The following is a 44,489-nucleotide window of genomic DNA, read 5'->3' as shown; positions in this document are numbered from 1 at the left end:
TTACGCACAAGCGAGCGACTCTGCTAAGCGGCAAGAAGAGTGGCGATTACTAAGAATCAGTTTTTTATGTTGTGACAGTTTATGTCTGGCGGCCATAGCGGTGTGGCACCACCTGAATCCATCCCGAACTCAGCAGTGAAACACACCAGCGCCGATGGTAGTGTGGGGTCTCCCCATGTGAGAGTAGGTCACCGCCAGACTTCAAATAAAAGAGCCCCAGCCGATTTTGGCTGGGGCTTTTTATTTTGTGTGTTGTGCTACTCGAGCATGGGCATGTGACAAAATCGCCGGGAGCGATTTTGAACGCACGTTAGTGCGGCCCGAAGGGCGGAGGGCAGGATGCCCGGAGTAAAGTAGGACACCGCCAGACTTCAAATAAATAACCCCGGTGCAAATGCATCGGGGTTTTTTTGTATTTAAATTTCAAGCTACGACCAAAGTCCAATTCCCTATATTAACAAACCCTCCTACATTTGTTAGCGACCCAATAACAATATTAATTTGAACAACTGGAGGGGACGTTTATGGCATTTGAAAGTGAAGATCATGCCAAAGCGTACTGGAAAGAAAACTTAGGCCTAATGTTAAAGCTTTTGGTGGTCTGGTTTATCGTTTCTTACGGCTTTGGGATCATACTGGTGGATGTACTCAACGAGATAACCTTTTTCGGCTTTAAGCTTGGATTTTGGTTCGCTCAACAAGGCTCCATCATTACCTTCATCGTGCTTATCTTTATATATGTAAGAGGCATGGCCAAACTCGATAACAAATACGCAGTTCACGAGGATTAATGCGCTATGGATATTCAAACGCTAACATTTATTATTGTCGGCCTGACCTTCGCGTTATATATCGGTATCGCAATTTGGTCTCGTGCCGGATCGACAAACGACTTTTACGTTGCAAGCGGTGGTGTACACCCTGTTGCTAACGGGATGGCAACAGCCGCTGACTGGATGTCAGCAGCATCTTTCATATCAATGGCTGGTATCGTCGCTTTCGCAGGTTACGATGGCTCAGTCTATTTAATGGGTTGGACAGGCGGTTATGTACTGCTTGCAATGTGTCTTGCTCCATACCTACGTAAATTCGGTAAGTTCACTGTCCCGGATTTTATTGGTGATCGTTACTACTCACAAACTGCACGTACTATTGCGGTATTGTGCGCTATTCTTATCAGCTTCACTTATATCGCTGGTCAGATGCGTGGCGTTGGAGTCGTATTTTCACGCTTCCTGGAAGTTGATATCGCGACTGGCGTTATTATTGGTGCGATCATTGTGTTTTTTTACACCGTTTTAGGTGGAATGAAAGGTATTACCTATACACAGGTTGCTCAATACGTTGTATTGATGTTCGCTTATGTTGTACCTGCGGTATTTATTTCATTAATGATGACCGATCATTTCCTACCGCAAACCGGTTTTGGCGCAACAATAGCTGAAGGCGTCCCTGGGGAGGGGAGTTATCTACTAGAACGGCTTGATGGGCTTTCGAAGGAACTCGGCTTTGCTGCGTATACGGAAGGTGTTCGTAGTAAAATAGATGTATTCTTTATTACAGCAGCATTAATGGTTGGTACCGCAGGCTTGCCACACGTGATCGTTCGTTTCTTCACAGTACCAAAGGTACGCGATGCACGTCGTTCAGCATTTTGGGCTCTGACTTTCATCTCAATTGTTTACCTAACAGCTCCTGCTATCGCATCTTTTGCGAAAGTGAATATCTTCAACACAGTCAACGGACCTGACTTACAAGGTGTTGAGTATGAAAACGCACCAAGCTGGGTTAAGAATTGGGAAAAAACCGGTCTAATTACCTGGGAAGACAAAAATGAAGATGGCAAGATGTTCTACTCGGGCGATGAACGCAACGAGATGACTATCGACCGTGACATTATGGTTTTGGCTAACCCGGAAATTGCAGACTTACCGGCATGGGTTGTAGCGCTAGTAGCCGCTGGTGGTGTGGCTGCAGCTCTATCGACCTCCGCAGGCTTATTGTTGGTAATATCGACATCGGTTTCGCATGACTTATTGAAGCGAAATTTGATGCCAAACATTACCGATAAGAAAGAGCTCCTCTATGCGAGGGTTGCGGCTGCAACAGCTATTATTATCTCTGTTTACTTTGGTATTTACCCGCCCGGCTTCGTGGCGCAGGTGGTCGCCTTTGCGTTCGGCTTAGCCGCAGCAAGCTTCTTCCCTGCGATAATTCTGGGTATCTTCCATAAGCGCATGAACCGTCAAGGTGCTGTTGCAGGTATGGTTGTGGGTATTCTATTCACCTTCTGCTACATTGTATTCTTTAAGTTTGTATCGCCAGAACTGAACACGCCTGAATACTGGCTGTTTGGTATCTCGCCAGAAGGCATAGGTACTCTGGGTATGATTATCAACTTTGTAGTTGCAACAATCGTACACAAAGCAACAGGTGACGCTCCTGAAGACATTCAGGAATTGGTTGAGTCAATACGGTATCCGAAAGGATCCGGTGAAGCTCAGTCTCACTAATTGCTTTCGACTAAGATAAGCCCAGCCTAAGTGCTGGGCTTTTTTAACTGTAAGTAAGGACGAAAACCATTATGGAAGCGTCTGAATTTTTAAAGCAATGCCCACCATTTGATGAGTTAAAAGGCGAGCACCTAAGTTGGGTTATTTCGCAGTTGCAGTCGGTTTATTTGAACGAAGAGAACTGCAATGACGTTATGACCTCAATGAGACCTGCATTATTTATAGTGCGGTCGGGAATTTTTGATCTGCGTGATGCCGACGGTGAACTTATCGAGCGTCTGGAAAGTGGGGACTTATTTGGTTACCCATCGTTGTTAACTGGTCGAGAAATTACTAACCGTCTAAAGACATTAAAAGACGGAATAGTTTACGTATTACCAGAGCACGCGTTCGATCGTCTTCGAAAAACCTCAAAACCATTTGAGCAGTATTTTATCAAAGCCCATGGGCAACGTTTATTAACTGAACGAAAAGCGAACACCACTTCTGAGTCAGACTGGAGTCAGCAAACAGTGCGCTCTATTGTTTCCAAAGCGCCGATTAGCTTAAGCAGTGAAACCCCCGTCCAGGATGCCGCTAAACTCATGTCGAAAAGTGGGATTTCGTCCGTCCTAGTTGTAGACGATAATCAACTGGTTGGAATTTTAACCGACAGGGATTTACGAAATCGTGTTATTGCTGAGGGGCTGCCTTTAGACATAAGAGTTTCATCGGTGATGACCCAATTGCCCGAGTCAGTAAACGAAAACCGCTCGTTAATGGATGCACTGACGGTTATGACGTCAAGTAATATCCACCATCTACCAGTGGTAAATGATAATAATCAGCCGGTTGGAATGATAACCGCTACGGATTTAATACGTCAGCAGCGTAGTGATCCTGTTTTTCTGATAAGCGCTATTCGCAAGGCGACGAGCAAAAAGCAGTTAATAGAGGAAGCTGCGAAGTTACCCGATTATCTGCAAACTTTTGCCAGCCGAGTAAAACAAACCTCGGTATTAGGCCGGCTGATGGCTTCAGTGACAGACGGGATGACGCGTCAGCTGATTAAATTGTACGAGCAGGAGCACGGTGCTGCGCCTGCCGCATACAGTTGGCTAGCATTTGGCTCTCAAGGAAGAGAAGACCAAACTCTAAGTTCCGATCAGGACAACGGACTATTGCTGAGTAACGGTCTCTCAAAATCGCAAAAAGAGTGGTTTGCCGGCCTGGGCGAATATGTTTGTGAAGGCTTGGGAGAGTGCGGTATTCCTTTATGCCCGGGCAATATCATGGCATCTAACCCCGAGTGCCGAGGTACCATTGATGAGTGGAAGGAAAAATTCAACGGTTGGATAAATAGCCCAACTCCCAAAGCGCTCATGTACTGCCAGATATTCTTCGATAGCCGACCCGTTATGGGTGAAGGTCGCTTTTATCAAACTTACAGAGAAGAAATAGCCAAGTTGGCCAATAACGATATGTTCTTAGGAAACCTGGCTATTTTAGTCAATAAGATACAAGTGCCCTTAGGTCTGTTTAACCGACTACGGACCTCAGATGCGGATGGTGAAGACACTATTGATATAAAACGCTATGGAATTGCGTTAATTAACGATATTGCGAGAATTTATTCATTAAAAGAAGGACTGATAGTTCCAGGTACTGTAGCGCGTTTAAAAGCCTTGCAAAAAAGTCGTCTGCTAAATTCAAAAGACAACCAGTCATTGCTCGAAGCATGGGAGTTTTTGACCCAGCTACGACTCAATCATCAACTGAAAGTGTGGGGAACCGACAAGCCTAAAAACGCTATTGATCCTGATGAACTCAGCACGCTTTCAAGACGGCAACTGAAAAGCGCTTTTCGTATTATAAAAGAAGCACAGCAAGGCGTTGGATTAAAATTCAGTAGGCTGGGCTATTAATGGCCAGTTGGTTACAAAACCTCGCGAATTGGTATGACCGTCGGCAACAATTGAAGCAGCCTTGGCAGCAGCTTAGGTATGTTGCTTTGGACATTGAAAGTACAGGCTTAAGCCCGTCAAAGCATGACATACTGTCAATTGCCTGGGTCAGCATTCAGCCACCTGCAATACAGCTTGGTAACGCTCAGTATCATGTATTTGCCCATGGTCAAGAAATTGACTTAGGGCAGAGCCCAACCATTCACGGCCTGACAAAAGACGACTTTATTCACAGTTCAGACCCGAAACAGACCTTTGCAATGTTGAGCCGTGCGCTAAACGATGCAGTGATGGTGTGTCACCACAAAGGAATGGACTGGGGATTCTTAAAGCAAGCTGAAAAAGTTTACGGTATTCCTATGAAGCCATTAGCTGTTTTTGACACACTAGCGTTTGAGAAAAAGCAGCTCGAAAAGACGGAAGGAGCTGTACGAAAAAACTCTCTCACTTTGTCAGCGTGCCGTAAGCGATACGGGCTACCTGATTATCATTCGCATCATGCGCTCACCGATGCAATTGCCTGTGGCGAGTTGTTTTTGGCGCAGGGGTACTCTGTTAATGAAAGTGAATTAACTGCGAAACATCTGTTACTAAAAAGGTAACCAATGTTAAATCTATTAATATATCAGGCTGATTAATAAACATTCTGTTTGTTTAACAATCGAACAAACAAGCCTCTTCAATAAAACCCCTGTAAACCCCTTGAAAAGATTCCCCCTGAGCGTTAAAAGGTTAACCCCCTGTTAAGGGATCAGGTTGCTTTTCGCCAATCAAGCAACGTTAAAAAATAAATGTTCCAGGGAGTAACTTATGAAAAGTATGACTTTCCGTAAAAGTCTGACGGCGGCTGCTATTGCCACGACGTTAGGCTTTCCTGCGTTCGTCGCAGCACAAGACTCGGGCGCAAATGACGTCGAGCGTATTCAGGTAACCGGGTCGCGTATTAAACGAACCGACATGGAAACGGCTAGTCCAGTATCCGTATTTGACGCCGAAGCAATAGAAGCTTCTGGCTTTACCACCATGGAAAAGTTCATCCATAACCTGCCTTCTATGAATGGTGCCATGAACGGTTCAAACGTTAATAATGGTTCTGGCGGTTATGCTTCAGCGAACTTGCGTGGTTTAGGCAGTGCTCGTACGCTTATTCTGATTAATGGGCGTCGTTATGCATCTGGCGACTTAAATGCAATTCCAATGGCAATGATCCAGCGCGTGGAAGTACTGCGTGATGGAGCCTCAACTATTTACGGTTCTGATGCCATTGCTGGTGTAGTTAACTTCATTACAAAGAAAGACTTTGAAGGTGCTGAGTTTAGTGCACAGTATGACCTTACTGGTGAAGGCGATGGTGAAACGACTAAATTGTCAGGCGTAGTAGGTACGTCAAGTGGCAACGGCAGTGTTGTCCTGGGTCTTGAATACCAAAACCGTAACTCAATTAGCCAGGGTGACCGAGCTTTTTCTCGTGTTCCACTTAATGAAGAAGACGGAAAACTGGTTACTGGTGGTTCCTCAACTATTCCTTATGGTACATGGTCCCCTGAAGGGAATAACAATAGCTATGTTGTTGACCCTCAAACCGGAGAAGTGCGTCAGTATAACTCTCAAGTAGACGCTTATAACTTTGCACCAGCTTCATATTTAAAATCACCTCAAGAACTCTTCACCATAAATGCGGTTGCAAACTACGATATTAATCGCGATTTACGAGTGTTCCTTGAAGGTGGTTATGCTAACCGTCAGTCTAACCAGTTAATGGCTGCAGAAGGCACTTTCTGGGGAGCTACAGTAGCTGGTGAACATCCAGATAACCCAATTGGTGAAGATGTTGTTATGTATCGTCGTCTCGCCGAAACCGGCGGTCGCCAGTTTACTCAGGACTTCTCTGATTACCGTATGGTTTTAGGTTTCGAAGGTTATTTGGATAATGGCTGGTCTTGGGATGTTTCTTACAATTATGCTCGCTTTGTAGATGCTAGCGTTGACTACGGTCGAGCGAACCCGACTCGTTTTGAAAACTTGTTGGATCCAGCACTATGTGCTGCGGATGACTTATGCTCAGAAATTGGCGTATGGAACCCGTTTGAAGCTGGTACTTTAACTCAGGAAATGATCGACTATGCGACAGTTCCAAACTCTCCTGTTGAGAGCGGTACTACTAAACAGTTGATGGCTAACCTGACTGGTGATACAGGAAGCTGGTCTCTTCCTGCTGGCTCAATTGCTTGGGCTGCTGGTGTTGAAAAGCGCTGGGAAAAGTACAGTAATCAACCGGACGGTGCTGCACTGTTAGATCAAATTTATAACGTAGCTGCTATTCCAACAAATGGTTCTTATGACGTTGAAGAAGTCTATGTAGAAGCAGATATTCCGCTTTTACGTGACCTTCCAGGCGTTCAGTCATTAGACTTATCAGCCGCAGTTCGTCGTTCAGACTATAACTTCCTTGACGCACAAACGACCACGAAGTTTGGTTTAGAATACGTACCAAAAGATGGTCTGTTAGTTCGCGCTACTATTGCTGAAGGGTTCCGAGCTCCTACAATCAGTGACCTGTATGGTCCTCAGTTAACGTCTTATTCAAGCTACACAGACCCGTGTATTGAATACGGAGATAGTAGTAACGAAACATTAGTAGCAAACTGCAAGGCTGAAGGATTAGACCCTGATTTCAACTTGAGTAATAACCAAGCCGCAACATTATTGTCTGGTAACGAAAACCTTGAGCCAGAAACTTCTGATAGCTTCACATTCGGTGTTGTTTATCAACCGGAGTTCATGGACAACCTGAATATTGCTGTCGATTACTATGATATCGAAATTGAAAACGGCATAGGTGCACCAAGCACAAGCTTTATCGCTAATCAGTGTTACAACAGCGAAAGTTTCTCATCACCAGCATGTGATGATATTTTAGGCCCGGAAGCTGTTGGAACAAAAAGTTGGGACGGTTCTGATTACCGCGATGCGCAGGGTTATATCTCTGGTGTAGATGCGATAACTCAGAACATTTCAACGTTTGAAACGTCAGGTATAGACTTTGATGTTAACTGGAATGACAAAGTTGCTGGTGGCTTGCTAACGTTGCGTTTAGATGGTACTTACTTGGACAAATACAGCTATCAAGTTCAAGAGGGCGTCGCTCCTTTAGAGTTGGCTGGTAAGTTTGGTGCAGACACTAACTTGGCTGGTCGCATAGCTGCGTTTTCTAAAGTACGCACAAACTTAACTGCCTCATACAAGGTTGATGATGTTGCAGTGAGCTGGACGTCCCGTTATCAGTCTGGTGTAGATGACATAAACTACAGCGAGAGTGACTTAAGCAGCTCTGTTGGTAGTTATATTTACCACGACATGCAAGCGTCGTACTTCTTTAACTCAGAAACGACCTTCACGTTAGGTATTCGCAACCTGTTTGACAAGCAACCGCCTTACGTATCGAATAACAATGACATGAACACGTTGAACACGTCATACGATACAGCAGGTCAATACTGGTATGCTCGTTTAGGTTTCCGTTTCTAAACGTTTCGTTTTTCCTGTTATAAAGCATCAGCCCGGCTCTTTGAGTCGGGCTTTTTTGTGGTAGCATGAAAATACTGTCGCAGTAGTACTGGAGTGAACAATAATGAAAACAACAAAAAATCCATGGACTGAGTATTGGCAACGAGGCGCGAAAGCAAGTTTTCTGGATGAAAAGTCGCGTCTGCAAGCTTACCAAATGCGCAAATTTTGGTTTGAGCGTTTCGACGAAGCTGAGATAAAACAACCGATAGTTGATATTGGCACTGGTAATGGTGCTGTTGTGCAATGGTTGACGGAGTATTCAGAAGAAAAAGGCAAAAAGTTAGATGTGCACGGCATCGACTCTGCTGAGATTAACCCGCCAAATAAAGAACTTAAGCTTTCAGGTAACACACCTTATGAAACCTTCAAACTACCGTCGAATAAAAAGGTGGGTATGTTTGTCTCGCATTATGGTCTGGAATACGGTGATATGGCTGAAGGCTTAAAGAACTTGCACACTCAGCTAAAGCGGGGCGGAGTATTAATAGCACTAGTGCATTCGGAAACATCGGTTATTTACAAGAAAAGCCAGGCTATATATGACTTAATTCCTTCCGCAATAAAACACTTGAAGAAATCAGTAGCGCCACTGCAAGATGCGTTACTGAAACACGGACCCAACAATTTGCCACGCTCAGCGCTGCAGGCACAACAGGCACTTAATCAATTTGCACGAAAATATGAGCGTAACCCGGCTTTTCATGCAATGAACTTTGTACCGGCAACAAAGCATGTGTTGCAAGCCGCTGCAAAAGGTAATGAAGTTGAATCGCGTCAAGTTTACGCAGGGTACTTAAACTCGATAAATGCACATAAGGCGAGAACTCAGACTTTATTGAAAGCCGTGGAACAGCTCAGTGGCATCGAAGAGACAAAAAAACAGTTTGAAAACGCAGGCTTTAAAAATGTTGTTATTCAGGAAGTAGAGTTTCCAGAAAGCGGCGTTTTTGGTCACTGTATTCAGGCATCAAAATAATTGTACGATTTTCCCTTGAAAAGCCGTAGTATGCGGCTTTTCACATCATTTTGACATAATTAACAATATCACTTCAAAAAGTTTACATATTTTCTACTTCCTGCTAGATTTGAAGCTGCTTCAAAAGAGAAGCGATATAATAAAAACGTTCCAGGGAGTTTTTACTCATGAGAAATACATTTTTTAAACGTACGTTAACAGCTGCGGCTGTTGCTGCGGCTATGGGCATGACTACACCAGCTATAGCTCAACAGCAATCAAGCATTCTAGGTGAAGTGGAAGCCCAGAATGTTCAGGGATTAACTGTAACTGCGACTAACCCGGAAACAGGTTTTTCGCGTGAAATCGACGTTGTAGATGGTGAATTCCGTTTTCCGGCAATGCCTACAGGAACTTATGAACTTCAAGTCAAAAGAGGTTCTGAAGTTGTTGCTAATCAAACAGTTCGTGTATCACTAGGTACGAACGCAACTCCAACAATACGAGTTGGTGATTCAGTTGAAACTATCCAAGTAACTGGTGCTCGTATCTCAAATGTTGATGTAACAACGACAAACTCAGGTTTAGTAGTTGGTGAAGTTGAGTTTGATAAACTACCGGTAGCTCGTGACTTAACTTCCGTAGCTTTACTTGCGCCAGGTACAGTTCCAGGTGATGATGGATTCGGGAACAATGCTTCATTCGGTGGCGCTTCTGTTGCAGAGAACTCATGCTATATCAATGGCTTAGAGGTTACTGATACTCGTCGAGGTCTTGGTTGCGGTTCTGTTCCATTTGAGTTTTATAAAGAGTTCCAGGTAAAAACTGGGGGAATGTCTCCTAAGTATGGTCGCTCAACTGGTGGTGTTATTAATGCTGTCACAAAAAGCGGTACAAACATGTGGGAATTCTCTGCAGTTTCTTTCTTCGAACCTTCGGGTCTACAAGAAGAAGGTTCAATCTCGCGTGGTCAAGGTGGTACAGGTGATGTCTTCCGCGATAACAGCGTTAACGAAAATGATGAATACAGCGTCACGTTAAGCGCATCTGGTCCAATTATCGAAGATACTTTATTTATATACGCACTTGTTAATCCTCGCTCTCAAGAAACTACTAACGCTTCTGTTATAGGTGGTGAATTCGCCGCTGATAATCGTTATAACGAGTGGGAGTCCTCGGGGAGTGATAATCTGTTCTGGGGTGCAAAAATTGATTGGGATATCACTAACAATCATCGTTTGAGTTACTTTGGTTATTCTAACGAGAATACTGAAACTCGGGACATTTACGCTTACAATCCGAATACCCGTGTTGTTGGTGACAGTATCGGTACAACTATTTATGAGAATGGTGGTACTGCGCATAGCTTAAGTTATACGGGCTATTGGACTGATAATTTAACAGTATCAGCGATGGCTGGCGAGCTTGAGACTCAGTATGGTTCTGAACCTTCAAACACTGAATGCTCAACAGTTATTGATACCCGTGAAGATCTAGCGAACCCAGCAAGTTCATGTGGTCCAGGTGGCTCCATTGGTGAAAACTTCGATAAGAATACCCAGTACCGTTTAGATCTTGAGTACTACTGGGGTGACCACACAATTCGTGCGGGCTACGACTTTCAAGAGCGTGATTCAACCAATATAACTCGCCCAATTGGCGGTCATAGCTGGGAATATGCAACGCTTGAAAATGGCGGCTCGGTGCAGGGTGATAGTGGCGTGTTATTTACAAATAACAGTGGTGCCGCAGTCGACTACGTTTCAGACCGTATCTTTACAGGTGGCGGTAGCTTCGGTTCGGAGCTTTCAGCCTACTATATTGAAGACGAATGGCGTGTAGCACAAGACGTGACCTTGAATATTGGTTTCCGTAAGGATAAGTTCGAGGGTAGTGGTACTACAGATCAACTTCTTTACTCTTTTGATACTAACTGGGCACCGCGTTTAGGCGCAAGCTGGGACGTATTTGGCACCGGTGATACGAAGCTTTACGCTACATGGGGTAAATATTACCTTCCTGTACCAAATAACACGATCTACCGTGCTGCATCAGGTGTAAGTGATACAACAACGTATTATTACTTTGATGACATTGATCCGGCAACAGGCGTGCCTCAAGGTTTAGATCCGGTTAACGGTACCGCGGCAAATAGCCAAACAACGTCATCAGTTTCTGTTGTTCCGACAAAGCCTGTGTTCCAATCACAAGAGGCAGACCCGTTTGCTCGTGAAGAGTTCATTATCGGTTTTGAACAATCAATTAATGAAGATTTAGCGTTCTCATTACGTGGTACATACCGCGATGTAACGAGTGCACTTGATGACTACTGTGGTATCTATGCTTACCCTTACTGTGTATTGATTAACCCAGGTGAAGATTCAACTTGGTACAAAGATGGATACTATTGGGATGGTGAAGCACTAGACCAAGATAAACTAGCATTGTTTGATGGACAACCGGATGAAGGTTCTTTGACTACTCATCCTAATGACACCACTATTCAAATGCCTGAAGCAAACAACGAGTACTTGGCATGGCAGACAGAGTTGAAGTACAACACGGAAGATTTCCGCATGAACTTCATCTACACTTGGTCTCGTAGCACAGGTAACTTCGAAGGTGCAGTTAAGTCTGACATTGATCAGGCCGATCCAGGTATTACCCAGGATTTCGATTTCCCGGCTCTGATGGATGGTGCTCAAGGTTATCAAGCTAACGATCGTCGTCACGTGTTTAAGTTGTTCGGTAGCTACGACATTGACGATAACTGGACTGCGGGTTTCAACACTACGCTCTCTAGTGGTCGCCCGCTGTCTGCGTTTGGTCAAGGTTATCCAAACAAAGATCCTAACATCTATGGTAGCTACGGTGATACTTTCTACATCGCCGACTGTGATGATGTGACTGGTGACTGTACTTATAACCGTGTTCCTCGAGGAACAGTGGGTCGTACGCCTTGGACGTTCAATATTGATGCGTCAATTGCTTATAACTTCACTGTTGGTGATTTTGATATGAAAGCTTCACTAGATGTTTTCAATATCTTAAACACTCAAGAAGCAACTTCATTGAACGAACATTATGAGGTAACTGAAGGTAATCGTAACCAGTGGTATGGTGCAGCTTACTCTTGGCAGACACCTCGCTATGTGCGTTTAGGATTCGAAGCTCGTTTCTAAGTTATTCACAAAGCCCAAAAGACCGCTCAAACGAGCGGTCTTTTTGTTGAGGGTAACTTTTTAGTCTAAGTCTGTTAATAGGTTTTATTAGAAACTATAAATTGCCACTGATATTAGATAACCGAAAATTTTTAGGTTTTAAAGGGGGGAGGCATGTATCACACCCAAGGCTTCATAAACAAGAAAGCATCTAACAAATAAAAAACTAAAAGTTTACATATTTATAACTTCCTGTTAAATTCCTTAACACTTCTTAAAAGAAGTAAAACAATAAAAAACGTTCCAGGGAGTTTTTACTCATGAAAAATATTACATTCCGAAAAAGCTTAACGGCGGCAGCAGTAGCTGCGTCTTTAGGCTTCCCAGCGTTAGCTGTTGCGCAAGATGCTGAATCTTCGCAAGAGCAAATGGAAGATGTTGAGCGTGTAACAGTAACAGGCTCAAGAATTGCTCGTATGGGAGATATTGCACCTACACCAGTCACTGTTATCTCTGGTGACGGTTTAGTTGACGCTGGTGTAAATAACGTAGCTGACCTTTTACACGAAATGCCGAGCACATTAGTAGGCCTTTCTCCAGAGACAACAAATAACACAATTTTTGCTAGTGGCCTGAATAATACTGACCTACGTGGTTTGGGTTCGGACAGAACCTTAGTATTGGTTAACGGTCGTCGCTTCATCGCTGGTGCGCCGGGTTCAGGGGCTGTCGACTTAAATAATATCCCTACGGCGATGGTCGAACGGATTGAAATTACTACTGGTGGCGCATCGGCGGTTTATGGCTCAGACGCAGTAGCCGGTGTCGTAAACATTATTACAAAGAAAAGCTTTGATGGTGTAGAGCTGGATGTATCAGCAATTCGTCCATTCGAAGACGGCGGCGATGAAGAGTTTGCCTCTTTAACGTTCGGCTCTAGTACAGGTAAAGCGAGTTTTGTTACTAACTTGAGTGTAACGAAATCAGGTCAATTGTCGGCTATGGATCGTGAAAACTTACGTGAAGCGCCAATTGTTTTGCAGAATCCAGAGGCGGCAGCGAATCCCGATGATGATACTATTCCGCAATTAATTTTCTGGGGATTAGGACAGCAAGTTTTAGCTTCTTATTCAGAAACCAGTGACTTCTCTACTGTGTTTGGTGATAAATATAACTATACAGCAGACGGTCAGCTCAAACCATTTGGTTATGGTGAGCCTTTACCTTATCGTTTAGGTAGTGGTCGTCAAGACTACTTAGGTGGTGATGGTTATAATTTCTCTGAAAATACTTACTATAGAACACCGCTTGATAGAATAAACTTTACAACTCATATGAGTTACGAGTTTAATCGCGACCATGCAATGCAATTAGAAGTGAACTATTCAAAAACTGATGCGTACGGTGAAAGCTCACCAGCATTCTTAGGATTTACTGTTCGCCCAGATAATGCATTCTTAACTGATGATGCTAGAGCAATTATTCAGAGCGACTTTGAAGATCGTACGGCTCTCAGAGAAGGTACCTACCCAGGATATCCTGCGTTCGGTGACGATATTGGGCAGTATACTTCCGGAAGTATACTTGCGTCGGATTTCGGTAATCGTCAATATACTCAGGATCGTACTTTAGCGCGGGCTTCATTGAGTTTCGAAGGTGCTTTAGGTGGCGGTTGGTTGTATGACGCTTATGCAACTGTCGGTCATGTTCAAGCTGATACCGAATGGTATGGCGAATTGTTTGAAGATCGCTTTTACCAAGCTATTGATGCAGTAGAAGTTGACGGTGAAGTACAGTGTCGTGATACGTCCAATGGTTGTGTGCCTCTTAATATTTTTGGCTCTAATCAATTTTCCGATGAAGCTTACGACTGGGTAAGTACGGACGCAATTCGTCGCGCTTCCATACAGCAGAGTGTTGTTGGCGCAACGGTAACAGGCGACTTGTATGAGCTACCAGCTGGTCCGTTAGCGACAGCGTTCAGTGTCGAGTATCGTGAAGAAAAAGCTTCAACGTTGCCTGACCCAGCTATGCGTGCAGGCTTACTGTTTAACAATTTATCTTCCCCGCTTGATGGCGAATATAATGTATCAGAAGCTGCTTTTGAGCTATCTATTCCAGTATTAAGTGATGTAGCTTTCGCTAAATACTTAACTGTTGAAACGGCGTACCGTTATATGGATTACTCAACATCAGGAACGGATGATGCTTGGAAACTAGGTGTTAACTGGGAAGTAAATGATGAACTTAGAATCCGTGCTAGCCGTTCTAAATCGGTCAGAGCTCCAAATATCGGTGAACTATATAATCCGCCAGGTCAAACATTCGCAAGCTTCTTTGACGTATGTGATTCGGACCGAGTAGGTGAACTTAGTACTGAATACCGAGATCAAATTCGCGCAAACTGTGCTGCTGCTGGTGTGCCAGAGGACTTCTCTCCTTCTGATGAGTGGTATGGCTCTACCAGACCAGGCTTCAACGAGGGTAACCCTAACTTAAGCAACGAACAGGCAAAAGACGTAACAGCGGGCTTTGTTTATACGCCAAGTTACTTGCCTGAGCTGAGCTTAACCGTAGATTACTGGGATTTCGAAATTACCAATGCAATCTCAGCAGTTGGTGTAGGAACGGCTGTTAACCTTTGTTACCGCTCTAGCTCCATCGATAACCCTTACTGTGACTTAATCGAACGTGATCCTGAAACGTTTGAGATAGACAATTTCTATCAACGTCCTGTTAACGCTGCTTATAGCAGTACTTCAGGTTACGATATAGAGGCCGCTTATCGGTTAGGAACGGACTTTGGTAACTTTGACTTCCGTCTAATTGGTACTTACCTTAATGAGCGAATCAGTAATAGTACTGGCTTAGCTGAAGATGAGATTGATGCTACTGGTGAACAAGCACGTCCGGAATGGAGACATCGCTTCATTACTAGTTATCAGATCAGTGATTTCTCAGCTGTTCTTTCTATGACTTACAGAGCGTCTACTGTTCTTGATAATAATTGGACACCAAACCAAAATAACTACAATGATGTGCCTTCTTATACGAAGTTTGACCTAACAACTCGTTATGATGTTACACCAGAACTTCAAGTGAGACTTGGTTTGTTGAATATGTTTGACAAATTACCTCCTCGTCGTCCAGGTATGTACAGCCAAGGTGCTTACTATGATTTATTGGGTCAACGTATTACTTTAGGCCTTAACTACTCATTTTAATAATTAGTGAGTTTAAACTTTAGCTTGTTATTTGAAAGGGCAAGTTAATTGTAATATCCAAATCTCGGCTGCTTTGTCAGCCGAGATTTTTTTATACAAGTATTTTTATTGTTTATAGGTCTTTCCTAAACCTTCCCTAACACCTGCCGATACAAAAGCATCAGCGTTTTAAATACAGGTGCGTTTATGGCTCTTCGCTCGACTCTTTTTGCAATAATGGCGTTGCTTTTCAGTAGCTCTGCATTAGCTCACGTCAGCAATCCTCATGAAAAAATTGGCGATGATTTAGCTGCACAGCTTGCAAGTCAACTACAGCGAGTTAACCAGCATTACGGCTATTCAAATATTGGTGTTACGCGCTGGGTGCTAGCGGAAACCTTAGAGCTTCCAGAACAAGGCGACTCAATGTACAAGCTAAGCCATCAGCTAAGTGAAAGCCTCTACGCACACCTTAAAGAGCGTAACCTGGATGTCGTTGAATTTAGAGCTCAGGACTATGTAACGCTAACGGCCGACGGCTCAACCAATATGACACGCAATGTTGATGAGCTGGAAACTCAGCCAAAACTCGACTGGGTCTTAGTCGGAACGTTGTCGCGTAAGGATGATGGTGCCATTGTGAACTTGCGTATTATTGACCGCCGCAGCCAAGAAGTGCTGGCAGCGGCAAACCGCTATGTGCCAAAACACCTGTATTGGTCCAATAAGCAAACAGAAATGGTTGATGGTCGGCTACAACGCCATTAAAAACGCAGATATAGGACAGTCATTATGAATGTATTAAGTAAAGTATTTATATCGGCAGCTGCGTTAAGTTTAGTTTCGGCCTGTACCGTCTTGCCGGCAAAACAGCAGGTCGCAAAAGAGCAGCCACCCGAAACTTATTCGCAGCCCTACAGCGCACAATACAGTGCCAAACTTGCGGAACAACTAGTTGATAACGCCAGCATTCGACTCAGTGGTGTTAAAGTCGGTATTACCAACCTTGTCGGTGTAACGGGTCAGTACAATGAGAGCTCGGCTCTCAGCCAGGTGCTGTCTGAGCAGTTAGTGCAGGAGTTGCATCGCCGCGAGCTAAGTGTATTGGACTTCAAAACAACGGACTTTATTCGCGTTACATCGAACGGTGATTTTGCATTAACGCGTGACTATATGGAACTTGACGAGATCATGCCAATAACGCACGTGATGGTGGGGACTTTGTCGCATCATCGTGATGGTATTATGGCAAACGCTCGCTTGGTCGACATCAACACCAAAGATGTTGCTAGTGTGGCTCAGGTATTTATTCCGGCTCACGTGGTTCATCAATTAAGCGAAGACCACGGCAAGCCGGTTATTAGAAAAGCGCCTTAACCAATTACGCACTTTTATGCGCATAAAAGTGCGTGTTTCTACTTTTTTATGCGCATAAAAGTGTTGTTTGTTATAATTGGGTAACAAATTTGGTATTTCGAGGGTGTTATGTCTCAAGCTGGTTCTTCGTCGGAAAATCAATATCAAGGCAGCTTTAAACCTAAAATGGATAATTTTGAAACAAGCCTTAATTATGAAGGATTGACGTACAAAAAATCGTCAAAAAGTACATCCATACAAGAGCTAAAGCGAAAGTATGCGCGATAAATATGGGGTAGCTGAGGATAAATACTGTTATCCGGGCACTGACATACTTATTAACCTGCTAGACATTAAAGATGCGGACTTATTAGCAGAAGCTGAAGTTGCTTTTACCGCAGAGCGTTATAAAACGTACTGAATCGCCACTAGTTCACTAGACACTCAGTAGCCGTTTTTTCAAAACGTTTTTCATACTCTACCGGCGATAACTGATCATTGGAACTGTGCCGGCGGCCTCGACGGGGCAGTCGCCAGAAGAACGCAACTGACCGATGCTGGCGGTTACATCGATATTGTGCTCGACTTTGTTTTCTATAGTGCGGTGGTGTTTGGTTTTTTACTGGCATCTCCAGAGCAGAACGCCGTAGCAGCCGGAGTGCTACTGGTGACCTTTATGGGCACGGGGTCAACGTTTTTGGCATTTGCCAGCGTGGCGGGAAAGCGGGGAATCGAGAACCCTTCGTACCCCAATAAGTCACTGCACTACATGGGCGGTTTAACGGAAGGTTTTGAAACCATACTGGCGCTTGTCGCATTTTGTCTGTGGCCTCAGCTTTTTGCTGTGTTGGCGTATATTTTTGCCGCGGCCTGTTGGATAACAGCAATAACCCGCATTCTGGCGGGTTACCGAACCTTAAGAAAGGGAGCGGCTGACAATGTCTGAAACAGCCTGGCGACTGAGCGTATTTTTGGGTGTGCTTATTCTCATGGTGTTGTGGGAGTATGCGTCGCCTAAGCGCCGATCGCGCTACAGCCGTAAGGAGCGCTGGCCGGCAAACTTAGGCATTGTGGTTATTGATACCGTGCTTTTAAGAGTTATCGCCCCCATTGGTTTAACTGGCGTAGCGGTATGGGCTGAAAACAGCGGCTGGGGCGTATTGAAAATACCTTTTACTCGCAACTGAGTTGGCTTGCGTCCCCGGCAGGAGTCGAACCTGCGACCTATTGCTTAGGAGGCAATTGCTCTATCCAGCTGAGCTACGGGGACGTGCCGCGAATTATGCCAGAACCGGCGAGCGGTTTCATCCCCTAGTCAATGGGAACAACCCAGTCTCTGACTTGTACATTATGCAGCATATTGCTGCCGGTTAACTGAGCCACTGCTGTGCTTTGCTGAACTTGTTGCACTTCCACGTCAAACTGGCTGACTTCCCATTTTTGGCGAAAACGACCCTGGTCATCGGTAAAGTGGCTCGGGTGCAGGACCTTTAATTTGTCGCCTACTTTAACGCCGTGTTGCTGGCCTAAATTAAACTGTACGGTCTTTTCATCAACAGCAACAACCCGGCCGCGCACTGGCTTACAAACAAGCTTTTCTTTCACGCCACCGGCCAGGTCTTCTAAGCCACTGTCGAGAGCGGCGCCAAAAGGTTCGTCCCAGAAGTTAGCAGTAGCCACATCAACGGTTGCCGAGCGGTCAAACGTCCAGGGTTGAGTGTCTTCAACTCGGGCACGAGTCACTAGCTGGCCAGTGCTTGCATCTAATAAATAAAGGGTTAGTGCGTAATGGCGGTCAGGCGTTGACGACCATAACCAGCCTGAATCCGTATTCATCATAGCCAGGTCGTCAAATAATCCAAACACCACAAACTGACTGTCATTAGCCAGCCCAAGACTTCGTGCCATACGACCTAACTCTTCAAGGTTCAGACCACTTAAAGCGTTGTTTAGACCGGCGTGACGCTGCAAGGTATGCGCAATATGAATTTGGCTGCCAACACCGCCCAGAGTGCGGGAAAAGCGCTCAGCGGCAACTTCACCAATGTCCCAAATTTGGCCCCAGGTGCCATGGGCTCGATCACGAAGCTCAAACGGCACAATAGTGACGGAATTTTTGTAGCTACTGCGGGTGCAGTCACCTTCACGGTTCCAGATATCAGCACGTAATAAAACCACGACACGATCATCGCGAACCTCTTCACGAACAATACTGACTTGATCAACATTGCCTCGACTGGTCCACTGGGTTTCTGTGTTACTTAATACACCATCGACAACTTGCTGAATACTGCTGATACTGCCACCGGAGGAGAGTAGGGCTTGCTGAAGAGCGTTTTCAATGGCTTGCTGGCGTGCCTTTTCGACATCACCGTTAACAATACGCGCCGTACCCTGAGCTTCAATCCAGCGGGCGTCGCTTGGAAACGCAAGAAAAATAAGTGACGCGAGTAAAAGCAAGGTCTTCCAGTTCATGTGTCGTATCCCAGTCTTATCCAAAGTGTCGATTTATTGTCGGTCTTTGTGGTTTTCTCTGAAATAAACTGCAAGAACCCTGCCAAATTATGACTTAAAAGCGCCGCTTAATAATAAACAACACGTTTTACTTTTTGCTGGCGGTTGGTGCTTTGATACAAGCGGTGCACTTTCTCAAAGTCTAAACGCAACTCTGTCGCGTAATACTCGCCTACAGTGTAGGTTTTCACAACTTCGGCCCCGCGAATAACACCGTCAACCGATGCCTGAAAGCTGTCGTTATTTAACGCCCAGTCTTCCACTGAACTGCTACCGGCAATCCGTTGTCCGTAAACTTGCTCTGCAAGCTCTCGGTACGCAGCGAGCTTTGAGGCGCGCATAGCGTTTAAGTCTTTTACTTGAGCGGAGTCGCCGGCTTGTTTTTCAATGGGGGCATAGCCAACCGCATTTAAAACCGGAAAGGTGTCAGGAGTTTGGGTTTCCCATTCGACGTGCTTTTGATCGTACACAAAGTTGTTGTAAGCGGCACAACCGCTCAACAGCATTGATGAAAGGATAACACCCAGTGTCAAAATTTGCTTTGTCATAACGACCTCTACGGACTAAAACGTACTAATCGTTATAACGGCTGAAGCACAGAATTCTTTAACGAATTTTGCCTTTACTGTTGTAGGTCAGAGAGTCTTTGCGGGCCGACTGCAAAATACTTTGCTTGAGTTGGTCAATGCTGTTCAGCGTCGACTGAACCACACGTTCATTGACTTGGTTTTGGTGTTGAATATTGGCGAGGGTTTGCTTAATGGACTCAACCGCAGCGGCTAACTGCGCGTCTTCTTTCAAAGTGTCTTTGTCGGGATGCTCTGACAACAAAGTGTCGAGGCGTGTCACTTCGGCCAGAGCTTTTTCTTTTTCTGAAGTAATAGCAGGAACGTCGGCATGCTCGCGTTCGACAATGGCATTTAGCTCGCGCTGTTGCAGCAAAGCCAGCCTATCTAGCGACTCCGTCATGTCATCAAGCAATTGGTTTACCGACGCTACTTCCGTCATTACTCGTCGTTACCACCTGCAAACAGATCCGACTCAAACTGAGCTAGCTTTGACGCTAACTGCTCAACATTAATTTTGTATGAGCCGCTTTCAATTTCTGATTTAATTTTGTCGACTTTAGCCTGGTCGATGCCACTACTGTTCATGGCTTTTTCCTGCAAGCCGCCCAGTTGTTGCGCTTCGCTGGTTAAAGAAACCGCATCACCGCCTTTCTGAGAAACCGATGCAGAGTTACCTGCCTGGCCACCATTTTGGACCTGACGGTTGCTTGACTTGTTGTCGATGCTGGCGTTTTTCAGCCCGGCATTATTGATATTAATAGCCATTTTCTTGCCTCGCTAGATAGTAAGTCTCGGTTACTTATCGACCATATCCGAAAAAACTTAACTAAAAAATGCACTTTTTTGTAAAGTATTCTAAAGGTTGACGGTAACCTCGTTAAGCCCTGTCACAACAGCCTCTATCGATTTGCCTGAGCGGGCATTTTTTACAACAACCGACTCGCCTTTTAAACCGTCAGCTAACGCTTTTCCGTCAGCGGTAATTCTCAACGCCTTGTTTTGAGCTACTATTGTAACCGTTTGGTCCTCACAAACAAGGCAGGTGTCAGTCGCTCGAATGGCCTGTCCCGCACCAATGCGCTTTTTGACGCGAGCGCCAACCAATAGTTCCTTCTCGGTGTAAACATTAGAGCGTATTTGGTTTAAGTCCACTTCGGCAAACGTTAAATCGCTTTCGCTAATCATTTGACCCGGAGTCATGGGGCCGGACGCCGTCACGACATTTTTGTAACGGTAAATTCTGACCGGTACATAAGTACGCCACCCATTTGCCGTCGCACATTTAATTTCAACGGTTGTGTAGCCGTCTAAGCGCGCGTTGCTCGCTAAACCAACATCTGGTGCTGCTGAGCAGCGTTTAGGCGTCATTCTTGGGTCGAGGTTATTGGCAACAACATCAATACGACCATTTTCAGGCGCACTGACTCTTGAGCGCACAAAGTCATGCGCCAGAGTCTGTAATGCCTTATAATCCAGGCGTACGTCATTACCTTGCGCTTGTGCGTGATTTGCGCTCAGACCAGTAAATAAGGTCGTTATTGCAAAAATCGAACTGATCAGCAGCGATTTACGTACTATCATAAAAATATCCTGACGTTATCTATTAAGGTTATCTGGCTGCCTGCCGAAAAAAACGGTATAACGTCAAAAGTTCGGCGGCGTCACCAATACATATTTGCTGGTAGTGGTTTAAGCAAATACCGTGCCGAAGTAAGGTAGCCTGCCATATTACAGGAGTGAAGCATGGCCAGTATTCTCGATTCAGTGAATCAGCGCACACAAATGGTCGGACAGAACCGACTGGAATTGTTGATGTTCAACCTCGCTGGCAAACAGCGTTTCGGCATCAACGTATTTAAAGTGCGCGAAGTATTGCAATGCCCTAAATTAACGGCAATGCCGCAGCGCAACCCGTTAGTCAGAGGTGTTGCACATATTCGTGGCCAGGCTATTTCCATTATCGATTTGAGCATGGCAACCGGCGGGCCGGCTATCACCGACATTGAAAACCGCTTCGTCATTATTTCCGAATACAACCGAACTGTTCAGGGCTTCCTGGTGGGTGGTGTTGATCGCATTATGAATATTAATTGGGAAGACGTAATGCCACCGCCGAAAGGGGCAGGGCGTGACGCTTATCTGACCGCGGTCACCGAAATCGAAAATGAATTGGTTGAAATAATTGACGTTGAACGTATTTTGGCCGACATAGTGCCGGTTAACTCGGACGTTAGTGAAGAAGTAGCTAGTGCCGAAATCAATGTTGCCAAAGAAGATCTCACTATTCTTATTACCGATGACTCTTCAGTAGCACGCAACCAAATTAAGCGCGCGCTTCAGTCGTTGGGTATCAATCTGGAAGTGAAGAAAAACGGTAAAGAAGCGCTTGAGTATTTAAAAGAGAAAGCAAAAGAGTTGGGCGGCAATGTGCACACCCACGTACCTGTTATGGTGTCCGACGTAGAGATGCCGGTGATGGATGGCTATACATTAACCGCTGAGGTAAAAGCTGACCCCGATTTACGCGATATTCATGTTATTTTGCATACATCATTGAGTGGCGTCTTTAATCAGGCTATGGTGAAGAAAGTCGGCGCCGATGATTTTATTGCAAAATTTCATCCCGATGAGCTGGCGACAGCCGTTCAAAAATGGCTTAATACCGAAGTAACCATTTAAAGAGTAGCAGTTAATATAACGTGTCGAATCGCGAATTAAGTTTATCGGAATACCAAGAGTTTCGTCAGTTCCTGGAGCACCAGTGCGGTATTGTGCTGGGCGAGAGTAAACTGTACTTGGTTAAAAGCCGGCTCAGCCCGTTAATGGGGCGCTTTAATATTGACTCGTTGTCAGAGTTGGTAAAGCGCTCTATGAAAATTAGTGAACGCGCACTGAGGGCGGCGGTTATTGACGCCATGACCACTAATGAAACCTTATGGTTTCGCGACACTTACCCATTTCAAATTCTGCACGATCGTATTTTTGCTGAATACAAAAACCACACCGGACCTCTAAAAATATGGTCAGCGGCCTGTTCGTCCGGACAGGAGCCGTACTCTATTGCCATTACCTATGACGAATTTAAGGCCAAAAACCCTGGTGCTCTAAAAGGTGGCATTAAAGTGACCGCCACGGATATTTCCAATAAGGTATTAGAGCAGTGTGGTATTGGTGAGTACGACAGTTTGGCACTAGCGCGTGGCTTATCCGCAGAGCGTCGTCAAAAGTACTTTACTGAGGGTAGTAAGCCGGGGGCGATGAAAGTCAGAGATAACTTAAAAACATATATCCACTTCCGGCACCTGAACTTATTGGACAGCTATTCATTACTCGGCAAGTTCGATGTTATTTTTTGCCGCAATGTGCTTATTTACTTCTCCCCGGAAGTAAAGCGGAAAATTATTGCCCAATTCCGGCAATCATTAAACCCGGGCGGCTACCTCATTCTTGGCGCATCGGAGTCTATTTCAGGCTTAACCGATGATTTCGAGATGATTCGCTGCAACCCCGGTATTATCTACCGTCGTAAGTAACGACGCCCCTTAGCCTCCTTTTCAAAAATATCTGTCGGAAATTCTGGCACGATATCTGCATTGTCTTCACCATCGAACACTGTGGAGACAAAAAAATGGCACTTTCCATGGATAAAATTATGGGAATACAGCAACACACGCTGGGTATACGCACCCAACGTGCAGAGCTTATTGCCAATAATATTGCAAACGCAGACACCCCCGGCTACAAGGCCAAAGGGCTGGATTTTCAGCAAGCGCTGCAACAGGCACAGCGCGGCATTGAAAGTCACAAAATGGCGCGCACCCACGAAAAGCACTTCAATGTTGAAATAAAACCGCAGGGCACAGAAAAGTTTCGGGTTCCAAACCAACCCGACACGGGTGACGGTAATACTGTCGATGTGCAGTTGGAACAAAACTTGTATGCACAAAATGCACTGGAATATGAAATGACCATGAATTTTCTCGACGGTCGTATCAGTGGTGTGAAGAAAGCCCTTGGCGGCGGACAGTAGGTGAGGTGAAAAACAATGAGCCTATTTAATATTTTCAACGTGACCGGTTCGGCAATGAGTGCCCAGTCAGTACGACTGAACACCACAGCCAGTAATCTGGCCAATGCAAACTCAGTTAGTAGCAGTATCGATGAAACCTACAAAGCGCGTAACCCGGTCTTCGCGACCGCACTAGCTGACGCTAAAGGCGATTATCGCGGCAACAGTCTGACGAATCAGACACAAGCCGGACAAGCGGCGGGCGTAAAAGTTTTGGGCATAGTCGAAAGTGATGACCCACTGCAAATTGAGTACGCACCAAACCACCCCATGGCGGACGAAAACGGCTACATCTATAAGCCGAACGTTAACACCATGGAAGAAATGGCCAACATGATTTCGGCATCCCGCTCATACCAGACCAACGTTCAGGTGGCGGATACAGCCAAAACAATGACGCAGCGTTTACTACGCATGGGTCAAGGGTAAGCAGGAGATAACAAATGGAAGGCGTAAGCAATAACTCCTACATCGACAGCATGAAATGGAAGAAGGACGAAGGCGCGAAATACGCTGACCCTGACGAGCAGCAAAAGCTTGAGCAGGAAGACTTCTTCAAGTTGTTGACGCAGCAGTTAAATATGCAGGATCCGTCCAAGCCGGTTGAGAATGATCAGATGATTGCTCAAATGACCAGCTTCACCATGGCGGAAGGTATTACCGGAATGTCTGAGCGTTTTGACCAGTTTGCGGAAGACATGACATCAAACCAGGCATTGCAGGCTTCGACTATGGTTGGGCGCAAAGTATTGGTTCCGACTGATCAGGCAAACCTGGAAGAAGGTGCAGGTGTGTCGGGGATGATAGCCACGCCGCAAACCGCTCAGAATGTGAAAATTAACATTAAGGACTCGACCGGTGCGGTGGTGAAAACCCTTAACCTGGGCGATATGCCGGAAGGCACCAAAGAGTTTGAGTGGGACGGAACCACGACAACCGGCGAACAAGCGCCGGCCGGTAATTACTCATTTTCGGTGAACGCGACAGTCGGCGGTCAAACCGAAGAGCTTCCATTACAAATGCATGCACGCGTTCAAAGTGTCAGTACTGGCGGTGAACGTGGCGTTGTTTTGAATCTTAAAGGATTAGGTGGCATCAAGCTTTCCGATGTCTCTGAAATTAGTTAACAAGTGAGGTGACTTATGTCATTTAGTATTGCACTCAGCGGTATCAATGCATCTCAAAAAGATTTAGATGTAACTGCTAATAATATTTCAAACGTCAAGACGTCGGGTTTTAAACAATCTAGAGCTGAATTCGCTGACGTTTATGCGACAAGCATCTTTAATGCCGGTAATACCAAAGTTGGGGACGGCGTTTTGACCTCATCGGTAGCTCAGCAGTTTAGTCAAGGCGCGCTAGAACTCACTGAAAACTCATTGGATATGGCGATTTCAGGCAACGGTTTCTTTGCAACAACCGATGATCTCGGCTCTCGTGATATGACTTATACGCGCTCGGGTGCGTTTAAGTTGAACGACGATAAATTTATTGTTGATAACCAAGGCAACTACTTACAAGGATATCAGGTCGATAGAAACAGTGGTGTGAATTCATCTGTTGCTTTAGCTACTACACAGCCTATTCGTATACCAGATGTGGCGGGTGCTCCGCAAAGTACCGATAATGTATTTACCGCATTTAACGTGGATGCGCGTCGCTCGCCGATTGATGGTACAGCAAACCCGTTTGATCCTGAGACGCCAAGTACTTATCACAGTTCAACCTCTGCAACCGTCTATGATTCACTGGGTGAGTCGCATACGCTTTCTACTTATTACGTGAAACGAGATAATGCGAACAACCAATGGGATGTCTACGCAACATTTGACGGGCAAGAAATTGATATGACCCCAACCGGCTCTGGAACAGCTTCTGCTACAACATCAGTAAATGGCTATTCGGGGGTTCAAATTGCATTCCAGGGGAATGGTGAGCCTGATACGGGAGTCCCAGGTCAGACGAACTTTGATCCTGCGAACTTCGACTTGAGTGGAGCAGGGCCCGATGGACCATACCTTGATAACGGTGCAACGGCTCAAACAATTCAATTTAACTTCCAAGATCTAAGCGGCACAACAACACCGACTCAGTTCGCATCAGATTTCGAGGTGACTAACCTGGACCAAGACGGTAGCACCGTAGGCCGTCTGACTAACGTTGATATCGACAAGTCAGGCCTTATTGCTGCAACTTATTCAAATGGTGACGTTCAATACTTAGGCCAGGTTGCCATTGTTCGCTTTGCCAACGAGCAGGGCTTAACGCAAATTGGTGGTACCAAGTGGCGTGAGAGCATTGACTCGGGTGAGCCGCTGTCAGGCGAAGCCAATACCGGAACTTTTGGTGGCATTGAAGCGTCAGCCCTGGAAAACTCCAACGTTAACCTAACCAAAGAGCTGGTGGATCTGATTACCGCGCAACGTAACTTCCAGGCAAACTCGCGTTCGTTGGAAGTGAATAACACGATTAACCAGACTATCCTACAGATTCGATAATTGAGTTAACTGGGAAATGTAAAACAAAAGACGCCTTCGGGCGTCTTTTTTCGTTCTTGGCACGGAATCTGCATTATCTAGGATAACGATCGAAAACGACAAAATTTTGGCTGGAGGTCAGCTATGGACAAAATGCTCTGGATAGCCATGAGCGGCGCCAAAGAAAACATGAACGCGGTGTCGGTGCGGGCAAATAACCTTGCCAACGCAAACACTGACGGTTTTAAGGCGGATTTGGAACAAGCCCGCTCTATGCAGGCGTTTGGCGAAGGCTTGCCAACGCGGGTGTTTGCCATGACCGAAAGTCCTGGGCAGAACTTTGCCGCAGGTGCGCTGCAAACCACCGGCCGCAATATGGATGTCGCCATAAAAGACCAGGGCTGGATAGCAGTTCAGGATCAAAACGGCAATGAGCGCTACACCCGAAATGGCAGCTTGGAAGTGGGTACCGACGGCCTTCTTAAAAACTCAAAAGGCAACACCATTATTGGTGACAACGGTCCTATTTTTGTGCCGCAACCTGTCGACAAGCTGACAATAGGCTCTAACGGTAATGTGTCCATTCGTCCTATGGGCGCACCGGAAAATGTTATGGAAGTGATAGGCCGTATCAAGTTGGTGAACCCGCCAAATGGCAATATCGAGAAAGGCACGGATGGTTTATTCAAGCTGAAAGATGACCAAGTCGCGCTAGCCGATGCCAACGTTAAATTACAAATTGGTGCTCTGGAAAGCAGCAACGTCAACAGCGTCGAAGAAATGACAAGCATGATTGCTCTGCAGCGCCAATACGAAATGAACGTCAAATTAATGAAAACCGCCGATGAGAACGCACAGCGCTCAGAGTCGCTGATGCGCATCAGTTAGTCGAACTTTCATTAATGGCGTATAGAGGAGACATAACATGAACCCAGCATTATGGATCAGTAAAACCGGACTGGATGCGCAGCAGCGCGATATCTCGGTCATTTCAAATAACCTGGCGAACTCAAGCACCGTTGGTTTTAAGAAAAGTCGCGCGGTGTTTGAAGACTTGCTGTATCAAAACATTAACCAGCCGGGCGGCCAGTCTGCTCAGGACACCGAGTTACCGAATGGCCTTATGGTCGGCGCCGGTACCAAAGTTGTTGCGACGCAAAAATCGCACACTCAAGGTAATGTGCAAACGACCGACAACTCGCTGGATGTGATGATTGACGGCAAAGGTTTCTTCCAGATTTTGATGCCGGACGGAACTATCTCCTACACGCGTAACGGTCAGTTTTCACTAAACGAAGAGGGGGAGATGGTGACTTCGGGTAACGGTTATACGTTAGAGCCGGCTATTCAAATTCCTGAAGACGCTATGTCAGTCAGCATTTCTCAGGAAGGTGAAGTGACGGTAACTCAGCCCGGTAACCCGGACAACGTTGTGGTCGGCCAAATTAACCTGGTCAACTTCATTAACCCAGCGGGTTTAGAGCCTATGGGTCAAAACCTGTATCGCGAGACAGCGGTCAGCGGCGCACCACTTGAGGCTGTGCCAGGTGTTGATGGTATGGGTAACACCATTCAGGGGGCTCTGGAAACCTCTAACGTCAACGTGACTGAAGAGCTGGTCAACCTGATTGAGAGTCAGCGTGGTTACGAGATGAACTCAAAAGTGATTTCCTCGGTTGACCAAATGCTGAGCTTCGTCACCCAGCAACTTTAATAATCAATAACAGGTGGCTGTGATGCGTTACTTATTAGCAACTTTAGCAATTTTAGCGGTGACGGGCTGTGCAAGCTCACCGCATAAGCCAATGCCGGATGACCCTTACTACGCACCGGTATTGCCGGAAGAGCGTGCACAGCCGGTCGTGCCAACGGGGTCTCTATTTCAGGATGCGTACGCAGACAACCTGTACTCAGACATAAAAGCGCGTCGCTTAGGCGACATTATTACGGTGACCCTGCAGGAGCAGACAACCGCCAGTAAAACGGCAACGACTGAAACCTCTAAAGAAAGCACGGCAGAGCTTGGTGCGCCAACAATGTTTGGACGGGATATTACCGTTGGAGGCAACCCGTTGTCTGCTGGCATTAACGGAACGCGGGACTTTAATGGCGACGCCAGTTCGGATCAAAGCAATCAACTTACCGGTGAAATTACTGTGACGGTGATAAAAGTACTGCCGAATGGCAACTTAATAGTGCGTGGTGAGAAGTGGATGCGCATTAATACCGGCGACGAGTACATTCGTTTAACCGGCATGATCCGGCCACGGGACATAACTGCAGCTAACCAAATTCCATCGACTCGTGTTGCCAATGCACGTATTGAATACTCAGGCACGGGCAGCCTTGCCCAAGTGCAGGAGCAGGGCTGGTTAACACGTTTCTTCAACAGTCCAATTTGGCCGTTCTAAGGAGTTGGGCATGAAAGTAGCAAAACTAATTACCTTAACCCTGTGCTTAGTCTCGATGTTGGTAGCACCCGTGCAGGCATCTCGTATTAAAGACATTGCATCGGTGCAGGGTATTCGTGACAACCAGCTAATAGGTTATGGTTTAGTTGTTGGTTTGCCGGGAACGGGCGAGCGAACCCCGTTTACTGACCAAACTTTCCGCACTATGCTGGGTAACTTTGGTATTAATGTCCCCGCTAATGAGCGACCCAAAATTGAAAATGTGGCGGCCGTTGCGGTGCATGCTGACTTGCCGGCTTTCGCGAAACCCGGTCAGAAAATTGATGTGACGGTGTCTTCTGTGGGCAGAGCAGACAGCCTAACCGGCGGTACCTTGCTGCAAACTTTCTTAAAAGGTGCAAACGGCGAAGTGTACGCCGTCGCACAAGGTAACCTGATTGTCGGCGGCTTGGGTGCAGAGGGTAACGACGGTTCCCGTATTGTAATTAATACGCCAACAGTTGGTCGTATACCGGGAGGCGCAACGGTTGAACGTGAAGTGCGCACCTCATTTGGTTCTTCGGACTATTTTACCTTTAACCTGCATCAGTCCGACTTTACAACGGCCAAACGTATGGCTCAGACCATTAATAGTTTAGTCGGTGAAGGCGCTGCGCAGGCTGTGGATGCAACTTCGGTTCGTGTTCGTGCACCGCGTGATATGAATCAGCGCGTGAGTTATATGTCCACGCTGGAAAATTTAGAAGTTCAGCAAGCGTCTGCATCGGCTAAAGTTATTGTGAATTCTCGCACTGGCACTATTGTGGTCGGTCAGAATGTTGAGCTACGACCAGCCGCTGTTGCGCACGGCAACATGCAGGTGACTATTTCCGAAAACGTGAACGTCGACCAACCGAACCCGTTTGGTGACGGTGAAACTGTAGTAACGCCGCAGTCGATTATTGATGTGAACCAAGACGACGCTCGTATGTTTGTATTCCAGCCGGGCACAACGCTTAATGATCTGGTTCGGGCAGTGAATCAAATTGGTGCGGCACCAGGCGACATCATTGCCGTGCTGGAAGCACTAAAACAAGCTGGCGCGCTCAGCGGCGAACTCATTGTTATTTAAGCCGAGGCTGATATGACAAGCTCAAACGCACAATTCAAACAAGCTGAATTAGCCATGGACACGCACAGCCTGAATGGCTTGCGTGAGCGTGCGTTTAACCCGGATGACAAGCAAGCCTTAATGGAGGCGGCGCAGCAGTTCGAAGCCATTTTCCTGAATATGGTCATGGGCAGTATGCGTAAAGCCAACGCCGTATTTGAAGAAGGCAACATGTTGGACAGCCGCTACACCAAGATGTACCGAGATATGTACGATCAGCAGCTGACGTCTGAACTATCCAGTCAGGGCTCGTTAGGTTTGGCTGAGCTTATGGTTAAGCAGCTCGGCGGTGACGACAGCTACCAGCATGGGCATAAGAATCGCTCTGGTGCGAACTTAGATGACCCGCGCATGAAAAACAGAGCGGAAAGACTGAGTGAACACGGTGGTGTCGACGCAGGGCTTTATTACGGCAATAAGCGCGTTAATACCGCTAAGTTAAGTGATGGTGAAGCGCGATTTAACAGCCCCGAGAGTTTTGTCGCAGCGCTTAAGCCGCATGCTGAGAAAATAGCAAAACAGGAAGGGCTGAACCCGAACGCACTTATTGCTCAAGCAGCCCTGGAAACCGGCTGGGGGCAACGATTAGTACCGGGGCGCCATGGCGGCTCAAGCAATAATTTATTCAATATAAAAGCTGACCAGCGCTGGGCAGGCGATAAATCTCACGTCAGTACATTAGAGTTTGACGGCGACGTGGCCCGCAAAGAGCGCGCTGCTTTTCGCTCATACTCTAACGTGGAACAGAGCTTGCAGGACTATGTTGATTTTATAAAAGGGCACCCGCGTTACCAGCAGGCGTTAGAGGTCGCTGATGATCCGGCGCAGTACGCTGAAGCCTTACAGTCAGCGGGGTACGCGACGGATCCTAAATACGCACAAAAAATTCAGTCGGTGTTAAATAACCCGGCATTTGCGGACAAAGCAATTTAAAAGCGTCTGCAATGGGCGGCAAAAAATTGCCGTCTAAACTAAACATTATTTACTCACTGCCGATACAGGGCACAGAGTTACTGGAGAGACATCGATGAGTTTTGACTTATTAAATATCGGTAAAAACGGCATATTAGCTCATCAGCAGAGCCTGCAAATTACCGGTAAAAACATTAATAATACAAACACTCCAAGCTACGTTCGTGAACGCACCGAGTATATGGAAAGCGAGTACGGCGGCTTGGAGCGCCTGCGTGTGCAGCGCATGATCGATGAATTTGCCAATCGCCAGTTACGAAACGACATTTCCAATGTGAGCTACTACGAAGCGAATCTAGAACAGGCAGAGCAGTTAGACACTCTGCTGGGTGATAGCACCACAAACGTAGCTTCATCGGTAGAGAGCTTTTTTAATACTCTACAAGACGCTAATAATGACCCGGGCTCTGTTACAGCCCGCCAGTTGGTGTTAGCGGAAGCGGATGCAATGGTCACTAAGTTCAATGACTTCTCGCAGTATTTAAATGACCAGAAAAGCATCATCAACGACCGTCTGACATTATCAACAGACAGAATTAACTCAATTTCAAAGAACCTGGCAGAGTTGAATTCAAAAATTCAAAACTCCGCGGGAAAAAATAACGATAATGGCGACTTGAACGCATTATTGAATAAGCGCGATGAGCAATTAAGAGAGTTGGCTGAGTTAGTCGAATTCAGTACCGTGGAGCAAAAAAGCGGTGCAGTAAGTGTTAACTTGAAAAACGGCCAGCCTATAGTACTGGAGAATGGTCGTTTCAACGCTGTTGCTATGAAAAGTAACCCTGATACCGAGCGGTTGGAAATGGTGCTAAAAAAAGAGCACAGCGGTGGTAGTGTCAGTGAGTTCTATGTGCCGACTGGTGAGATTGGCGGCTCGATAGGTGGCTATCTTGAGTATCGCGACGAAGTACTAGTGCCAACCCAGAAAAGGTTAGGACAACTTGCTGTTCGTATCGCTGATTCCATGAACACTCAAAACCAAAAAGGTATGGACTTAGACAACCAATTGGGGCGTAAAATATTCGATTTGTCACAAACTGAATCGCAAGCATTGCAGTATGCAGACAATACCGGTACCGGTGAAATAACTGTGCGTATTTTGGAAGGGGATAGTAAGTCGTTTCCTTCAGAAAATTTACGTATTACTAAAACGGGTAACCCGGACGAATACGAAATAGTACCGGTTAATGAAGATGGTTCGGTTGTAAGTGGTGCGGATACAATTACCGTGACTCAAGCGTCGCCGGGAACTATTGATATTAGTGAGCTGGGTATTTCGTTAGACTTAACTGGCGCAGCGGACACAGGTGACCAGTTCCTTGCAAAACCAGCTGACCGCGCAGCATCAGAAATAAGCTTAGCCATTCGGCGTCCGGAAGACATTGCGTTAGCGAATCCTATTCGGGTTAAAGACGGTTTGGACAACCAAGGCGCTGCCGGTATTGAAATAGCAGCTATTAATACACCGGATGATTATTTCGATACTGCAAATAATACTTTACTAGGTACTGCTCCTGCACGCATCGAGGTGACGGGACAGACAGGAAATGCTTATGACCTGGATGTATTTGATAAAGACGGTAATCTTATAAACTCCATTACCGGAACCACCGATCTTAATGGCATTTTAGGTCAGGCGGGTTTAACCGATCCGGACTACGAAGTCGATATTAATGGTGAGCCAGCCGTTGGTGATGAATACACTATCGAATACAACACCAATGGTTTTGATGATAACAGCAATGGTCAGGCAATGGCTGACTTGCAGCGTCAACAACTCGTCCGCCGCTCTGGCGGAGAAGAAGCAGAGCCGACTATGACCTTTAACGAGAGTTACGGTCGCTTAGTGTCGGACGTGGGCAGCCGAGTGAGCCAAAACCGTGTATTACGAGACTCTGCTGAAGCCATAAAGTCACAAACAGAAACGTTGTATGACTCGCAAGCCGGTGTGAACCTGGAAGAAGAAGCGGCGAACCTTATTCAGTACCAGCAAGCGTACACAGCGTCGGCCCGAATTATTACGACATCACAGACTATTTTTGACACCTTGCTGACGTCATTGAGGTAAGAATTATGCGACTAAGTACTAACTTATTTTTCCAGCGTGGGCTGGACAGCTTACAAACCTCACAGAGTCGGTTGGATAAAATTCAGCTAATGCTGACCAAGCAGACAAAAATTCTAAGTCCGGCGGATGACCCTATTGGTAATTCGCAGGTACTGGCGTTGAATGAAAAAATTGGCCAGAACGAACAGTTCGATCGTAACTCGGTAACACTCGAGAACAACCTGCGCCGTGAGGAGAGTGTGTTAAATAGCATCACTGACTCTATTCAAAAGGCCCGGACGCTGGCTGTTCAGGCAGGTAACGCAAGCTATGATCAAACGAACCGTAAAGCGATAGCATCAGAGTTACGCAATATCGAGACTTCTATTTTTGATTTAACCAATGCACAGGACGAGTCAGGCGAATATATATTTGCTGGCTACCAAAATCGTATTCAGCCCATGGAGTTTAATGACGCAGACCAAGCTTATGAGTATGTAGGCGACCAGGGGCAGCGTACGATTCAGTTGTCACCAACGTTATATTTACCAGCAAATGACCCGGGCAGCCGTGCATTTTCTAATGTGTCTAAGCGAGTAGACTTTGAGCTAACCGGTGGAAATAATTTTATCGAGAAAGTCGAAGTTACTGATCGCGACGCACTTATTGCCGATACGGAAGCACGTATTGATGCAGGTGATCCCACTGATTTCACGGTGACCTTTACCGGACCGGACACTTATGAAGTTGATGACGGCGTTAACCCTGTGGTGACAGGAACGGTAACGGACGGCAAAGTCGAATACAACGGCATGGCGCTAGAGCTTAACCCAGATAATATGCCAGCTGCTGGTGATTCGTTCAGCTACTCTATTGGTGAGCCAGTGTCGCGCAACCTGTTAACCCAAATTCGAGACTTGGCCACTGCACTGGAAGAGTCGGCCCCTGAAAGCAAAGGCTTTCATGAAAGCGAAATTGCTTTTGCGCTAGATGATTTTAATACCGTTATTAGCGACTTAACCGACACCCAAGCCTCTGTTGGTGCACGCTTAAACGTTATGGATAATGCAAAACTCAGCAATGCTGATATTGAAATAGTGAATAAGAAGGCACGAGCTGATATTTCCGACGTAGACTACTCAGAAGCCGTAACCGACTTAGTCAAAAACGAAACCATTTACTCAGCAGCCCAACAAGTGTTCAGCCGGGTAAGCCGCCTAAGCTTGTTCGACTATTTATAAACGGATGTAACCTGCCGTTATTACGGCAGGTGAGTTGCTTAAATTACTAACTGACCGTTCTTTATATCGTTCTCCACCTGACATCAATGTCAGGCTATTTAAAAACTTCAAATTTTTTCAAAAAAATTCTAAAGCTCCCCCAAATCCTGCCGATACCTTTTGTGAGAGGAAAATTTAACCAGGCAAAACACGAAGCCGAAACATTCCTCCAGCTTGGCAACAACGATTGAATCCAAGCTTAAGCAGAAACTTAGGAGCATTATCATGGCACTATATGTAAACACTAACGTCAGCTCACTGAACGCACAGCGTCAGCTGATGGGCTCAGGTAACTCGCTTGACCAAGCATTCGAACGTTTGTCGTCAGGCTTCCGTATTAACAGCGCCGCAGATGACGCGGCAGGCTTACAAATTTCCAACCGTTTGGGTTCTCAAATCAACGGCCTGAATCAGGGTAACCGTAATGCAAATGACGCTATCTCAATGGCGCAAACTGCAGAAGGTGCACTGGACGAATCAACTAACATTCTTCAGCGTATGCGTACGCTGTCTATCCAGTCAGCTAACGGCTCAAACTCTGATTCAGATCGTGCAGCATTACAGAAAGAAATCGGTAACTTGCAGCAGGAGCTTACTCGAATTGCTGAAACCACTAGCTTTGGCGGTAAGAACTTATTAGATGGTTCATTTGGTACAGAGCAATATCAAGTTGGCGCGAATGCAAATGAAACTATTTCTGTTCAGTTAGGCAATATGTCAGCTGACGCAATCGGTAGCTATGATGTTAAGGGAGCTTCAACTACATTTGATTCATCAAGTGCAACGGTAGCGGCTAACCAAGACTACACTGAAGTAGACACTTCGACAAACACCTTAGATTTTTCTATCCAAGGCTCGGAAGGCACCGCAGATTACACTTATAGCGATGCGAACACTACTATTACAGATATATCGGAAACGATTAACGCTAAATCAGCTGAGTCAGGCGTTTCAGCTAAAACAAGTGTAACCACAACATTGTCTAACTTGACAAATGATGCAACTGGAACACTTGAGATAGGTGAAAAAACATTCAGTTTAGAAGCTTATGGCGGTGACTTGAGTAAACTGTCTGAAGACCTAGGTAAATCGGGTATTCGCAACGAGATAAAAGATGATGGCTCGTTAGAAATTACAGCAGAAAATGTTAAAGGTGTTAAGGTTTCTGCTGGCGCAACTGACACAGGCTCGGTAGATTTAGCAGGAACAACTGTTGACTTTTCAACAGCAAATAATGCTGGGGTTGTTGATGCTCAGTTAGAACTATCCTCTAGTAACGATTTTGCCGTAACCGATAATGGAGGTGGCACTGATATTGGAGATGCCCTAAATGCTACATCAGGAGATCTTTCAGAGGTAGCTCAAGTAGATATTTCTACTTATGAAGGTTCTCAAGATGCGTTGAAAACAATTGATGCTGCGATTTCTCGTATCGATTCGCAACGAGCAGACTTAGGTGCGGTCCAAAACCGTTTCCAGGCGACAATTCGTAATCAATCGAACATCGCAGAGAACCTGGAAGGTGCGAAGTCTCGAATCAAAGATGCTGACTTTGCTGCAGAAACTGCGAAACTGACTCAGGCTCAGATCCTGCAGCAGGCTTCACAGACTATCCTGGCGCAGGCGAACCAGCGTCCACAGGCGGCACTGCAGTTACTGGGCTAATAGCTCAACTAACTCAATCGTTACTAAAAACCGGGGCTTTGGCTCCGGTTTTTTTATGCCTGTAATTCAGCAACTTAACAATAAAATCGATACCGCTTAAAAAAACTTCAATTAAACGCTAAAGTTTTCAGCACGACTTACCGATAACATACATGGATAATTGTTTTAGTGCTAAACTGCACAGTAACTAAGGAAAAGGTGAGTATTATGGCAGACATGTCAGTTGAAAGCCGCGCGTTAAGTCCCTTAAGTAGTGCAGCGGGTGGTTCACCGAACAAGGCGGAGCGGCCGCAGGACCAAAAGGTCATGGACGCGGTCAGCCAAGTTCAGGAACGCACCGCTGATAAAGTGGAAAAGCAGGCAAGTAGTGAGAGTATTGCAGACACGGTAGAGGAAATGAATCAGTCATCGACTATTCGGAATACCAGTTTGCAGTTTGTATTCGATGAAAGAGACGAGCCACCGGTGGTTAAGGTGATTGATACAGACAACGGTGAAATGATTCGTCAAATTCCGTCAGAATTGGTTGTGAAGTTATCTAAAGCTATTGAAGAAATGGCCGATAACGAGAACAGTCGGATGGGATTTTTATTCGACAACCAGATTTAAGTGAGGTGTTGATATGCCATTAATTTCATCAACGGGTGCGCGTTCAGGGTTAGACCTGCAGGGCATCATCGATGCGACATTAGAGGCCGAGCGTGTTCCTAAGAAAAACCGCTTGGACCAACAGGAAGGCCGCTTAACCGTGGAGCTATCGGCTGTTGGTGAAATGCGTTCGGCATTATCAAAGCTCCAGGAAAGTGCTGAGAAGCTGACTGACGGTAGCTTATTTAGTGCTATGAAAGCGTCCGTTACTCAACCCGATTCTGGTGATGTTGTCAGTGTTGAAAGCTCTGAGGATGCCAGTGCGGGTGACTTTGAACTATTTGTTCAGCAATTAGCGAAAGGCAGTCGCGCCGTGTCTGCTGATGGAGCATTTGTCAGTGCGGATGATCAAGTTAACACCAACGCGGGTTCGTTAACCTTTGGTGCTGGTGATGAGAGTTTTACATTAAATATTGAAGCTGGCTCAACGCTTGAAGATATCCGTAAGGCGGTCAACTCATCTGAGGACAACTTTGGCGTTACAGCGGACATTATTAATACCGGTACTGAAGCGAAGTTAGTCTTCCGCTCAAGTGTCACCGGTGCGGGTAATGATTTAACAGTTACTAACGACAACGCTGAATTTGACGCTATTTCAACTCAAGCCAACGGCGGTGGCGCTGGGGGCATGGCCATTGCCGCAGATGATCAGGCGACTGACGCCATTATTGAGATTGACGGCATTCGGGCTACCAACGACACCAATACTTTCACCGATGTTATTCAGGGATCGACCATTACGGCTCTGAAAGAATCGGAAGGCACTGAAAAGGCGCAGTTGTCGATAGCTCGTGATGACGCCGGTGTTCAAAAGTCCATAGACAGCTTTGTAAAAGCCTATAACAGCACTGTTGATTTGCTCAGTGAAATTGGTGGCGAAGACAGCATGATGCAGGGTGATGCAACTGTTCGTACTCTGAAAGGACAGCTTAACAATGTGCTGACTAGTACTTTTGGTGAAGGGCAAACCTTGTTTGACTTAGGTTTCGGTTTAGACAACGATGGCCGCTTGCAGCAGGAAAACCCAGTCACTAACGTCAAGGATGTGCTCGCTGAAAACCCATCGGCATTACAAAATGTCATTGGTGGCGAAAATGGCTTAGCAGCGCGCATGGAAACTTTACTAGACGGCTATGCTGGTGCCGGTGGCTCCTTGCAACTGCGCCGAGACTCTATCAATGAAAGTTTGGACCGTGTCGAAGAAAGCCGAGAGTCGCTGGCATTGCGCATGGAGTCACTGCGCGAAACACTGAACTCAAAATATCAGGCACTGGATTCCTTAGTTGGGCAGTTGCAAAACCGTGGTAATGCAGTCAGTGCTCAGCTTGCAAACCTCCCTGGATTTACACGGGACAATGATTAATTAGAGGTAATTACGTATGAATATGAAGCTTAAAGGCTACACCAAAGGCTCACTAGAAACCCGTGTTGCGGGTGCAGACCCATATCAGCTAGTACAAATGCTGATGGCGGGTGTGTTAGAGAACCTGAATTACGCCAAAGGAGCGATTCAGCGTAAAGACCTTGAGAAAAAGAGCCATTATTTAAGTAAAGCCCAGGCTATTGTTGATTCTTTGCGTTATAGCCTGGATGACACTGCTGGCGCTGAGGCAACTGGCAACTTACGCGAGCTTTATATGTACATGAGTACGCGTATTGCTGACGCCTCTATTGATATGGATATTGATGCAATTGACGAAGTAGCACGTTTAATGCTGGACATTAAAGGCGCATGGGACCAAATTCCTGCCGACCAGCGTGACGTTGCTATGAACCAAATGCAGCAGGCAGCCGGAGCTTAAATTGTCTGAAGAGACACGCTCACCAGAACAGTTAAGTGGGCTCTACAAGCAGCTAAAACAACAAGTGGCAGACTCAGAGTATGAGTCTGCCGCTGACACTCTCCCTAAAATACTTTCCTTTCTAGAACAGTTACCTGATGGCTGGACAGAGTCTAGCGAATGGGTAACTGCAGTTGCTGCGGTTGATAGCTACCTCAATGAAGTACAACCAGAGCTAGAAAAAGTCCTCGAAGAAACCAGCGCAGCTATTACCAAAATTGGTAAAAGCAAGAAAGGCGTCAGAGCTTATACCAAATAAAAAAACCGGCTAAAAAGCCGGCTTTTCTTTCCCTACGCTACAAGCCTAGGTCAGTAAATTTCTTTACAGTGCTTGGATCTTAGCGTTTAAACGGCTCTTATGACGTGCCGCTTTGTTTTTGCTGATAAGACCTTTAGTCGCGTAACGGTCCAGCATTGGGGTTACGTCTTTCATTGCAGCGTTTGCTGCTTCTTTATCTTTGCTTTCAATTGCTGCGTTTACACGTTTAAGGTAAGTACGCATCATTGAACGACGGCTTGCATTGTGGCGGCGATTTTTCTCGGCCTGAATCGCACGCTTTTTAGCAGACTTAATGTTAGCCAAGGTGAACTCCTAAATTCATTAACAGAACGCTTCTCTTATAAAGGTTGGCGATTATGCCGTTTTTGCCGCAAAAGTCAACAGCTGAGGTAAGAAAAAATAGCTTTTCGGACTCTTTGCTGACAAGCTTTCATTGTCGACGTACAATCCTTATTCAGCTGCAATGTTAACTCAATAACTCAGGGACGAAAAACGTGTCGAAAGCCTTGCTCCGCTCCGGTTTCATCGTAAGTTTCATGACCCTCATTTCGCGGGTTTTGGGCTTAGTGCGCGATGTGGTCATTGCTAACCTTATGGGCGCAGGCGCGGCGGCGGATGTCTTCTTCTTTGCGAACAAAATCCCGAACTTTCTCCGACGCTTATTTGCCGAGGGCGCATTTGCTCAGGCGTTCGTGCCAGTACTCACTGAATACAAGCAAGGCAAAGAGTTGCCTGAGCAACAGCTCTTAATTGCGCGTGTGTCAGGTACGCTGGGCACTATTATTACCGTGGTGACTTTGTTTGGTGTTATTGCATCACCTATTGTCACGGCGCTGTTTGGCATGGGCTGGTTTCTGGACTGGTGGAACGACGGCCCGCAGGGGCATAAGTTCGTGCTGGCCAGTGACTTGCTTCGCATTACCTTTCCTTATTTATGGTTCATTACCTTTACTGCCATGGCGGGTGCCATTCTCAACACGCTTGGGAAGTTCGCAGTGGCTGCATTTACGCCGGTGTTTTTAAACATAGCCATTATCTCTGCCGCCGTCTGGCTAGCACCGAATATGGAGCAACCGGAATACGGGCTTGCGTGGGGCGTATTCTTCGGTGGTTTAATCCAGCTGCTGTTCCAAATTCCGTTTTTGAAAAAAGCCGGACTGTTGGTGAGGCCCAAGTGGGGCTGGAAAGACCCGGGCGTCACCAAAATTCGCAAGCTGATGCTGCCGGCTATTTTCGGGGTTTCGGTGAGCCAAATTAATCTGTTACTCGATACACTCATAGCCAGTTTCTTAATGACCGGTTCTATCAGTTGGCTGTATTACTCAGACCGGCTTCTGGAGTTTCCGTTAGGGCTCTTCGGTATCGCCATAGCAACGGTCATACTGCCGGCTCTATCTTCGCGCCATGTTGATAAGTCCACACAAAACTTCAGCTCCACTTTGGACTGGGGCGTACGCATGGTGCTGCTTTTGGGCGTACCGGCTATGGCGGGGTTATTTGTACTCGCTGAGCCTATGTTAATGGTGCTCTTTATGCACGGAGCCTTTAGCCCGGAAGATGCGCGCATGGCGTCGTATAGCTTAATGGCGTACGCAACAGGCCTTGTCAGTTTTATGTTGGTAAAAGTACTGGCAACGGGCTTTTACTCGCGGCAGGACACTAAGCGCCCGGTCAAATTTGGCATTATTGCTATGGTTTCGAATATGGTGTTTAACGTCGCGCTGGCCATTCCCTTTAGTTATGTAGGCTTGGCAATGGCAACGGCGGCGTCCGCAGCTATTAACGCAGGCCTGTTGGGCTTTACCTTATATAAAGAAGGGGTTTTAAAAGCACAGCCAGGCACGTGGCGCTTCATCGTTCAGGTGATTTTGGCAACGGCAGTCATGATAGGCGTCATTCTATGGCTAAACCCAGACGAAACAGCATGGCAACAAAGTAGTTTAGTAGAGCGGCCGTGGCTACTGGCACAAATGATAGGTGCTGGCGTGGCTGCCTATTTAGTGACCTTGCTTGTCACGGGGATGCGACCGCGACATTTCCGTGCTCGCGAGTACTGATTATCACGCGGTTATCGGTTATAATCGCGACTTTCTCAAACGACCTTAAGACTGTTCGGGTATGGAACTGATTCGCGGTACTCACAATTTACGAGACGAGCATAATGGCTGCGTACTAACCATTGGTAACTTCGATGGTGTGCATTTGGGCCATCAGGCGGTATTGGCTCAGGTGCGTGAGAAAGCGAAGCAGCTTGGTGTTCCGTCAGCAGTTATGACCTTCGAGCCGCAGCCGCAGGAGTTGTTCCAACCAGAACAAGCACCGGCACGCCTGACCAATTGGCGCGAGAAGTATACGGCGTTAAAAGCGCAGAATATCGACCGTCATATCGTTATTGAGTTTAATAAAAAGTTTGCTAGCCAGCCGGCTCAGGAATTCATTGAACAGACCCTGGTTAAAAAGCTGGGCGTAAAATTCCTGGTGGTGGGCGATGACTTTCGTTTTGGCTTTAAGCGAGAAGGCGATTTTGAGCTGCTGAAAAAAGAGGGCGACAAGCTGGGCTTTGAAGTGGTCGACACGCGCAGTTATCGTCAACAACAACAGCGTGTCAGCAGCACGGCCATTCGCCAGGCGTTGGATGACGGTGACTTTGAGCTTGCCGAACAAATGCTGGGCCGACCATACCAAATGATGGGAAAAGTGGTTCATGGCCGCAAGAATGGCCGAACTATTGGTTTTCCTACGGCAAATGTGCCATTAAAGCGTCTTAAAAGTCCGTTGCATGGGGTGTTCGCGGTAACAGCGACACACGAGAAAAGTGGACAAACTTATTCCGGTGTCGCCAATTTAGGCACACGGCCCACATTAAATGGCGACGAAGTGCAGCTAGAGGTGCATTTGTTTGAGTTTTCAGGCAATCTGTACGGTCAGAATTTAACGGTCACTCCGGTGGCTAAATTGCGTAACGAGCAACGCTTTGCGTCGTTACAGCATTTACAAGAACAAATTGAAAAAGATGCCGCCCGCGCACGCGATGCTTTAGCGTGCCGGAGTCAGTAACTATGCGGAAATGGAAACAGTGACTAATGAGTGATTACAAACACACCTTAAACTTGCCAGAAACAGCGTTCCCAATGCGCGGCAACTTGGCTCAGCGCGAGCCGAAAATGCTGGAGCAATGGTATGAAGATGACCTTTACGGTCAAATTCGTGAAGCCAAAAACGGCAAGCCGAAATTTATTCTGCACGACGGCCCTCCTTACGCAAACGGGCAAATTCACATTGGTCACGCCGTAAATAAAATTCTGAAAGACGTTATTGTTAAAGCGAAAACATTAAGCGACTTTGATGCGCCGTATGTGCCCGGCTGGGACTGCCACGGACTGCCCATTGAGCTACAGGTAGAGAAAAAGCACGGAAAACCGGGTAAAAAGCTCGACTTAGCTCAGTTCCGCGAAAAATGCCGTGAATACGCGCAAACCCAAATTGATCAGCAACGCACTGACTTTAAACGCCTGGGGGTACTAGGCGACTGGGACAACCCGTACCTGACCATGAACTTTAAGCAGGAAGCGGACAGCGTTCGGGCTTTGGCAAAAATTATTGATAAAGGCCATTTGCATCAAGGCTTTAAGCCGGTGCATTGGTGTACAGACTGTGGCTCGGCTCTGGCCGAAGCGGAAGTTGAGTATAAAGACAAAAACTCGCCGGCAATTGATGTGCGTCTGCCTGTTGCGGCTAGCGCAGAGACGGTAGAACGCTTTAGCACGCCAGAAGGGCATGTGGGTGACGGCGATGTCAGCATGGTTATCTGGACCACCACTCCGTGGACCATTCCGGCAAACCGTGCGGTAACTTTGGCCGAAGGCCTCGAGTACACGCTGGTGCAAATTGAAGCCGACGGCGAACAGCCGGCAGAGCGCGTCATTTTAGCTGACGACCTGGTCACGGACTGCATGGAGCGCTGGAATATTGCGCATTACCATAAGCTGGGCTTCTGCAAAGGTAAAGACTTAGAAGGGCTGCAGCTTCAGCATCCGTTATTTGATTTGCAAGTACCGATTATTTTAGGCGACCACGTTACGACTGAAAGCGGTACAGGCTGTGTCCACACGGCACCAGGCCATGGTGTTGACGACTTTTTGGTCGGTCAGAAATACGGACTGGAAGTGTATAACCCAGTGGGCGATAACGGTGTGTATAAAGACGACACGCCACTATTTGCCGGTCAGCATGTCTTCAAAGCGAACGAACCTATCGTGGATAAGCTGCGCGAAGTTGGCAACCTGATGCATGCAGAAAGTTACAACCACTCGTACCCGCATTGCTGGCGCCATAAAACACCGATTATTTTCCGTGCGACGCCGCAGTGGTTTATTAGCATGGACAAAAAAGGTTTGCGTGCCGGCGCATTAGATCAAATTAAGAAAGTGGGCTGGTTCCCTGAGTGGGGGCAAAGCCGTATTGAGTCGATGGTTGAAGGGCGTCCGGACTGGTGTATTTCTCGCCAGCGCACATGGGGCAACCCTATTGCGGTTTTCGTGAACCGTGAAACCGATGAGCTGCACCCGAATACATTGGAATTAATGGAAAAGGTTGCACAGCTGATTGAGAAAGAGGGTGTGCAGGCGTGGTTCGATTTAGAGCCAGAGACGTTGTTGGGCGATGAAGCGGATAAATACCGTAAAGTCACCGACACGCTGGACGTTTGGTTCGACTCAGGTGTGACGCACCACTGCGTATTACGCGAATTTGATGGTTTACGTTGGCCAGCAGACTTGTACCTGGAAGGCTCGGATCAGCACCGTGGCTGGTTCCAGAGCTCATTGGTCACAGGCGTCGCTATGTATGACGAAGCACCGTACCATCAAGTTCTGACACACGGCTTTACTGTTGACGCGCAAGGTCGCAAGATGTCGAAGTCAGTGGGTAACGTGGTTGCACCGCAGGACGTGATGAATAAGCTAGGTGGCGACATTCTGCGCTTGTGGGTCGCTTCGGCCGATTATTCAGGCGAAATGACGGTATCCGATGAAATTCTAAAGCGCTCTGCCGATGCGTACCGCCGTATTCGTAATACGTCACGCTTCTTGTTGGCTAACTTAAGTGGCTTCGACCCGAAAAAAGATACCGTTGCAATGGACGACATGGTCGAGCTGGATCGCTGGATCGTCGGTCGTGCTGCAGACTTACAGAAGCAGTTACTGGAAGCGTACGACAACTATCAGTTCCACAGCGTGGTGCAAAAATTAATGCACTTCTGCTCGATTGAACTGGGCAGTTTTTATCTGGATATCATTAAAGACCGCCAGTATACGGCTAAGTCTGATGGATTGGCGCGTCGTTCATGTCAGACCGCACTGCATCATATCGCCGAAGCGTTGGTTCGCTGGATGGCCCCAATTTGTAGCTTTACGGCTCAGGAAATTTGGGGCTTATTGCCGGGCGAGCGTGGCGAGTATGTCTTTACCGAAAGTTGGTATGAAGGCTTTAGCGACTTTGCCGGTGTGAGTGACACCGAAAACGAATTTTGGATGCAGCTGCTGGACGTACGTGACACCGTTAACCAAGCGCTGGAGCAGTCGCGTCGTGACGATGTGATTGGCGGCTCGCTGCAGGCAGAAGTAACCTTATATGCCGATGATAAGCTGGCGACCTCTCTGAACCGTTTAGGTGAAGAGCTGCGTTTTGCATTGCTGACCTCTGAAGCTCGTGTTGAAGCATTGGATAACGCTCCAGCTAACGCGGTTAAAGCGGAGAAACTGGCACTGGCGGTGGAAGTTAAGCAGAGTACTTATAAAAAATGTGAGCGCTGCTGGCATCATCGTGAAGAAGTTGGCACTTTGTCAGAGCACGATGACTTGT

39 protein-coding genes, 1 tRNA gene, 1 rRNA gene and 1 pseudogene (1 of these 42 running past the window's edge) are annotated in these 44,489 nt (G+C 46.5%); 35 read left to right on the top strand and 7 right to left on the bottom strand.

What is annotated here, in order from left to right:
- Positions 1–84: 84 nt before the first annotated feature.
- The 14 genes and pseudogenes from rrf to BLT32_RS03935 all read left to right on the top strand — a co-directional run bounded on the left by rrf (position 85) and on the right by BLT32_RS03935 (position 17,888).
- Positions 85–200 (top strand): 5S ribosomal RNA (rrf, locus tag BLT32_RS04000).
- 324 nt (positions 201–524) lie between these two features.
- On the top strand, positions 525–791 hold the full coding sequence (locus tag BLT32_RS03995) for a DUF4212 domain-containing protein (RefSeq protein ID WP_053952993.1): 267 nt from the start codon (positions 525–527) through the stop codon (positions 789–791).
- A gap of 6 nt (positions 792–797) precedes the next feature.
- On the top strand, positions 798–2,513 hold the full coding sequence (locus BLT32_RS03990; RefSeq protein ID WP_053952992.1) for a sodium:solute symporter family protein: 1,716 nt from the start codon (positions 798–800) through the stop codon (positions 2,511–2,513).
- 71 nt (positions 2,514–2,584) lie between these two features.
- Positions 2,585–4,417: a DUF294 nucleotidyltransferase-like domain-containing protein gene (locus BLT32_RS03985; protein ID WP_053952991.1), complete on the top strand. Its 1,833-nt coding sequence runs from the start codon at positions 2,585–2,587 to the stop codon at positions 4,415–4,417.
- On the top strand, positions 4,417–5,058 hold the full coding sequence (locus BLT32_RS03980; RefSeq protein ID WP_053952990.1) for a 3'-5' exonuclease: 642 nt from the start codon (positions 4,417–4,419) through the stop codon (positions 5,056–5,058). Before BLT32_RS03985 ends, BLT32_RS03980 begins: the two co-directional genes overlap by 1 nt.
- 208 nt (positions 5,059–5,266) lie before the next feature.
- The gene (locus BLT32_RS03975) at positions 5,267–7,984 is read left to right on the top strand and encodes a TonB-dependent receptor (RefSeq protein ID WP_053952989.1); all 2,718 of its coding nucleotides are present in this window, start codon (positions 5,267–5,269) and stop codon (positions 7,982–7,984) included.
- 103 nt (positions 7,985–8,087) lie between these two features.
- Positions 8,088–9,002, top strand: a complete 915-nt coding sequence (locus tag BLT32_RS03970; protein ID WP_053952988.1) for a class I SAM-dependent methyltransferase — start codon at positions 8,088–8,090, stop codon at positions 9,000–9,002.
- A 167-nt stretch (positions 9,003–9,169) separates the two neighbouring features.
- A complete protein-coding gene (locus BLT32_RS03965) occupies positions 9,170–12,163 on the top strand; it encodes a TonB-dependent receptor (protein WP_053952987.1) in 2,994 nt (997 codons plus the stop codon).
- Positions 12,164–12,462: 299 nt separating this feature from the next.
- Positions 12,463–15,366, top strand: a complete 2,904-nt coding sequence (locus BLT32_RS03960) for a TonB-dependent receptor plug domain-containing protein (RefSeq protein ID WP_053952986.1) — start codon at positions 12,463–12,465, stop codon at positions 15,364–15,366.
- A gap of 186 nt (positions 15,367–15,552) precedes the next feature.
- Complete coding sequence (locus BLT32_RS03955; protein WP_053952985.1) at positions 15,553–16,113, top strand: FlgO family outer membrane protein; 561 nt, start codon at positions 15,553–15,555, stop codon at positions 16,111–16,113.
- Positions 16,114–16,137: 24 nt separating this feature from the next.
- Positions 16,138–16,722: a FlgO family outer membrane protein gene (locus tag BLT32_RS03950; protein WP_053952984.1), complete on the top strand. Its 585-nt coding sequence runs from the start codon at positions 16,138–16,140 to the stop codon at positions 16,720–16,722.
- A 256-nt stretch (positions 16,723–16,978) separates the two neighbouring features.
- The gene (locus BLT32_RS03945; protein WP_200906796.1) at positions 16,979–17,122 is read left to right on the top strand and encodes a hypothetical protein; all 144 of its coding nucleotides are present in this window, start codon (positions 16,979–16,981) and stop codon (positions 17,120–17,122) included.
- Positions 17,123–17,215: 93 nt separating this feature from the next.
- Positions 17,216–17,647 (top strand): annotated as a pseudogene (locus BLT32_RS03940) (CDP-alcohol phosphatidyltransferase family protein); the annotation flags it as partial.
- A complete protein-coding gene (locus BLT32_RS03935) occupies positions 17,640–17,888 on the top strand; it encodes a hypothetical protein (RefSeq protein ID WP_053952983.1) in 249 nt (82 codons plus the stop codon). The pseudogene BLT32_RS03940 and the gene BLT32_RS03935, both read left to right, overlap by 8 nt.
- 9 nt (positions 17,889–17,897) lie before the next feature.
- Here the strand turns inward: BLT32_RS03935 and BLT32_RS03930 are convergent.
- The 6 genes from BLT32_RS03930 to flgA all read right to left on the bottom strand — a co-directional run bounded on the left by BLT32_RS03930 (position 17,898) and on the right by flgA (position 21,365).
- A tRNA-Arg gene (locus tag BLT32_RS03930) sits at positions 17,898–17,971 on the bottom strand.
- A gap of 41 nt (positions 17,972–18,012) precedes the next feature.
- Positions 18,013–19,176 (bottom strand): flagellar assembly protein FlgT, encoded by a 1,164-nt coding sequence (locus BLT32_RS03925; RefSeq protein WP_053952982.1) that lies wholly within the window; start codon positions 19,174–19,176, stop codon positions 18,013–18,015.
- Positions 19,177–19,283: 107 nt separating this feature from the next.
- Positions 19,284–19,763, bottom strand: coding sequence for an LPP20 family lipoprotein (locus BLT32_RS03920; protein ID WP_053952981.1), 480 nt, complete (start codon positions 19,761–19,763; stop codon positions 19,284–19,286).
- 58 nt (positions 19,764–19,821) lie between these two features.
- A complete protein-coding gene (locus BLT32_RS03915; RefSeq protein WP_053952980.1) occupies positions 19,822–20,223 on the bottom strand; it encodes a flagellar protein FlgN in 402 nt (133 codons plus the stop codon).
- Positions 20,223–20,549 carry a flagellar biosynthesis anti-sigma factor FlgM gene (flgM, locus tag BLT32_RS03910; protein ID WP_053952979.1) on the bottom strand — a complete coding sequence of 109 codons (327 nt, stop codon included), beginning with the start codon at positions 20,547–20,549 and terminating at the stop codon, positions 20,223–20,225. The genes BLT32_RS03915 and flgM overlap by 1 nt, the downstream gene beginning before the upstream one ends.
- Before the next feature lie 90 nt (positions 20,550–20,639).
- The gene (gene flgA, locus BLT32_RS03905; protein WP_053952978.1) at positions 20,640–21,365 is read right to left on the bottom strand and encodes a flagellar basal body P-ring formation chaperone FlgA; all 726 of its coding nucleotides are present in this window, start codon (positions 21,363–21,365) and stop codon (positions 20,640–20,642) included.
- A 162-nt stretch (positions 21,366–21,527) separates the two neighbouring features.
- On the opposite strand from flgA, the gene BLT32_RS03900 reads away from it, so the two are divergent.
- The 18 genes from BLT32_RS03900 (at position 21,528) to BLT32_RS03815 (ending at position 38,606) form a co-directional block, all read left to right on the top strand.
- Positions 21,528–22,463, top strand: a complete 936-nt coding sequence (locus BLT32_RS03900; RefSeq protein ID WP_053952977.1) for a chemotaxis protein CheV — start codon at positions 21,528–21,530, stop codon at positions 22,461–22,463.
- Between the two features lie 20 nt (positions 22,464–22,483).
- Positions 22,484–23,317 carry a CheR family methyltransferase gene (locus BLT32_RS03895; protein WP_053952976.1) on the top strand — a complete coding sequence of 278 codons (834 nt, stop codon included), beginning with the start codon at positions 22,484–22,486 and terminating at the stop codon, positions 23,315–23,317.
- A gap of 95 nt (positions 23,318–23,412) precedes the next feature.
- Positions 23,413–23,814: a flagellar basal body rod protein FlgB gene (gene flgB / locus BLT32_RS03890; protein WP_053952975.1), complete on the top strand. Its 402-nt coding sequence runs from the start codon at positions 23,413–23,415 to the stop codon at positions 23,812–23,814.
- Between the two features lie 15 nt (positions 23,815–23,829).
- On the top strand, positions 23,830–24,282 hold the full coding sequence (gene flgC, locus BLT32_RS03885) for a flagellar basal body rod protein FlgC (protein ID WP_053952974.1): 453 nt from the start codon (positions 23,830–23,832) through the stop codon (positions 24,280–24,282).
- A 14-nt stretch (positions 24,283–24,296) separates the two neighbouring features.
- Positions 24,297–24,980 (top strand): flagellar hook assembly protein FlgD, encoded by a 684-nt coding sequence (gene flgD, locus BLT32_RS03880; RefSeq protein ID WP_053952973.1) that lies wholly within the window; start codon positions 24,297–24,299, stop codon positions 24,978–24,980.
- 15 nt (positions 24,981–24,995) lie between these two features.
- Entirely contained in the window at positions 24,996–26,351 is a 1,356-nt protein-coding gene (gene flgE / locus BLT32_RS03875) for a flagellar hook protein FlgE (RefSeq protein ID WP_053952972.1), read from the top strand.
- A gap of 123 nt (positions 26,352–26,474) precedes the next feature.
- Positions 26,475–27,218, top strand: coding sequence for a flagellar basal-body rod protein FlgF (gene flgF, locus BLT32_RS03870; protein WP_053952971.1), 744 nt, complete (start codon positions 26,475–26,477; stop codon positions 27,216–27,218).
- Positions 27,219–27,255: 37 nt separating this feature from the next.
- Positions 27,256–28,044 (top strand): flagellar basal-body rod protein FlgG, encoded by a 789-nt coding sequence (gene flgG, locus BLT32_RS03865; protein WP_053952970.1) that lies wholly within the window; start codon positions 27,256–27,258, stop codon positions 28,042–28,044.
- A gap of 22 nt (positions 28,045–28,066) precedes the next feature.
- Positions 28,067–28,741, top strand: a complete 675-nt coding sequence (gene flgH / locus BLT32_RS03860) for a flagellar basal body L-ring protein FlgH (protein ID WP_053952969.1) — start codon at positions 28,067–28,069, stop codon at positions 28,739–28,741.
- Positions 28,742–28,796: 55 nt separating this feature from the next.
- Positions 28,797–29,852 carry a flagellar basal body P-ring protein FlgI gene (locus BLT32_RS03855; RefSeq protein ID WP_407716538.1) on the top strand — a complete coding sequence of 352 codons (1,056 nt, stop codon included), beginning with the start codon at positions 28,797–28,799 and terminating at the stop codon, positions 29,850–29,852.
- 12 nt (positions 29,853–29,864) lie between these two features.
- Positions 29,865–30,824 carry a flagellar assembly peptidoglycan hydrolase FlgJ gene (flgJ, locus tag BLT32_RS03850; RefSeq protein WP_053952967.1) on the top strand — a complete coding sequence of 320 codons (960 nt, stop codon included), beginning with the start codon at positions 29,865–29,867 and terminating at the stop codon, positions 30,822–30,824.
- 94 nt (positions 30,825–30,918) lie between these two features.
- On the top strand, positions 30,919–32,934 hold the full coding sequence (gene flgK, locus BLT32_RS03845) for a flagellar hook-associated protein FlgK (protein WP_053952966.1): 2,016 nt from the start codon (positions 30,919–30,921) through the stop codon (positions 32,932–32,934).
- 5 nt (positions 32,935–32,939) lie between these two features.
- Complete coding sequence (gene flgL, locus BLT32_RS03840) at positions 32,940–34,154, top strand: flagellar hook-associated protein FlgL (RefSeq protein ID WP_053952965.1); 1,215 nt, start codon at positions 32,940–32,942, stop codon at positions 34,152–34,154.
- 264 nt (positions 34,155–34,418) lie between these two features.
- The gene (locus BLT32_RS03835; RefSeq protein ID WP_053952964.1) at positions 34,419–35,858 is read left to right on the top strand and encodes a flagellin; all 1,440 of its coding nucleotides are present in this window, start codon (positions 34,419–34,421) and stop codon (positions 35,856–35,858) included.
- A 207-nt stretch (positions 35,859–36,065) separates the two neighbouring features.
- The gene (locus BLT32_RS03830; protein WP_053952963.1) at positions 36,066–36,467 is read left to right on the top strand and encodes a flagellar protein FlaG; all 402 of its coding nucleotides are present in this window, start codon (positions 36,066–36,068) and stop codon (positions 36,465–36,467) included.
- A 13-nt stretch (positions 36,468–36,480) separates the two neighbouring features.
- On the top strand, positions 36,481–37,869 hold the full coding sequence (gene fliD, locus BLT32_RS03825) for a flagellar filament capping protein FliD (RefSeq protein ID WP_053952962.1): 1,389 nt from the start codon (positions 36,481–36,483) through the stop codon (positions 37,867–37,869).
- Between the two features lie 16 nt (positions 37,870–37,885).
- Positions 37,886–38,308 (top strand): flagellar export chaperone FliS, encoded by a 423-nt coding sequence (gene fliS, locus BLT32_RS03820; RefSeq protein ID WP_053952961.1) that lies wholly within the window; start codon positions 37,886–37,888, stop codon positions 38,306–38,308.
- 1 nt (position 38,309) lies between these two features.
- Positions 38,310–38,606 (top strand): hypothetical protein, encoded by a 297-nt coding sequence (locus BLT32_RS03815; RefSeq protein ID WP_053952960.1) that lies wholly within the window; start codon positions 38,310–38,312, stop codon positions 38,604–38,606.
- A gap of 63 nt (positions 38,607–38,669) precedes the next feature.
- Here BLT32_RS03815 and rpsT read toward each other — a convergent pair whose 3' ends face one another.
- On the bottom strand, positions 38,670–38,930 hold the full coding sequence (gene rpsT / locus BLT32_RS03810; RefSeq protein ID WP_053952959.1) for a 30S ribosomal protein S20: 261 nt from the start codon (positions 38,928–38,930) through the stop codon (positions 38,670–38,672).
- Between the two features lie 191 nt (positions 38,931–39,121).
- Between rpsT and murJ the strand changes: the two genes are divergently transcribed.
- The 3 genes from murJ to ileS form a co-directional block, all read left to right on the top strand.
- Positions 39,122–40,684: a murein biosynthesis integral membrane protein MurJ gene (gene murJ / locus BLT32_RS03805; protein ID WP_053952958.1), complete on the top strand. Its 1,563-nt coding sequence runs from the start codon at positions 39,122–39,124 to the stop codon at positions 40,682–40,684.
- 61 nt (positions 40,685–40,745) lie between these two features.
- Entirely contained in the window at positions 40,746–41,684 is a 939-nt protein-coding gene (gene ribF, locus BLT32_RS03800) for a bifunctional riboflavin kinase/FAD synthetase (RefSeq protein WP_053952957.1), read from the top strand.
- Between the two features lie 26 nt (positions 41,685–41,710).
- A protein-coding gene (gene ileS, locus BLT32_RS03795; RefSeq protein ID WP_053952956.1) for an isoleucine--tRNA ligase crosses the window boundary here: on the top strand, positions 41,711–44,489 show its 5' portion. 56 nt of this gene lie beyond the right edge of the window; the window shows 2,779 of its 2,835 coding nt (coding positions 1–2,779); its start codon is at positions 41,711–41,713; the stop codon falls past the right edge of the window.

This window comes from Idiomarina zobellii (genome assembly GCF_900100855.1).
Taxonomy (GTDB): Bacteria; Pseudomonadota; Gammaproteobacteria; order Enterobacterales; family Alteromonadaceae; genus Idiomarina; species Idiomarina zobellii.
Note: the sequence above shows the minus strand (reverse complement) of the source record. Positions and strands in the feature narration are given on the sequence as shown.

Bases quoted from the DNA above. Each gene is read 5' to 3' on its own strand.
- flgA (WP_053952978.1), bottom strand. From the start codon at position 21,365: ATGATAGTACGTAAATCGCTGCTGATCAGTTCGATTTTTGCAATAACG.
- BLT32_RS03965 (WP_053952987.1), top strand. From the start codon at position 9,170: ATGAGAAATACATTTTTTAAACGTACGTTAACAGCTGCGGCTGTTGCT.
- BLT32_RS03975 (WP_053952989.1), top strand. From the start codon at position 5,267: ATGAAAAGTATGACTTTCCGTAAAAGTCTGACGGCGGCTGCTATTGCC.
- BLT32_RS03960 (WP_053952986.1), top strand. From the start codon at position 12,463: ATGAAAAATATTACATTCCGAAAAAGCTTAACGGCGGCAGCAGTAGCT.
- flgC (WP_053952974.1), top strand. From the start codon at position 23,830: ATGAGCCTATTTAATATTTTCAACGTGACCGGTTCGGCAATGAGTGCC.
- flgF (WP_053952971.1), top strand. From the start codon at position 26,475: ATGGACAAAATGCTCTGGATAGCCATGAGCGGCGCCAAAGAAAACATG.
- BLT32_RS03985 (WP_053952991.1), top strand. From the start codon at position 2,585: ATGGAAGCGTCTGAATTTTTAAAGCAATGCCCACCATTTGATGAGTTA.
- BLT32_RS03900 (WP_053952977.1), top strand. From the start codon at position 21,528: ATGGCCAGTATTCTCGATTCAGTGAATCAGCGCACACAAATGGTCGGA.
- BLT32_RS03835 (WP_053952964.1), top strand. From the start codon at position 34,419: ATGGCACTATATGTAAACACTAACGTCAGCTCACTGAACGCACAGCGT.
- flgB (WP_053952975.1), top strand. From the start codon at position 23,413: ATGGCACTTTCCATGGATAAAATTATGGGAATACAGCAACACACGCTG.
- flgM (WP_053952979.1), bottom strand. From the start codon at position 20,549: ATGGCTATTAATATCAATAATGCCGGGCTGAAAAACGCCAGCATCGAC.
- BLT32_RS03955 (WP_053952985.1), top strand. From the start codon at position 15,553: ATGGCTCTTCGCTCGACTCTTTTTGCAATAATGGCGTTGCTTTTCAGT.
- flgL (WP_053952965.1), top strand. From the start codon at position 32,940: ATGCGACTAAGTACTAACTTATTTTTCCAGCGTGGGCTGGACAGCTTA.
- BLT32_RS03920 (WP_053952981.1), bottom strand. From the start codon at position 19,763: ATGACAAAGCAAATTTTGACACTGGGTGTTATCCTTTCATCAATGCTG.
- fliS (WP_053952961.1), top strand. From the start codon at position 37,886: ATGAATATGAAGCTTAAAGGCTACACCAAAGGCTCACTAGAAACCCGT.
- flgG (WP_053952970.1), top strand. From the start codon at position 27,256: ATGAACCCAGCATTATGGATCAGTAAAACCGGACTGGATGCGCAGCAG.
- fliD (WP_053952962.1), top strand. From the start codon at position 36,481: ATGCCATTAATTTCATCAACGGGTGCGCGTTCAGGGTTAGACCTGCAG.
- flgJ (WP_053952967.1), top strand. From the start codon at position 29,865: ATGACAAGCTCAAACGCACAATTCAAACAAGCTGAATTAGCCATGGAC.
- BLT32_RS03990 (WP_053952992.1), top strand. From the start codon at position 798: ATGGATATTCAAACGCTAACATTTATTATTGTCGGCCTGACCTTCGCG.
- BLT32_RS03830 (WP_053952963.1), top strand. From the start codon at position 36,066: ATGGCAGACATGTCAGTTGAAAGCCGCGCGTTAAGTCCCTTAAGTAGT.
- BLT32_RS03935 (WP_053952983.1), top strand. From the start codon at position 17,640: ATGTCTGAAACAGCCTGGCGACTGAGCGTATTTTTGGGTGTGCTTATT.
- BLT32_RS03915 (WP_053952980.1), bottom strand. From the start codon at position 20,223: ATGACGGAAGTAGCGTCGGTAAACCAATTGCTTGATGACATGACGGAG.
- BLT32_RS03970 (WP_053952988.1), top strand. From the start codon at position 8,088: ATGAAAACAACAAAAAATCCATGGACTGAGTATTGGCAACGAGGCGCG.
- BLT32_RS03945 (WP_200906796.1), top strand. From the start codon at position 16,979: ATGCGCGATAAATATGGGGTAGCTGAGGATAAATACTGTTATCCGGGC.
- BLT32_RS03925 (WP_053952982.1), bottom strand. From the start codon at position 19,176: ATGAACTGGAAGACCTTGCTTTTACTCGCGTCACTTATTTTTCTTGCG.
- ribF (WP_053952957.1), top strand. From the start codon at position 40,746: ATGGAACTGATTCGCGGTACTCACAATTTACGAGACGAGCATAATGGC.
- BLT32_RS03980 (WP_053952990.1), top strand. From the start codon at position 4,417: ATGGCCAGTTGGTTACAAAACCTCGCGAATTGGTATGACCGTCGGCAA.
- flgH (WP_053952969.1), top strand. From the start codon at position 28,067: ATGCGTTACTTATTAGCAACTTTAGCAATTTTAGCGGTGACGGGCTGT.
- BLT32_RS03855 (WP_407716538.1), top strand. From the start codon at position 28,797: ATGTTGGTAGCACCCGTGCAGGCATCTCGTATTAAAGACATTGCATCG.
- BLT32_RS03950 (WP_053952984.1), top strand. From the start codon at position 16,138: ATGAATGTATTAAGTAAAGTATTTATATCGGCAGCTGCGTTAAGTTTA.
- BLT32_RS03995 (WP_053952993.1), top strand. From the start codon at position 525: ATGGCATTTGAAAGTGAAGATCATGCCAAAGCGTACTGGAAAGAAAAC.
- flgK (WP_053952966.1), top strand. From the start codon at position 30,919: ATGAGTTTTGACTTATTAAATATCGGTAAAAACGGCATATTAGCTCAT.
- flgE (WP_053952972.1), top strand. From the start codon at position 24,996: ATGTCATTTAGTATTGCACTCAGCGGTATCAATGCATCTCAAAAAGAT.
- flgD (WP_053952973.1), top strand. From the start codon at position 24,297: ATGGAAGGCGTAAGCAATAACTCCTACATCGACAGCATGAAATGGAAG.